At 60.0% G+C, this 57671-nt stretch carries 48 protein-coding genes, 1 tRNA gene and 1 riboswitch (2 of these 50 running past the window's edge); of the genes, 22 read left to right on the forward strand and 27 right to left on the reverse strand.

Features of this window, described 5'->3' with window-relative positions:
• The 4 genes from AB5Y99_RS03715 to AB5Y99_RS03730 form a co-directional block, all read left to right on the forward strand.
• A protein-coding gene (locus AB5Y99_RS03715; RefSeq protein ID WP_159163840.1) for an energy-coupling factor ABC transporter ATP-binding protein crosses the window boundary here: on the forward strand, positions 1-435 show its 3' portion. 384 nt of this gene lie to the left of the window's left edge; only the last 435 of its 819 coding nucleotides appear in the window; the start codon falls outside the window, past its left edge; it ends in the stop codon at positions 433-435.
• On the forward strand, positions 422-1174 hold the full coding sequence (locus AB5Y99_RS03720) for an energy-coupling factor ABC transporter ATP-binding protein (protein ID WP_159163841.1): 753 nt from the start codon (positions 422-424) through the stop codon (positions 1172-1174). Before AB5Y99_RS03715 ends, AB5Y99_RS03720 begins: the two co-directional genes overlap by 14 nt.
• A gap of 205 nt (positions 1175-1379) precedes the next feature.
• A complete protein-coding gene (locus AB5Y99_RS03725) occupies positions 1380-2579 on the forward strand; it encodes an efflux RND transporter periplasmic adaptor subunit (protein WP_335818854.1) in 1200 nt (399 codons plus the stop codon).
• Between the two features lie 9 nt (positions 2580-2588).
• Positions 2589-5693, forward strand: coding sequence for a multidrug efflux RND transporter permease subunit (locus AB5Y99_RS03730; protein ID WP_346201347.1), 3105 nt, complete (start codon positions 2589-2591; stop codon positions 5691-5693).
• A 60-nt stretch (positions 5694-5753) separates the two neighbouring features.
• Here AB5Y99_RS03730 and AB5Y99_RS03735 read toward each other — a convergent pair whose 3' ends face one another.
• The 4 genes from AB5Y99_RS03735 to AB5Y99_RS03750 form a co-directional block, all read right to left on the reverse strand.
• Positions 5754-5993 carry a hypothetical protein gene (locus AB5Y99_RS03735; RefSeq protein ID WP_368208727.1) on the reverse strand — a complete coding sequence of 80 codons (240 nt, stop codon included), beginning with the start codon at positions 5991-5993 and terminating at the stop codon, positions 5754-5756.
• Positions 5990-6838, reverse strand: coding sequence for an HlyD family secretion protein (locus AB5Y99_RS03740; protein WP_368208728.1), 849 nt, complete (start codon positions 6836-6838; stop codon positions 5990-5992). The genes AB5Y99_RS03735 and AB5Y99_RS03740 overlap by 4 nt, the downstream gene beginning before the upstream one ends.
• Positions 6835-7140, reverse strand: coding sequence for a hypothetical protein (locus tag AB5Y99_RS03745; protein ID WP_021231217.1), 306 nt, complete (start codon positions 7138-7140; stop codon positions 6835-6837). The genes AB5Y99_RS03740 and AB5Y99_RS03745 overlap by 4 nt, the downstream gene beginning before the upstream one ends.
• 284 nt (positions 7141-7424) lie before the next feature.
• Positions 7425-8609, reverse strand: coding sequence for an OmpP1/FadL family transporter (locus AB5Y99_RS03750; protein ID WP_368208730.1), 1185 nt, complete (start codon positions 8607-8609; stop codon positions 7425-7427).
• Between the two features lie 394 nt (positions 8610-9003).
• Here AB5Y99_RS03750 and AB5Y99_RS03755 point away from each other — a divergent pair, with 394 nt between their 5' ends.
• From AB5Y99_RS03755 to AB5Y99_RS03770, 4 genes are all read left to right on the forward strand, one after another.
• Entirely contained in the window at positions 9004-9504 is a 501-nt protein-coding gene (locus tag AB5Y99_RS03755) for a hypothetical protein (protein WP_368208732.1), read from the forward strand.
• A gap of 296 nt (positions 9505-9800) precedes the next feature.
• Positions 9801-11309 (forward strand): efflux RND transporter periplasmic adaptor subunit, encoded by a 1509-nt coding sequence (locus tag AB5Y99_RS03760; RefSeq protein ID WP_368208734.1) that lies wholly within the window; start codon positions 9801-9803, stop codon positions 11307-11309.
• Positions 11306-14434, forward strand: a complete 3129-nt coding sequence (locus AB5Y99_RS03765) for an efflux RND transporter permease subunit (RefSeq protein WP_368208735.1) — start codon at positions 11306-11308, stop codon at positions 14432-14434. The genes AB5Y99_RS03760 and AB5Y99_RS03765 overlap by 4 nt, the downstream gene beginning before the upstream one ends.
• Positions 14435-14492: 58 nt before the next feature.
• Positions 14493-14846, forward strand: coding sequence for a copper-binding protein (locus AB5Y99_RS03770; protein ID WP_139433515.1), 354 nt, complete (start codon positions 14493-14495; stop codon positions 14844-14846).
• A gap of 102 nt (positions 14847-14948) precedes the next feature.
• Here AB5Y99_RS03770 and AB5Y99_RS03775 read toward each other — a convergent pair whose 3' ends face one another.
• The 5 genes from AB5Y99_RS03775 to AB5Y99_RS03795 all read right to left on the reverse strand — a co-directional run bounded on the left by AB5Y99_RS03775 (position 14949) and on the right by AB5Y99_RS03795 (position 19793).
• The gene (locus AB5Y99_RS03775; protein ID WP_058058834.1) at positions 14949-15866 is read right to left on the reverse strand and encodes an iron-siderophore ABC transporter substrate-binding protein; all 918 of its coding nucleotides are present in this window, start codon (positions 15864-15866) and stop codon (positions 14949-14951) included.
• An 83-nt stretch (positions 15867-15949) separates the two neighbouring features.
• Positions 15950-16753, reverse strand: a complete 804-nt coding sequence (locus tag AB5Y99_RS03780; protein WP_076495127.1) for an ABC transporter ATP-binding protein — start codon at positions 16751-16753, stop codon at positions 15950-15952.
• Positions 16753-17790, reverse strand: coding sequence for a FecCD family ABC transporter permease (locus AB5Y99_RS03785; protein ID WP_368208736.1), 1038 nt, complete (start codon positions 17788-17790; stop codon positions 16753-16755). The genes AB5Y99_RS03780 and AB5Y99_RS03785 overlap by 1 nt, the downstream gene beginning before the upstream one ends.
• Positions 17791-17797: 7 nt before the next feature.
• Positions 17798-18814, reverse strand: coding sequence for an iron ABC transporter permease (locus tag AB5Y99_RS03790; protein WP_258720402.1), 1017 nt, complete (start codon positions 18812-18814; stop codon positions 17798-17800).
• A 175-nt stretch (positions 18815-18989) separates the two neighbouring features.
• The gene (locus AB5Y99_RS03795) at positions 18990-19793 is read right to left on the reverse strand and encodes a siderophore-interacting protein (RefSeq protein WP_368208737.1); all 804 of its coding nucleotides are present in this window, start codon (positions 19791-19793) and stop codon (positions 18990-18992) included.
• Between the two features lie 324 nt (positions 19794-20117).
• Here AB5Y99_RS03795 and AB5Y99_RS03800 point away from each other — a divergent pair, with 324 nt between their 5' ends.
• Positions 20118-21635: an HD domain-containing phosphohydrolase gene (locus tag AB5Y99_RS03800; protein ID WP_005361714.1), complete on the forward strand. Its 1518-nt coding sequence runs from the start codon at positions 20118-20120 to the stop codon at positions 21633-21635.
• A gap of 93 nt (positions 21636-21728) precedes the next feature.
• Here AB5Y99_RS03800 and AB5Y99_RS03805 read toward each other — a convergent pair whose 3' ends face one another.
• Together AB5Y99_RS03805 and dnaQ are read right to left on the reverse strand one after the other, a co-directional pair.
• On the reverse strand, positions 21729-22994 hold the full coding sequence (locus tag AB5Y99_RS03805) for a TIGR03503 family protein (protein WP_323891349.1): 1266 nt from the start codon (positions 22992-22994) through the stop codon (positions 21729-21731).
• Positions 22991-23725, reverse strand: a complete 735-nt coding sequence (gene dnaQ / locus AB5Y99_RS03810) for a DNA polymerase III subunit epsilon (RefSeq protein ID WP_064336501.1) — start codon at positions 23723-23725, stop codon at positions 22991-22993. The genes AB5Y99_RS03805 and dnaQ overlap by 4 nt, the downstream gene beginning before the upstream one ends.
• Before the next feature lie 79 nt (positions 23726-23804).
• Between dnaQ and rnhA the strand changes: the two genes are divergently transcribed.
• Positions 23805-24269, forward strand: a complete 465-nt coding sequence (rnhA, locus tag AB5Y99_RS03815; RefSeq protein ID WP_005353268.1) for a ribonuclease HI — start codon at positions 23805-23807, stop codon at positions 24267-24269.
• On the opposite strand, the gene AB5Y99_RS03820 is transcribed toward rnhA, so the two are convergent.
• Complete coding sequence (locus tag AB5Y99_RS03820) at positions 24257-24979, reverse strand: methyltransferase domain-containing protein (RefSeq protein ID WP_033138893.1); 723 nt, start codon at positions 24977-24979, stop codon at positions 24257-24259. The genes rnhA and AB5Y99_RS03820 overlap by 13 nt on opposite strands.
• A 72-nt stretch (positions 24980-25051) precedes the next feature.
• Here AB5Y99_RS03820 and gloB point away from each other — a divergent pair, with 72 nt between their 5' ends.
• Both gloB and AB5Y99_RS03830 read left to right on the forward strand, forming a co-directional pair.
• Entirely contained in the window at positions 25052-25816 is a 765-nt protein-coding gene (gene gloB / locus AB5Y99_RS03825; RefSeq protein ID WP_005337817.1) for a hydroxyacylglutathione hydrolase, read from the forward strand.
• Between the two features lie 70 nt (positions 25817-25886).
• Entirely contained in the window at positions 25887-27440 is a 1554-nt protein-coding gene (locus AB5Y99_RS03830) for a LysM peptidoglycan-binding domain-containing protein (protein WP_323891352.1), read from the forward strand.
• A 160-nt stretch (positions 27441-27600) separates the two neighbouring features.
• Here AB5Y99_RS03830 and astE read toward each other — a convergent pair whose 3' ends face one another.
• Both astE and AB5Y99_RS03840 read right to left on the reverse strand, forming a co-directional pair.
• Complete coding sequence (astE, locus tag AB5Y99_RS03835) at positions 27601-28626, reverse strand: succinylglutamate desuccinylase (protein WP_201950215.1); 1026 nt, start codon at positions 28624-28626, stop codon at positions 27601-27603.
• A gap of 294 nt (positions 28627-28920) precedes the next feature.
• Positions 28921-29130, reverse strand: coding sequence for a DUF1127 domain-containing protein (locus tag AB5Y99_RS03840; protein WP_005337823.1), 210 nt, complete (start codon positions 29128-29130; stop codon positions 28921-28923).
• A 525-nt stretch (positions 29131-29655) separates the two neighbouring features.
• Here AB5Y99_RS03840 and AB5Y99_RS03845 point away from each other — a divergent pair.
• Entirely contained in the window at positions 29656-30549 is an 894-nt protein-coding gene (locus tag AB5Y99_RS03845) for a DNA replication terminus site-binding protein (protein ID WP_201950213.1), read from the forward strand.
• A 140-nt stretch (positions 30550-30689) separates the two neighbouring features.
• Here the strand turns inward: AB5Y99_RS03845 and AB5Y99_RS03850 are convergent, their stop codons facing one another.
• From AB5Y99_RS03850 to AB5Y99_RS03860, 3 genes are all read right to left on the reverse strand, one after another.
• Positions 30690-34565 (reverse strand): SNF2-related protein, encoded by a 3876-nt coding sequence (locus tag AB5Y99_RS03850; RefSeq protein WP_368208739.1) that lies wholly within the window; start codon positions 34563-34565, stop codon positions 30690-30692.
• 434 nt (positions 34566-34999) lie between these two features.
• A complete protein-coding gene (locus AB5Y99_RS03855) occupies positions 35000-36085 on the reverse strand; it encodes an ATP-binding protein (protein ID WP_368208741.1) in 1086 nt (361 codons plus the stop codon).
• Complete coding sequence (locus AB5Y99_RS03860; RefSeq protein ID WP_368208742.1) at positions 36082-36810, reverse strand: response regulator; 729 nt, start codon at positions 36808-36810, stop codon at positions 36082-36084. The genes AB5Y99_RS03855 and AB5Y99_RS03860 overlap by 4 nt, the downstream gene beginning before the upstream one ends.
• Before the next feature lie 157 nt (positions 36811-36967).
• Here AB5Y99_RS03860 and AB5Y99_RS03865 point away from each other — a divergent pair, with 157 nt between their 5' ends.
• Both AB5Y99_RS03865 and AB5Y99_RS03870 read left to right on the forward strand, forming a co-directional pair.
• Positions 36968-38125, forward strand: a complete 1158-nt coding sequence (locus AB5Y99_RS03865) for an efflux RND transporter periplasmic adaptor subunit (RefSeq protein ID WP_368208744.1) — start codon at positions 36968-36970, stop codon at positions 38123-38125.
• A 15-nt stretch (positions 38126-38140) separates the two neighbouring features.
• Entirely contained in the window at positions 38141-41275 is a 3135-nt protein-coding gene (locus tag AB5Y99_RS03870; protein ID WP_368208745.1) for a multidrug efflux RND transporter permease subunit, read from the forward strand.
• An 86-nt stretch (positions 41276-41361) separates the two neighbouring features.
• On the opposite strand, the gene AB5Y99_RS03875 is transcribed toward AB5Y99_RS03870, so the two are convergent.
• Positions 41362-41451 (reverse strand) — tRNA-Ser (locus AB5Y99_RS03875).
• Between the two features lie 439 nt (positions 41452-41890).
• On the opposite strand from AB5Y99_RS03875, the gene AB5Y99_RS03880 reads away from it, so the two are divergent.
• Positions 41891-42799 (forward strand): L,D-transpeptidase family protein, encoded by a 909-nt coding sequence (locus AB5Y99_RS03880; protein ID WP_368208873.1) that lies wholly within the window; start codon positions 41891-41893, stop codon positions 42797-42799.
• A gap of 39 nt (positions 42800-42838) precedes the next feature.
• The gene (locus tag AB5Y99_RS03885; RefSeq protein WP_368208746.1) at positions 42839-43825 is read left to right on the forward strand and encodes a DUF481 domain-containing protein; all 987 of its coding nucleotides are present in this window, start codon (positions 42839-42841) and stop codon (positions 43823-43825) included.
• A gap of 116 nt (positions 43826-43941) precedes the next feature.
• Here AB5Y99_RS03885 and AB5Y99_RS03890 read toward each other — a convergent pair whose 3' ends face one another.
• From AB5Y99_RS03890 to AB5Y99_RS03905, 4 genes are all read right to left on the reverse strand, one after another.
• Positions 43942-45357: a DASS family sodium-coupled anion symporter gene (locus AB5Y99_RS03890; RefSeq protein WP_005334328.1), complete on the reverse strand. Its 1416-nt coding sequence runs from the start codon at positions 45355-45357 to the stop codon at positions 43942-43944.
• 245 nt (positions 45358-45602) lie between these two features.
• The gene (locus AB5Y99_RS03895) at positions 45603-46328 is read right to left on the reverse strand and encodes a MaoC family dehydratase (protein ID WP_019445964.1); all 726 of its coding nucleotides are present in this window, start codon (positions 46326-46328) and stop codon (positions 45603-45605) included.
• A 245-nt stretch (positions 46329-46573) separates the two neighbouring features.
• Positions 46574-47545 (reverse strand): 23S rRNA (adenine(1618)-N(6))-methyltransferase RlmF, encoded by a 972-nt coding sequence (gene rlmF, locus AB5Y99_RS03900; RefSeq protein ID WP_107685117.1) that lies wholly within the window; start codon positions 47543-47545, stop codon positions 46574-46576.
• Between the two features lie 148 nt (positions 47546-47693).
• On the reverse strand, positions 47694-48182 hold the full coding sequence (locus AB5Y99_RS03905) for a C40 family peptidase (protein ID WP_005334331.1): 489 nt from the start codon (positions 48180-48182) through the stop codon (positions 47694-47696).
• A gap of 275 nt (positions 48183-48457) precedes the next feature.
• Here AB5Y99_RS03905 and AB5Y99_RS03910 point away from each other — a divergent pair, with 275 nt between their 5' ends.
• Together AB5Y99_RS03910 and AB5Y99_RS03915 are read left to right on the forward strand one after the other, a co-directional pair.
• The gene (locus tag AB5Y99_RS03910; protein WP_368208747.1) at positions 48458-49180 is read left to right on the forward strand and encodes a 4'-phosphopantetheinyl transferase superfamily protein; all 723 of its coding nucleotides are present in this window, start codon (positions 48458-48460) and stop codon (positions 49178-49180) included.
• On the forward strand, positions 49177-50025 hold the full coding sequence (locus AB5Y99_RS03915) for a tetratricopeptide repeat protein (RefSeq protein ID WP_124928933.1): 849 nt from the start codon (positions 49177-49179) through the stop codon (positions 50023-50025). Before AB5Y99_RS03910 ends, AB5Y99_RS03915 begins: the two co-directional genes overlap by 4 nt.
• A gap of 156 nt (positions 50026-50181) precedes the next feature.
• Here the strand turns inward: AB5Y99_RS03915 and AB5Y99_RS03920 are convergent, their stop codons facing one another.
• Positions 50182-50424: an Lpp/OprI family alanine-zipper lipoprotein gene (locus tag AB5Y99_RS03920; protein ID WP_005334342.1), complete on the reverse strand. Its 243-nt coding sequence runs from the start codon at positions 50422-50424 to the stop codon at positions 50182-50184.
• A 225-nt stretch (positions 50425-50649) separates the two neighbouring features.
• A complete protein-coding gene (gene ribB, locus AB5Y99_RS03925) occupies positions 50650-51303 on the reverse strand; it encodes a 3,4-dihydroxy-2-butanone-4-phosphate synthase (RefSeq protein ID WP_005334344.1) in 654 nt (217 codons plus the stop codon).
• Positions 51304-51407: 104 nt separating this feature from the next.
• A riboswitch (FMN riboswitch) is annotated at positions 51408-51564 on the reverse strand.
• 259 nt (positions 51565-51823) lie between these two features.
• Between ribB and purU the strand changes: the two genes are divergently transcribed.
• Positions 51824-52660, forward strand: a complete 837-nt coding sequence (gene purU / locus AB5Y99_RS03930; protein WP_005361738.1) for a formyltetrahydrofolate deformylase — start codon at positions 51824-51826, stop codon at positions 52658-52660.
• Between the two features lie 79 nt (positions 52661-52739).
• Here purU and AB5Y99_RS03935 read toward each other — a convergent pair whose 3' ends face one another.
• Positions 52740-54002 carry a DUF945 family protein gene (locus tag AB5Y99_RS03935; RefSeq protein ID WP_236280901.1) on the reverse strand — a complete coding sequence of 421 codons (1263 nt, stop codon included), beginning with the start codon at positions 54000-54002 and terminating at the stop codon, positions 52740-52742.
• A gap of 107 nt (positions 54003-54109) precedes the next feature.
• Positions 54110-55591 carry a cardiolipin synthase gene (gene cls / locus AB5Y99_RS03940; RefSeq protein ID WP_005334350.1) on the reverse strand — a complete coding sequence of 494 codons (1482 nt, stop codon included), beginning with the start codon at positions 55589-55591 and terminating at the stop codon, positions 54110-54112.
• Positions 55592-55688: 97 nt separating this feature from the next.
• On the opposite strand from cls, the gene AB5Y99_RS03945 reads away from it, so the two are divergent.
• A complete protein-coding gene (locus AB5Y99_RS03945) occupies positions 55689-56231 on the forward strand; it encodes a DUF1439 domain-containing protein (RefSeq protein ID WP_167572999.1) in 543 nt (180 codons plus the stop codon).
• Between the two features lie 5 nt (positions 56232-56236).
• Here AB5Y99_RS03945 and AB5Y99_RS03950 read toward each other — a convergent pair whose 3' ends face one another.
• Positions 56237-56677 carry a GNAT family N-acetyltransferase gene (locus tag AB5Y99_RS03950; RefSeq protein WP_167573042.1) on the reverse strand — a complete coding sequence of 147 codons (441 nt, stop codon included), beginning with the start codon at positions 56675-56677 and terminating at the stop codon, positions 56237-56239.
• Positions 56678-57017: 340 nt separating this feature from the next.
• On the opposite strand from AB5Y99_RS03950, the gene AB5Y99_RS03955 reads away from it, so the two are divergent.
• Positions 57018-57671 carry the 5' portion of a lytic transglycosylase domain-containing protein gene (locus AB5Y99_RS03955; protein ID WP_162518287.1) on the forward strand. The gene runs 84 nt beyond the window's last position, so only the first 654 of its 738 coding nucleotides appear in the window; the start codon lies at positions 57018-57020; its stop codon lies beyond the right edge, outside the window.

Raw genomic sequence — 57671 nt, forward strand, 5'->3', positions numbered from 1 at the left:
ATAGTGCTCTGCCACTGCGAGGCGCTGGCAGCCAGCCATCCCCTCGACCTGTCGGGAGGCGAAGCCCAGCGCGTGGTGCTGGCCAGTGCCCTGGCGATGGCTCCCAAGCTCTTGATCCTCGATCAGGCCTTTAGCCGTCTGACCCCGGCGGCAACCCAGACCATGCTGCGGCAGATCCGCCGCTACAGCGAGGAAAGCGGCTGCAGCGTCATCTTGCTGGAGCAGCGGCTTTTTCCGGCAGCTCACTTCTGCGAGCGATTCCTGCTGCTCGACCATGGCCGCCAGCTGGCCTGCGGTGAGCTGGGCGAGGTGCTGCCCCATCTGCCCGGGAGGGTGATCCTGCCGGACTCCCTGCGCGAGACGCTACAGGTGCGCGACCCGCGCCATCACCCCTACCCCTTGGCCATGTTGCGGGAGTTTTATGCTGAGCTTTGACCACCTCTGCTTCTCATGGGCACCGGACAATCCCTGCCTGCACGACATCACATTGCAGATTGCCGGTGGGGAGCAGGTCGCCATCGTCGGAGATAACGGCGCAGGCAAGTCAACCCTGCTGCGACTGGCGGCGGGTCTGCTGGCCCCCACCTCGGGCACGGTGAGCTGGCAACAGCAGGCGCTCTGCAAGCAGCGGGCACTGGCCCGTGCCAGTCAGATCGGCTTTCTGTTTCAGGAGTCTGAGCGTCAGCTGTTTCACAGTCGGGTCGAGGATGAAATCGCCTTTGGCCTGCGCCTGCAGAAACTGCCGCGTGAGGAGATCCGGCTGCGGGTCGCCACCGCGCTGGAAGAGTGCGAGCTGACAACGTGGGCGGCCTCCCATCCGCTCGATCTCGATGCCGGTCAGCGGCGCATGGTGGCAGTGGCCTGCCTCCATGCCATGCAGCCCGCCTTGCTGCTGCTTGACGAGCCGAGCCGGGATTTCGATCCCCGCTGGCTGGCCATTCTGGAACGCTGGCTGGCCAGTGAGCGAGCAAAGGGCACCACCATAGTGGCCATCAGTCACGATGCCGAATTTGTCAGACGCAACTTCACCACCCTGATCGAGCTGAAAGCTGGCCATCTGGTTGTCCACGGCCCCACAGCCGAACTACTCTCTGCACTCAATGGCTATCACCAAGACGAGAAGAGCAGTGCCTTGCTGTTGGCTGCCATGGCCAGGGCTGAACATCCCCGATGATGTCCCACCCATATCGGAAAAGTCAGACTTTTTCGTCAATCGGCAACCCTAATTGCCACTTTGAGAAGGTTGTGTTCAAGGTTGCCGCCCTATCATCTTCCATTCCAATCATAAAGAAGTTGTTTTTTTAATCATGAAGTTAATGATGTGTATGGAGAAACATGCTGAACGCAGCAGCCGAAATCGATCCAACAGGAGTGTGATGATGAAGGTGCCCAATGCCGGAAGAGAGGTTTACAAACGCAGCTTGCTGACCCTGGCGCTGCTCAGCGGTCTGAGTGCCTGTGGCGGCGAGACGACCCAGACGGCACAGACCATGCCCGCCGTCCCTGTGGTGGTCGCCGAGGTCAAGCTGACCGATGTGCCGCTCACCACCGAGATGGTGGGAGAGACCGCCGGTTTTCGCGAGATTGATGTGCGCTCCCGGGTCAGTGGCATCCTGCTCAAGCGCACTTATGTGGAAGGCCAGCCGGTTACCGCCGGTCAGGAGCTGTTTCTGATTGACCCGGAGCCCTACAAGGTGGCGCTGGAGCAGGCCAAAGGGACTTTGGCTCAGGAGCAGGCCCGTCTCAACAAGGCCCGTGCCGATCGGGATCGCATCATTCCCCTCTTCAAGCGTCAGGTAGTGAGTCGCAAGGACTATGACGACACCATCGCCAACTACGAAGCGGCCATCGCCAGCCATCAGGCCGCTCAGGCCAAAGTGAAAGAGGCGGAGCTCAACCTCAGCTACACCCAGGTGACCGCCCCCATCAACGGCATGGCGAGCAAGAGCTCCCAGTCCGAGGGGAGCCTTATCTCCACCAGCGGCGACAACGGCCTGCTCACTACCATCACCCAGTTTGATCCGCTCTACGTCAACTTCTCCTACTCGGAGCAGGATCGCCTCAACTTCGAAAACTCGGTAAAGAAAGGGGTGATTGAGGCGAAGGATGCCACCACCTGGCGCACCCATATCCGTCTGGCCGATGGCTCCCTCTATCCGGAGGCGGGCAAGCTCAACTTCTCCGACAACCGGGTCGATCCCCAGACCGGCACCATCCGTGCCCGGGCCATCTTCGACAACAAGGACGGCGTACTGCTGCCGGGCCAGTTTGTCCGCATGACCATCGATCTGGGCACCCGCAAAAACGCCATCGTGGTGCCGCCGCGCGCCATCGTCCAGTCCCAGGCTGACCGCATGGTGATGGTGGTCGATGCCGACAACAAAGTAGTGCCCCGTCCGGTGACCCTGGGCGCGGCAGTCGACTCCGGCGTGCTGATCGAGAGCGGCCTGCAGGCAGGTGAGCGCTATATCGTCGAAGGCTTGATGAAGGCTCGCCCCGGCGCCGTGGTAAAACCTGTCTCTGCCGACGAGATGAAGGCGATCACCGGCAAGGTGGTCAGCCAGTCTGCGGCCAAGTAAGGAGCCCGTATGTTTTCCAAGTTCTTCATAGAACGCCCCATCTTCGCCAGCGTGATTTCGATCATTATCGTGCTGGGCGGGTTGGCGGCGATGCGGGCGCTCCCCATCGAGCAATATCCCCAGATCACCCCGCCGGTGGTCTCGGTCACGGCGTTTTATCCGGGCGCAACCCCGGAGGTGATCTCCCAGACCGTGGCAGCGCCGCTGGAGCAGCAGATCAACGGCGTCGAGCGGATGATCTACATGCAGTCGGGGTCGGCCTCCAACGGACAGATGAACCTCAACGTCTACTTCGAGATCGGCACCGATCCGGATCAGGCCACCATCAACGTCAACAACCGGGTCTCGGCTGCCATGGCCCAGCTGCCGGAAGAGGTGAAAAAGCAAGGGGTGACGGTCAAGAAGAAATCGACCTCCATCCTGCAGGTGGTCACCCTCCAGTCACCGAACGGCTCGTTTGATACCACCTATCTGTCGAACTACGCCCTGCTCAACATCATCGACGAGCTCAAGCGGATTCCCGGCATCGGTGATACCACCTTGTTTGGCGGTACTGACTACGCCATGCGTATCTGGTTGCGGCCGGATCGACTGGCCCAGCTCGAGCTCACCCCGAGCGACGTGATCGGCGCCATTCGCGAGCAGAATACCCAGTTCGCAGCAGGCAAGATCGGTGCCCAACCCACCACGGCCCCCATCGACTTCACCTACACGGTGCAGACCAAAGGGCGCCTTGAGGATGTGAAGGAGTTCCAGAACATCATCGTCCGCTCCATGCCCGATGGTTCCAAGATCCGGGTCCGCGATGTCGCCCGGGTCGAGCTGGGGGGCAAGGATTATGATCTGGTCGCCCGCGCCAACGGCAAACCGGCCATCGGTATCGCCACCTATCTGCAGCCGGGCGCCAACGCCGTCGCGGTCGCCGATGCGGTACACGCCACCATGGAGCGACTCAAGGAGCGCTTCCCGCAGGATATCGAGTACCAGATCCCCTACGACACCACCGAGTTCGTGAAGATCTCCATCGAAGAAGTGGTACACACCCTGTTCGAGGCGATCGTACTGGTGTTCGTGGTGGTCTATCTGTTCCTGCAAAACTTCCGCGCCACCCTGATCCCCTGTATCGCGGTGCCGGTGTCGCTCATCGGGACCTTCGCCGGCATGCTGGTGCTCGGTTTCTCCATCAACCTGCTGACCCTGTTCGGCATGGTGCTTGCCATCGGTATCGTGGTGGATGACGCCATCGTGGTGCTCGAGAACGTCGAGCGGATCATGAGCGAGAAGAAGTGCTCCGCCAAAGAGGCGGCCATCCTCGCCATGCAGGAGGTCTCCGGTCCGGTGGTCGCCATCGTGCTGGTGCTCTGCGCCGTGTTCCTGCCGGTCGCCTTTATGGGCGGCATGACGGGGGTGATGTACAAACAGTTCGCCATCACGGTCGCGGTCTCGGTCGCCATCTCCGGTCTGGTGGCACTGACTCTCTCCCCGGCCCTCTGTGCCGTGTTACTGAAAGAGGGACACCACAAACCGGCCCGCTTCTTCGTCTGGTTCAACGATAAATTTGACCAGCTGACCCGCGGCTATGTACGCGGTGTGGCCTTCCTGAACCGTCGGGTGGGGGTCGCCTTTGCCATCATCGGCGTGCTGATCCTCTCCATCTACGGCCTCTTCCTGAAAGTGCCGGGCGAACTGGTACCGAACGAAGATCAGGGCTACCTCATCTCCGCCGTCATGCTGCCGGATGCGGCCGCGATGAGCCGGACCCAGGCGGTGGCAGATCAGTTCGACAAGATCGCCATGGCCAACCCCCATGTGAAGGATGTGATCACCTTCTCGGGCTTTGACATTCTCTCCAATGCCATCATCAGCAACAGCGGCATGACCTTCATTACCCTGAAGGACTGGAGCGAGCGTCAGGGGGCCGGACAGGACTCCTTCTCGCTGGCCAAGACCTTCCAGGGCTTGAGCCTGATGGGGCTGGCGGATGGCTTTGTCGCCTCCTTCAACCCGCCTCCCATTCAGGGGATGTCCACCACAGGTGGCCTTGAGGCCTATCTGCAAAACCGTGGCACCGGCAACGCCCAGGCCTTCTCAGGCGAAGTACAGCGCTTCCTTGAAGCTGCCAAGGCGCGCCCGGAGTTTGCCAGCGTCACCAGCACCTACCGCGCCAACGTGCCGCAGGTCTATCTCGACCTGGATCGCGAAAAGGCCAAGGCGCTGGGGCTGCCGATCAACGCGGTGTTCGACACCATGCAAGCCACCTTCGGCCAGGTCTATGTCAACGACTTCAACCAGTTCGGCCGTACCTACCGGGTGCAGTTGCAATCCGAGGCCGACTATCGCGCCAAGAAGAGCGACATCCGCAACGTCTATGTCCGCTCCGACAAGGGGGAAATGATCCCGCTCAGCAGTCTGGTGACGGTGCGTGATGCCACCGGCCCCGAACTGGTCGAACGCTTCAACATCTTCCAGGCCGCCAAGATCATGGCCCAGCCCGCCCCCGGCTACAGCTCGGGTCAGGCCATCGCCGCGCTGGAAGAGGTCGCCAATGAGGCTCTTGGCAACGACGCCAAGCTGGAGTGGACCGGATCCGCCTATCAGGAGAAAGCGGCCGCAGGCAGCGCAGGCATGGCCTTTGGTTTCGGTATCGTGATGATCTTCCTCATTCTGGCCGCCCAGTATGAACGCTGGAGCTTGCCGTTTGCGGTGATCACCGCCGTACCGTTCGCCCTGTTCGGTGCCCTGCTCGCCACCTGGCTGGTGGGGCTGACCAACAACGTCTACTTCCAGATCGGGCTGGTGACCCTGGTCGGCCTTGCCGCCAAGAACGCCATCCTGATCGTGGAGTTCGCGGTGATGAAGCACGAAGAGGGGATGAGCCTCATCGAGTCGGCACTGGAGGCGGCGCGCCTGCGTTTCCGTCCCATCGTGATGACCTCGCTCGCCTTCATCCTCGGCTGTGTGCCGTTGGTCACCTCCAGCGGGGCCGGTGCGGCAAGCCGTCACGCCCTTGGCTGGCCGGTCATCGGCGGCATGCTGGCGGCCACCTTTATCGCCATCTTCTTTATCCCGCTCTTCTTCCGGCTCATCATGCGCCGCTCGGAGAAACGGGCCTGACCACTGCGGTCTCGCTCACCAAGCCCCTCCCTCACGGAGGGGCTTTTTTATGTCACTCCGTTACATCGCAAACAGATAGGCCTTCATCGCCTTGAGACGCACGGTGGCGGCACCGATGATGTCGATAAAGCCAAGCAGCGGATGAGGTTTATGTGCCGAAATCCAGGCTGAGCCGGTTGCCCCAATTGGCAAGTCCACACCGTCCGGCACCAGCATGTCGAGCACCACTGTCCGGCCATGGCTCGACATGTTGTTGCCCACATGCTGCCGTACATCTTGATCCCCCTGCGCAACACTCATCTGGCCTCCCCCGTACCAGTAAGTACTGAGTGCACCCGTGCCCGAAAGATGCGCCCGGGATAGGCATCTACATAAAACTCGGCAAACTGGCCTGGTGCTATGTTGCGAAAACTCTGATCCGGAATGCGAAACTCCAGAAACTTGCGAGAAGTGTCGTATAGGTGCATGTTGCCGGTACGGGAACCGCTGGCAATATTGACTATCGAGACCTGACCATCAAACGGAGCCCTGATCACCTTCTCTTCATTCCGTCGCTCCTGCAAGGCCAGCTCTGTCTCTAGATTCAACACCTGAGCTTCAATCGCCTGAACCTTCGCTTCACTGGCACTCAGTTGCGCCAGATCGCCATCAATTTGGGTCTGCAGCTGGTCACGGCTCTGAATACTGGCAAAGTTACCCAACTGGGTCAGCCGAACCAATTCCTTGTGAGTGAGGTTCAGTCGTGACTGGATCGCTCGCTGCTGGCTTACCTCTGACGCCACCTGGGCATGCTGGGCGTCAATCTGATAGCTCAACGCCCGAGACTTACCGTTACTCTCCCAGTCCGCAAGACTATAAATGGGCTGACCACGCGCAACGCGCTGATTATGCGCAACATAAATCTGATCTATCTGATGAAACTGGTTGATGCCTAGTAATGGTCCCAACACCGCATGAGGCGCCTTGACCGTCGCCGAATCGGTAAAATCCACCGGAGCCAAATGGCGAGAGGTAGTCAACAAACCAAGCGCCAATAACGCGCCAATTGCGGTACTCCAAAAACCCGTTTTTAGGTTCCAAGGCAATATGTTCAGCTTGACCAGCAACCAGACGATCAGGATATAGGGCAGCAGGATCTCTTTCATGATGCCTCCCCCTCATGACGGCCACGTCGAATACCATGGCCGATAATAAGGCTCATCCGCTCGCTCAGCACATCCCAACGGGCAAAGGCGATGATGACGGCAAGCACCCACCAGGTCTTGTCGATAAACAGTCCGCACAAGGAGAGCGCAAACACCAGGGTGATATGCACCGACTCAGACACCTTGGCACGATGCACAGCGATCTCATGCAGTTGCCACAGCAGATAGACCAGATAGAGGACCACATAGAGAGTGATCACAGTAATCACCCCCATAAAGATCTCGGAATCAAGCAGTACCATGATGGCTGGCAAAGCATGGTTGAACCTGGTCGCCTCAATTGGATAGATGTGGGCACCTTTCGAGAAGAAGACAACCAGAGCGACCGTGACCAATATAAACGTCAGGCGCCAAAGCCACCGCGCTAACGCAGAGGTTGATTGTGATGACATTTGATGTTGTTCCTTGAGTAACGGATGAGCAAACAAGTGGACCTCACGAGCCACCCAGCTAATAACGCGCCGGATCGGCGCGACGGGCAGGATGGAGAAGCCCCCAATCAGTGAAGGCTTGCAAGGCTCACAACTCAGAACTGGTGTTGCACACCGATGTTGAAGAAGTTCAGGTAGCTGTTGTTGTAGCTGCCGGACAAGTGCGGGCGACCGATCCCGTCCTGATCCACCGGCATATCACCCAGCCAGGCCAGGGTATAGCTGGCTTCCACCTTGGTGGCTGGGCTCAACTGATAACTGGCCCCCAGACCCCAGCGCCAACCAGAACCCACTGGAAGCATCACAGTACGGTACTCATCACTCACTGCACTACTGTCATAGCCGATTCCGCTGCTCAAACGCAGTGCAGGGGTGACATCAACCTGTGCCCCCAGGCTGGCATGCCATGTATCCTTGTAATTCATATCAATGGTTTGGCTGCCCATGACAGATGCCACACCGATATCGCCAAAACGGGACCACTGCTGCCAGTTGGCACTGGCCAGCAAGGCCCACTGGTCGTTGAGCTGGTGATAGCCACTTAGTGTGATGGTCTGCGGAATCATGATCTCGACCCCTAGACCTGCCACATCAGCACGTGGGAAGAGCTGATCTTCCAGCTCCCACTTCAGTTCGGAGAAGTAGCTCAAGCCGATACGGGAGTGCTGATCCAGCTCGTAAAGTACCCCGAAGGAGGCGCCATACGCCCAGTCGCTGTTGGAGAATTCCCGCCCTTCCCCCATCCCGGACGTCAGATCCACAGAGGCTTCCAGCGAACCATTCATGGCGATCAGGCTGGCTCCCACCGACCAATTTGAGTCAATGCGGTACGCCAGACTCGGAGCAAAGGCGATGCCGGTCAGCTTGGCCGACTGGGTATAACCACGACCATCCCAGCCATCGCCATAATCGATACCCAGACCGTGACTGCCAAAGACACCGATACCTGCGACCCATTGATCGTCGATGGCATGAGTCAGATAGAGGCTGCCGAGCGGCGCGGTCTGCAGGGCATTTCCACCGTTGTTACCGCCGTTGTCCAGATCCAGCTCAAGGTCGCCGTATACCACACCGCCATTGACCTGCAACTGGGTACCTTCCAGTTTGGTCATACCGGCCGGGTTGCTTGCGATAGTATCTGCCCCTTGGGCACGGGCGGCAGACCCTGCGTTGGCCAGCGCACTGTTGGCAGTGCTGGTCTCGTATAGGGCAAGGCCGCCAGCCATGGCTGATGGACTCAGCAAAGCGGCAAGCATCAGCGACAGCTGTCGTGGCTGCATTTAAATACTCCTGAATAGTGAACATGGTGAGCACCCGGCAAGGTGTGCTGCTCAAAAACACGGTTTGACTCTTTGATTGTCAGCATCCGGGAGACCTGCGGCTTTATACTGCTCGCTCATGGCGTCACGGGATGGATAAGGTCGGCAAACACTCCTGCCGCAGTCATTTATGCCGGAGCAAAAGAGTGAACCATCACGCCATCGTGGTAACTGACAGGGGGCATCCTAACGGGATGAGGGGCATGCTTCATTAGGGTTGGGCATACGCAATGGTTAAGCATTGCTTAAATATCCTTCCCCCAACACAACACCTCTATTACATCACCGGCGCCATTGACCTTCACCTCGTGGCAAGGTTTACAGTCCAGCCATCTGCTCCCGAAGGATGCTCGGATTGTCACTCACCCAGCTTGCTGCAAGATTGCCCTCTGTTGCTATGGCCCGGCTATTGCTGGCGCTGCTGCTCGTCTGCAATCTGACCCTCTGCATCAGCTGGCATAGTTCTCCCCTCTCCTCCGAGCCGACCCCAAGCAGCGCCCAGTCGATGGTGATGTTCGATTCATCCATGACGATGGCGGATGGCGATATCTCTCATGCAATGCCCGCTATGGATCACCCGGGCGATGTCATGGCCCTCTCCTGCCATCAGGGAGGCGAGGGGTCAGCCATGGGCGATAAGTGCCAAATGCAGACCGGCGTCAATGCTCTCTCCTTCGGCGCGATGGCTCTGCTGGGTGTATTGGTCGCCCTGCTGATCTTCCCCCTGCTGCTTGGCAACAACGTCGCAGCGTCACTGCTTGATAACTGGTTGCGGGATCCCTTCCTGCGCTCGCGCGGTACTCACCCTCCCTCCTGGCCACGCCGACATCTGATGCTGTCGGTGTTACGCCACTAGAAACTCCTTCTCTTGCGGCACAGGCAAGCTTTAACTTGCCCGTTTCCTGCCGCCTTGCCTGACCCTGTGCCCCGGCCAAACCGGTCCGCTCACAGGGAGCCGTGCGCACTGATACAGCTGCGCCCCGTTTGCCGCCAGCCCCTTTGGTGATGCCTTGCACCTCACCCGACCGGCGGCCTGCAAAAGAGAAGACGTATTATGTCACCAGCCCACTTTTCACCGTCCAAGGTTGCTGCCTTTGCGGGCGCCTTATCCTCCTGCACTTTCTGCATGCAGATCCGCGCCGGAGACCAGTCATGAACAAGACCGTCCTGATGTCGGCCCTGCTACTTGCCCTTGGAGCTGGTGGCGGCTACTGGGCCGCCAAACAGACCTCCGATGGCGCAAGCGCCAAAGAGAAGACGCCCCTTTACTGGGTCAATCCCATGGATCCCCGCGACAAGCGCGACGGCCCGGCCAAGGACAACATGGGGATGGACTTTATCCCCGTCTATGAGGAACAAAAAAACGGCTCGCCGGGCACAGTCACCATCAGCCCCGAGATCCAGCAGAACCTGGGGGTGCGGCTGGCTAAGGTCGAGCGACTGCCTATCCACCAGCAGATCGAGACGGTGGGCTATGTCGGGTATGACGAGGATCGGCTGGAGGCGATCAACGCCCGCATGGCGGGCTGGATCCGCACCCTCGCCATCAAGAGTGAAGGGCAGCAGGTGAGCAAGGGGAGCCTTATTTACGAGCTCTACGCACCGGATCTGGTCAACGCCCAGCACGAATACCTGCTCGCTCTCAACACCGCCAACCCGCTGCTGCTGCGCGCTGCCGAGGGCAAGCTCAAGTCCCTGCAGGTACCGGCAGATCAAATCTCAGCCCTCAAGCGCAGCCGTCAGGTGCGCGAAACCATCAGCATTTACGCCCCCAGCAGCGGTTATGTCTCCGAGCTCAAGGTGCGCGAGGGCCAGTATGTTGAGCCCGCTGCGGCGCTCTTTAACATCAGCACCCTCAAGCAGGTGTGGGTCAGTGCCGAGGTGTTCGAGCGCCAGGCCGCCCAGCTGAAGGTGGGGGACCCGGTCACCATGACTCTCGACTATGCCCCCGGTCGCAGTTGGCAAGGTAAGGTGGATTACCTCTACCCGACACTGGACGCAGCTACCCGCACCCTCAAGGTGCGGCTGCGCTTTGACAACCCGGACGAGTTTTTGAAACCCAATATGTTTGCCAAGGTGAGCATTCGCACCGGGCAGAGAGAGCCGCAATTGGTGGTGCCGAGCGAAGCGGTGATCCGCACCGGCAGTCAGGATCGGCTGGTGCTGGCGTTGGGGGATGGCAACTTCAAGTCGGTCGCCGTCACTCTCGGCCCCCAGTTTGGCGACAAGGTTGCCATCAAGGCAGGGGTAGAGGCTGGGGATAACATCGTCAGCTCGGCCCAGTTCCTGCTCGACTCCGAGTCGGCCATCGATTCGGACTTCCAGCGCATGACGGCAGTGCGCCCCGCCCAGGTGTGGACCCAGGGCGAGGTTGAAAGCATCGATCTGGCCAACCGTACCCTGATGATCTCCCACCAGCCCATCCCCGAGTGGCAGTGGCCCGCCATGGAGATGGAGTTCACCGTCGCCGACGGGGTCGATATCAGCAAGCTGGTCGAGGGGCAGACCCTGCACCTGCAGGTAATGCAGGAGGGGGATGAGTACCGCATCACCACCATCCATCAGGAGAAGGCCCCGACAAGCGGCCATGCTCTTGAGCAGGCAAAAGATGAGATGGAAGGGATGGGCCATAGCCAGCACAATATGGGAGCCAAGCCATGATCCCCTCGATTATTCGCTGGTCCATCGGCAACCGCTTTCTGGTGCTGCTTTTGACCCTCATGCTCACCGCTTGGGGGCTCTGGTCAGTGAAGCAGACCCCGGTGGACGCCCTGCCGGATCTCTCCGACGTGCAGGTGATCATCAAGACCTCCTACCCGGGCCAAGCGCCCCAGGTGGTGGAGGATCAGGTGACCTACCCGCTCACCACCGCCATGCTGGCGGTGCCGGGGGCCACCACAGTACGCGGCTACTCCTTCTTCGGCGACTCCTTCGTCTATGTGCTGTTTGACGACAGCACAGATCTTTACTGGGCCCGCGCCCGGGTGCTGGAGTACCTAAGCCAGGTTGCGCCCAACCTGCCCGCCTCCGCCCGCCCCCAGCTCGGCCCCGATGCCACCGGGGTGGGTTGGGTCTATCAGTACGCGCTGGTGGACAAGACTGGCAAGCATGACCTCAGCCAGCTCACCTCCCTGCAGAACTGGTTCCTCAAGTACGAGTTGCAGACGGTGGAGGGGGTCTCCGAAGTCGCCACCGTCGGTGGCATGGTGCGCCAGTATCAGGTGCGGGTCGATCCGGACAAGCTACGCGCATACGGTATCCCGCTCTCCCTTATCGAGACCGCCATCAAGCAGGGCAATCAGGAGACCGGCGCCTCCGTCATCGAGATGGCGGAAGCGGAGTACATGGTGCGCTCCAACGGTTACCTCAAAAGCATCGAGGATCTGAAGCAGATCCCGCTCGGCACCACGGTACGCGGTGCCCCGCTGCTGCTGGGTGATGTGGCGGATGTGGTCACCGGCCCCCAGATGCGGCGCGGCATTGCCGAGCTCAACGGCGAAGGTGAAGTGGTGGGCGGCATCATAGTCATGCGCTACGGCGAGAATGCCCAGCACACCATCGACGGGGTCAAGGCGCGACTGGCGGAGCTGAAAAGCAGCCTGCCAGAGGGGGTGGAGATCGTCACCGTGTACGATCGATCCGACCTTATCCAGCGTGCCATCGACAACCTCTCCGGCAAGCTGGTGGAGGAGTTCGCGGTGGTGGTGCTGGTCTGCCTCGCCTTCCTGTTCCACCTGCGCTCGTCGCTGGTGGTGGTCATCTCCTTGCCCATCGCCATCCTGACCGCCTTTATCGTGATGCACCTGCAGGGGATCAACGCCAACATCATGTCGCTGGGGGGCATCGCCATCGCCATCGGCGCCATGGTGGATGGCGCCATCGTGATGATCGAGAACGTCCACAAGCATATGGAGCGGGAGGCGCTCACCGACAAGAACCGCTGGCGCATCATCACCGAGGCGAGCATCGAGGTGGGGCCCGCCATTTTCTTCTCCCTGCTGATCATCACCATCAGCTTCCTGCCGGTGTTCGCGCTGGAGGCGCAGGAGGGGCGGATGTTCCACCCCCTCGCCTACACCAAGACCTATGCCATGGCGGCCGCGGCCGGGCTCGCCATCACGCTGGTGCCGGTGATCATGGGCTACTTCATCCGTGGCAAGGTGCTGGCGGAGCAGGCCAATCCGCTCAACCGCTGGCTGAGTCAGGGCTATGTGCCTTTGCTCAAGGCCGTGCTGGCGCGCCCGAAAACCACCCTGGCCATCGCCGCCGTGGTGACGGTGGCGGGCTTCTGGCCGCTCAAGTATCTGGGCTCCGAGTTCATACCGCCGCTCGATGAGGGGGACATCATGTATATGCCCACCACCGCGGCCAATATCTCGGTGGGCAAGGCGCGGGAGATTTTGCAGCAGACCGACAAGCTCATTCGCACCGTGCCCGAGGTGCAGAACGTGTTCGGCAAGGCGGGGCGCGCCGAATCGGCCACCGACCCCGCCGATCTGGTGATGATGGAGACCAGCATCCAGCTCAAGCCCCGGGATCAGTGGCGCCCCGGCATGACCCCGGAGAAGCTCAAAGAGGAGCTCGACTCCCTCATCCGCTTCCCCGGCCTCACCAACGCCTGGGTGCCCCCCATCAAGACCCGCATCGACATGCTTGCCACCGGTATCAAGACCCCGGTCGGCATCAAGATAGCGGGGCCGGATCTCAAGGTGATCCAGCAACTCGGCCAACAGCTCGAACAGATCGTTGGCAAGGTGGAGGGCGCCTCATCGGTCTACGCCGAGCGGGTGGCGGGTGGCCGCTACGTCAAGGTGGATATCGACCGGCTCAAAGCGGCCCGCTATGGCCTCAACATCGCCGATGTACAGGCGGTGCTCGCCACCGCAGTGGGCGGCATGGAGGTTGGCCAGACCATCGAGGGGCGCGAACGCTATCCCATCAACCTGCGCTACCCCCAGAGCTATCGCGATTCTGTAGCCAGCTTGGAGCTGCTGCCGGTGGTGACTCCGAGCGGTGCGCGCATCGCGCTGGCGGATGTAGCCCGGGTCTACATCAGCGATGAAGCCCCCATGCTGCGCAGTGAAAACGCGCGGCTCAACGGCTGGGTCTACGTCGATATTCGCGGCCGCGATATCGGCTCCTTCGTCGATGAGGCCAAAGCCGAGGTGGGCAAGCAGCTGGTGCTGCCGGCGGGCTACGCCCTCACCTGGTCTGGCCAATACGAGTACATGGAACGGGCCAAGGCGCGCCTCGCCTACGTGGTGCCGCTGACGGTCGCCATTATCGTGCTGCTGCTCTATCTGGCGTTTCGCCGCGTTCAGGAGGTGCTGCTCATTCTCACCACCTTGCCGCTGGCGGTGGTGGGGGGGATCTGGACCCTCTGGCTGCTCGACTTCAACCTCTCGGTGGCGGTCGGGGTGGGCTTTATCGCTCTGGCGGGGGTGGCGGTAGAGACCGGCGTCTTGATGCTGGTCTACCTCAACCATGCCTGGGATGACCTGGTGGCCAGTGGCAAGCCGGACAAGGCGGGTCTGCACCGGGCGGTGATCCACGGCGCCGCCCTGCGCCTACGCCCCAAGATGATGACGGTGGTCACCATCATCGCTGGCCTCTTGCCCATCATGTGGAGCCACGGCACCGGATCCGAGGTGATGCAGCGCATCGCCGCCCCCATGATCGGCGGCATGGTGAGCGCGCTGGTGCTGACCCTCTTGGTGCTGCCCGCCGCCTACTACCTGTGGCGCAGCCGGCACCTGGGCGCGACCGAGCACCAACCCGCCGGCTAACCCGGTGGCTGCGCCCTTTTTGACAACCAAGAATCTGAATCAACGACGAGGAAACACCATGAACTACAAGACGCTGACCCTGACATTGCTGCTTGGCCTTGCCACCCAGACCAACCTGCAAGCCGAAGAGATGATGCACCATGAAGGGCACGAGATGAGCCAGACGGGTGAGATGAACGAACAGGCCGCAATGGTGATGACCAAGGGGGTCATTACCCGCCTCGATGAGGGGAGCGGCAAAGTCGGCATCAAGCACGAGGCGATCGAGAATCTCAAGATGCCCGCCATGACCATGGTCTTTCGAGTGGCAGATCCGGCCCAGCTCAAAGGGCTCAAGGTGGGGGATGCCATCCACTTTCATGCCGAAAGCCAGAGCGGCAAGCTCACAGTAACAGCCATCCAGCCGCAATAAACGGCTCTGGCTCGCCGAAAAGGTCACGATAGACAGTGACAACGCAAGAGGGAGGCATCAGCCTCCCTCTTCTATTGGTTAACCGCTAGTGTGCAGTGGCACTCAGCTGCGGGTTGCCAGCAACTGCTCCACATCCTCGATCACCTTGAGGGCCGCCTGCGGGCCGCCGCTGGAGGTCCAAAGCGACCCGTCCACGGCGCCAAAGCGCTTGGCCTTGATCACCGGCAACTGCTGGAACGCCGGGGTCTGCTCCGCCTGACGCATGGCATCCACCGCATCACCGCTGGCGCTCAGAGTGCCGACCACCAGCCAGTCAGCATCCAGCAAGTTGAGGGACTCCAGACTCAGCGCCGGTGAGTGGGGTGCGCCAGTACCCTGCTGCTTGCTTGGGCGTACCAGCCCCATCGACTCCACTACGCTGCTGGCAAAGGTGCCCTGATACATAAAGCTCGGCCCCTTGGGGTTCCAGCGCACGATGCTGATGCTCTCCCCCTGATGCTTGGCCAGCTTGCTGCGAGCCTGAGTCAGCCGCTCGGCATACTGCAGCAAGAAAGTATCCCCTTGCTGGTCACGGTTGAGGGTGTGGGCGGTACGGCGGAAGCTATCCTGCCACGGCTCACCCCACTTGCTGGTCACCACGGTCGGCGCGATCTCCCCCAGCAAGGTCAACAGCTCGGGACGGGTCTGGCCGGTCAGGATAAGGTCGGGCTCCAGCGCAATCAGCGACTCCAGATTGGGGCTGTCGAGATCGCCGATCACCTGGATACCCATGCCCGCCTTGTTAAGCAAATAGCGGGGCAAGGTAGGTTGGCCACGGCCATTGACGGCGCCGATGGGGGTCAGCCCCAGGGTCAGGGTGCTGTCGAGTTCGAGCTCGCTCAGCACCACCACCCGCGTTGGCTGGACTGGCACCTGCACCTTCTGGCCAAACGCATCGGTCACTTCACGCATCTCCTGCGCCTGAACCAGCGGCGCGGCCAGCATCAGGATGGCTGCTGCCAGGGCTGCAAAACGCTTCATCATCTCACTCCTTCTCGTTGCACGGCCCGGATAATCGGCCGCGTGAATACACTCGGTGGGCCCACAGAGCAGGCCCATATGACTCAACTCGCCGAACGCAGGGTGCGGCCATGTTCGTGGCGACGGGGCACGATAATGGGCGCCCCATCGCCGGGGGCATGCAGAATGTCAACACTGGTCTGGTAGAGCCGGTCGATTAGATCCTTGGTCACCACCTCCCGGGCCGGGCCCATGGCAGCAATGGTCCCCTCGCCGATGGCGATCAGCTCGTCACAGTAGCGGGCCGCCATCGCCAGATCGTGGATCACCAGCAGCACGGTTTTGCCCTCGGCGGTGATGCGATGGATCGCCTCCATCACCTCGGTCTGGTGACCGATATCGAGGGCACTGGTGGGCTCGTCGAGCAGCACCATGTCGCTGTCCTGGGCCAGGATCATCGCCAGCCAGGCCCGCTGTGCCTGCCCGCCGGAGAGGGACGCTGCGCTCTGCTGCCAGATGCTTTCAAGCTGCATCCGCTCGCAGGCAATACGCACCATGCGGGCATCCTCCTCGCCCCACTGATTGAACCAACCCTGATGAGGGTGGCGGCCATACTGCACCAACTGCTCCACCAGAATGCCGGCAGGCAGGGTCGGCCGCTGGGGCAGATAGGCGAGCTCCCGCGCCAGCCCCTTCATGGGGTAGCTGGCGAGCGGCTTGCCCTTAAGCAGGATCTCGCCGCGTTGGGCTTTCATCTGGCCGGATAACAGCTTGAGCAGGGTCGATTTGCCGCAACCGTTGGGGCCGACGATCCCCACCAGCTTGCCCCTCGGCACGCTGAAAGAGATGTCTCGCAAAATGGGGGTCTGCTGATAGGCGAAATGGAGGCGATTTACGGTGAGCGTCATCAGTCAGCCCTCTGGCGATCGTTAACAAGAAGAAACAGCAGCAACAGGCCGCCGAGAATGCGGGTCATGATACCGGTCGCCACCTCGTGGGGGCTGGCCAGCACCCGGACCAGGGTATCGCTGGCAAGCAGCAGCAGGGCGCCGCTAAGCGCCGCCAGCCAGAGCGGCACCACCCGGTCTTTCACCAGCCAAGAGGCAAGAATGGGGGCCGCCATGGCGATAAAGACCACGGGGCCGCCGATGGCGGTGCCGAGCGCCGCCACCAGAATGGCCTGCGCCAAAACGCCCAGTTGCACCCGATCGCCGTTGACGCCAAGCCCTCTGGCCATCTCGGGACCAAAGCGCAGCACCGCCAGCGAGCGGGAGAGATAGACGATCCAGGGGCAGAGGAGCAGCAACAGGATGGCGATGGGGGTGATGGTGCTGTAACCCACGGCGATAAAGCTGCCCATATTCCACAGATAGAGGGAGCTCAGGTGCAGCAAAGCCTGGGTGGACATCACAAACTGGCCGAGCGCCTCGAACAGCTCGGAGAGGCCGATGCCGATCACCACGAACAGATAGCCCTGCTCACCCGGTTTGCGGCAGAGGGCATAGAGCACCAGCGCCGCGAAGATGGCGCCGATAGGTGCCGCCCACCAGGGCCAGCTGCCCACAGTCAGGTAGAGGGAGAATACAATGATGGCCAGAGAGGCGCCGTTGTTGACCCCCACCATATCGGGTGTGGCCAGCCGATTGCGCACCAGAGTCTGCACCAGACAGCCGGAGAGCCCCATGGCGGCCCCCGCCACCACCACCCCAAGGATGCGCGGCAGCCGGATCTTGAACAGGGTGAGCTGTTCAAGCCGTGTCCCCTCCCCCAGCAAGGTGTTGACCACCCCGGCCAAGCCAAGCTTGCCGCCGCCAACGCTCAGGGCCAGCAGAGCAAGCGCCAGCAACGCCATGGCCAGCAGAGCCAGCCAGCGCCAGCTTGGCAGATGGATCAGCAAAGAGCGGTTGCCGGCCCGCAGGCAGAGCATATCGGTAGGTGTACGCATCAGCCCCTCACTTGACGGTCAGCAGGGTACGAAAGCCCCCGCGATGAACGATGGCGATCAGCACAGGCGCACCGATCAGGGCCAGAATGACGCCATTGGGCAGCTCGAACGGCTGGATCAGCCAGCGCGCCAGAATGTCGGCCAACAGCAGAAACAGCATGCCGAACAGAGCGGAGAAACAGACCTGCACCGACAGCTTTACCGGTTCCACCAGTCGGCCACAGTAGGCGGCCAGAAAACCGACAAAGCCGATGGGGCCGGCGATGGCGATGGCACTGGCGGTAAACAGGGTGGCGGCCAACAGCACGCCAATTCGCACCCGGTTTGGGCGGATCCCCAGCGCCTGGGCCTGACTGTCCCCCATCTGCATCAGGGTCAGCTGGCGACAGAGCAGCAAGGTGATGACAAACGCCGCCAGCACGAAGGGCAGTACGGCTATGATGGCATCGAGATTGGCCGCCGACAGGGAGCCGAGGTTCCAGAAGCGGTACTGCTCCAGCACCATCTTGTTGGAGAGCAGCAAAAAGCTGGAGAGACCACCGAAGGTGGCGGAGAGCGCCACCCCGACCAGAATCAGCTTGAGGGGGTTGGAGCGGCCAATCATCATGCCAAGCCCCAGCACAATCACGTTGCCGAGCAGCGCACCGAGTCCGGCCCAGAGCAGATAGCCGTAGGCGGACTCCACCCCGAACCAGGTAAGCCCCACCACCAGCGCAAAGACGGCCCCGGCGTTGACCCCGAGCAGGCCGGGTTCCGCCAGCGGGTTGCGGGTCGCGCTCTGCAACAAGGAGGCCGCCAGAGATAAAGAGGCGCCGACCACCATGGCGCAGAGGGTGCGCGGCAGTCGCAAGGTATTGAGCACCATGGCGAGCTTCTCGTCACTCGCCCAAGGCGCGTCACCCATCAGGTAGCTGAGCACTTCGCGGGCACCATAGACGCCCGCACCGGTGGCGAGCGAGAGGCAAAACAGCGTGCAGAGAAGGAACAATGCCAGCCAGAACAGAGGGGTCTGGTACTTAACCACCCTTTACGACTCCTTGCGTTGGGTCTGACAACATGCAGCCAAACCGACGTGAAAACAGGGCGCTCTTGTGTCAACGGAAATAAAAACGCCGCCCGGACGAATACCCGGACGGCGCAATACTAAATGCAAATCATTTTTATTTGCAAGTGTGAGTCAGGTATTCTTTCGCATCCGCTTAATTATCCATCACATCATGACGGGTCTGGTGATAGGCCTCTTCACTCTTGCCCCGGCGCCAGTACGGCACGGCGTAGAGTGACTGGCGATCCACCTCGAGCACGGAACGAAAATGGCGGCGCAGCGGCAGCACCAGCGCCTCTTCCCCACCCAGCCAGAAGAAGCCACCATCGCGCACCAGCGGCAGAGCAATCACATGCTCCAGCAGGCCGCTGGACTCGGGCTCGCCGACAAACCAGTGACAGCGCACCCCGACCGGTAGTGTCAACGGCTGAGCATCGGCCTGATCTGGCACCAGAATCGCAATTTCCCCTCTGGCATCGGCAGGCATCACCTCATACATCGCCATGATGGCGGGCAAGGCGGTGAGATCCCCCACCAGGCAGTAGTGATCGGCCGGTTGCAGCATGGGGTTGGGGCCACCCGGCCCGGAGAGGATCACCTTCTCTCCCGGCTTGGCATGGGTGGCAAAGGCGCTGGCGGGCCCGCCGTCACCGTGCAGCACGAAGTCGATATCAATTTCCTGCTCATCACGGCGAAACGCGCGGATGGTGTAGGTGCGGATAACCGGCTTGTCCGCCGGGTCACTCCAGCGCGGGCCGCTCGGGGTCATTGCAGGCAGCACCGGCTCTACCTGATGGGGCTGGGCCAGCATCACCTTGATATGGGCCCCACCGCAGGTAAAGGGATAGTCAGCCAACTCGCTGCCACCAAAGGTGATGCGACGCAAATGGGGGGTGATCTGGGTGATAGCTTTGACAGTCAGCAGACGGGGACGATTGGGAGGCAGAGATGGGGACACAATGAGGCTCCTCGTTGAGTGTGTCGCCCATGCTACATGCAAATAGGAATCACTATCAAATAAGATTATTTCTCGTCTAATAGCTATAAGCTGGATTCAAACATCCCCAACCACTCGCGTCCACACCCCAATCCAGAAATAGGCTTTATGCACGCTAGCTCCATGATTGGACAAAGAAAGCCGCCGGACAACGCCACTGTTACAAAGGGTTCCATTTGCTTATTTCGACCATAGTTTTTCGAGATCAAATTTTATTTCCTAATAAGTTTCCTATCCTTAGTGAAGCAGTTAATGTAAGCACAGGATGCCAAACAGGATTGTATGATGGATGACCAGATCCTGATTATTGATGATGACGATCTCTCCCTCCCCGACGCACAGCAAGCGGGCTGGAAGGTGATGATTGTTGACGATGAGCCTGAAGTGCATCGCATCACCAAAATCACCTTGAACAAATTCGAGTTTGACAATCGCCCCATCGATTTTCTGCATGCCTATTCCGCGGCACAGGCCAAGGAGTTGCTGGCCACCACCCCGGACGTTGCTCTGTTGCTGCTGGATGTGGTGATGGAGGTCGACCACGCCGGCCTCGATGTCGTCAAATACGTCCGTGAAGATCTGCAAAACAAGATGGTACGCATCGTGTTGCGTACCGGCCAGCCCGGCCAGGCGCCGGAAGATGACGTGGTCACCAACTACGACATCAACGACTACAAGGATAAAACCGAGCTCACCTCCCAGAAGCTGCGTACCCTGCTGCGGGCCAGCCTGCGATCCTATCGGGATATCCGCACCCTGGAGAGTAACCGTCAGGGGCTGGAAAAAGTCATCGAAGCCTCCAAGGGGATCTTTGAGAAACGGGCGTTGCGCCAGTTTGTCGAAGGCGCCCAGGAGCAGCTCAGCGCCCTGCTCCATCTGGGGGAAACCCAGATATACGACGTCAAGCAATACGCCTATGAGGTGAAGGATCAAGTATTGGAGCCCCTGCTCCCCGGCCATCCCGCCATGCTCCTCACGGACGCGCCGGAGATCCTGCGCCAGGCTATGAGCAAGCGCAGCAATGTCTATAACGCCACCCAGATGGTGCTCTACTGTCAGAATCCGCGCCACCACCTGCTGTTCCACATCGAGACCACCCGCCAGCTCAGCCAGATCGATACCAGTCTGCTGACACTGTTTACCGAAAACATCATAGTGGCGCTGGAGAATATCCGGCTCAATGAGGTTATCGCCGACAACCAGCGGGAGATCATCTATCGCATCGGCGAACTGGTCGAAACCCGTTCAAAAGAGTCAGGACTGCACGTCAAACGGGTCGCGCTCTATACCGAACAATTCTGCCACCTGATGGGCATGAGCGAAGAGCAGAGCGAGCTGGTGAAACGTGCCTCGCCGCTCCATGACATTGGCAAGGTGGGAATTCCCGATGCCATCTTGCACAAGCCGGGCAAGCTGACACCGGAGGAGTGGGAGATCATGAAAACCCACGCCCAGCTCGGGCAGGATATGCTCTCCGGCAGCGATCTGGCGCTGTTTCAGATTGGAGCCACCATCGCTGGCAATCACCATGAGAAGTGGAATGGCAGTGGCTATCCCCGCGGTTTGAAGGGGGCCGATATTCCGCTGGAGGGGCGGATTGTGGCGCTGGCTGACGTGTTCGATGCTCTGGGTTCGGATCGCTGCTACAAGAAGGCGTGGCCGCTGGACAAGGTGCTGGCCCTGATTGAAGAGGAGAAGGGGCAGCATTTCGACCCCCAGCTGGTCGAGCTGATGATGGCCAATCTGGACAAGTTCCTCGAGATCCGCGAGCAGAACAAGGATGTCTATATCGGCGAACACTGATAGCCAGCTTGTTCTGTTTATGAACTAAAAAAAACCGCCCTGCTTATCAGGGCGGTTTTTTTTCTCTGGCATCACGCCACTTCAGTACGAGGGTTACTGCTCTGGCAGATTGAGATCCAGCTTGGCAGCAGGTTGTCCGGCTTGCTGATTCTCGGCCTGCGCAGCGGCCAGAGCACGCTTCAGGGCACGCCGTTTTTGTATCACCACAAACCCGACCCCACCCAATACCGCCAGCAGCACACCACCACCCGCCAATGCCCAGATCAGCCAGCCCATTTCCTCCTCTGCCGGAGCTTCATGGATCGCCTCGGCACTGGAGGCCGGTGCGGCGGCCGACACCACCGCTACAGGAGGCGGCGGTGGCGGGAAGACATTGAAGGTTTTCACCGGCAACTCGATTTTCAGCTCACGGCCGAGGCGAGTGGTGCCATAGAGGGTTGCTTTCACCTCATGCTGACCGACCTCCTTGATGTTGGAGAGATCGATATCAAGCTTGGGATCGCTGGCGATCTCGCTGAACTCGTAGAGGCCGCCCACATTGCTGGTCACACTCCCCTTGACCACCACGGAAGCGGGATCCAGCTCATCACGGTCGATTAGCAGTGAGAGCTTGGCACCGAGCTCATCCGAAGGCGGCGACAAGTTATAGCTGAACGGGTAGGGGTAAAGCAGTACATCCTGATAACGGGCACGGACAAACACCTGATTGCCCGTACTGAACATGGCGCGGTACTTGCCACCGGGAATATCCTGCAGCGTCACTTCCGCCGTCATGATGCCATCGCCTGGCACCTCATCTAGCCCCTTGCCATCATCGCGATAGTGGCCAAGTACTTGATCCAGCACGACCTCTTTCTTATCGGCATCGCTGAACGATTGCAGCTTGACGGTCATGCCAAGATCAGAGAGATAGTATTTATCTTTCGGCGGCTGACCATTGATCAGCAACCACGCCTTGAGCTTGACCACCTCCCCCTGATAGAGCTGCATCGGCAGGGCGGCGATATCGAGCCGGATATCGGAGAGAATGCGCACCCGGTTATCGGGATCCACATCGCCAATCGCCTGCCAGGGGCCCGGCATGGGATTGCGCAGGGTAATGAGATCATGCTCCGGCAACGCCAGCCAACCCACATCTGCGGGTTTGACCTTGCCCACGTAAAGCTTGCTGCCATCGGGGCGAACCAGGATCACGGACGGGGTACCCGGCTTGCGCTTGATGATGAAGGTGATCTCCTTCACGCCGTAATCGATGCGAAAGCGGTTATCCAGTAGCGGAATATCGGAGGGAGCAAATACCTCGGTTGCCGTCGCCCCCAGCGAGAGCAACAACAGCAGACCGGCACACCACTTGCTCATTGCCGCCACAGACAACTTCCTCCCTTCTTCTGTACCAGATCCAGTCTCGCCTCGTGCAGGGCCTGAACCTCGGTGCTGGCACGCACCACCTTGAGGGCGGGTCGGTTGCTCTCCAACCTGCGAATGCTGGTGTCCTGATTGCTTTCGTTTTCGTTGCTCTCGGTGGCCAGATTGAGTTTGGTCTGGCCGCCGGTCATCAACAGATAGACGTCAGCCAGGATCTCCGCATCGAGCAAAGCCCCGTGCAGGGTACGGTGGGAGTTGTCGATACCGTAACGATCGCAGAGCACATCCAGGTTGTTGCGCTTGCCGGGGAAGAGATCCCGCGCCATCGCCAGGGTATCTGTGATGGTGCAGATATCCGCCGTCTTGAAGTTGAGTCCGAGCTTGCTGAACTCGTAGTCCATGAAGCTCACGTCAAACGGTGCGTTGTGAGCGATCAGTTCGGCGCCGCGAATGAACTCGAGGAACTCGTCGGCGATCTGGCTGAACGACGGTTTGTCACGCAGGAACTCGTCGGTAATACCGTGCACCTGGATCGCTTCCGGGTCGACCAGACGATCAGGCTTGATATAGACGTGATAGTGGTTACCGGTCAGCTTGCGGTTGATCACCTCCACACAGCCGATTTCGATAATGCGGTGCCCCAGATAGACAGGGCCACCCGCCGTATTCATACCTGTGGTTTCAGTATCCAGAATGATCTGGCGATTCAGTTGGGGTGTGTTCATGATCCAATCTATGTCAAACTTCGGCTTTACTTACTCGCTAGTTTACCCCAAGCCTCATGTTAAAACAGATTGATTGCTCATGTTAAAACAGATTGATGTCTATACCGACGGCTCCTGCCTCGGCAATCCGGGCCCGGGTGGTTACGGGGCCGTGATGGTCTACGGCAAGCACCGCAAAGAGATTTCCGCCGGATTCAAGTTGACCACCAATAACCGGATGGAGCTGATGGCCGCCATCATGGGGCTGCGTACCCTCAACGAACCGTGCAAGGTGCGCCTCACTACCGACAGCCAGTATGTCCGCCAGGGGATCACCCAGTGGATCATCGGCTGGAAGAAGAAAGGGTGGATGACCGCCAACCGGCAACCGGTCAAAAACGTCGATCTCTGGAAGGAGCTGGATGCGGAAGTGGGTCGCCACCAGATTGAGTGGCTCTGGGTGAAGGGTCACTCCGGCCACCCGGAGAACGAACGGTGCGACGAGCTGGCCAGAGAGGCCGCCTGCGGCAAGGATCTGGCCGAGGATACCGGCTACCAGCCCTGACGGGCCATTCCCGGTGTGGCGAGGGACTTTGGCAGTTGCCAGCGCCGCCGCACCGGGATCAGTGGAAAGCGCCGTTTACGGGCCGCAATCACGTATACCGATGCAAATGCCCTGCAATAATCCCGCCCGATACTCTCCCGCCACCAACTGTGCCAGCTCTGTTTCCCCATAAACGAGTAACCGAAACGCTCGTCGAACATCACCTCGCATCCCAGCAGATGCAGCCAGTCCGTCACCCGCCCCGGGGTGAACATCCGTGCCGACCAGGGCATTCTGCGCCGCAAGAACGGCACACAGTGACCGATCCCGACCAGACTCATGGGGTTATAACCACTGATGATCAGCCAGCCATCGTCGGTCAGCACCCTTTCGGCTTCGCGCAACACCTGATGAGGATCGGCAGAGAAATCGAGGCAGTGGGCCAGCAGGCAGGCATCGACGCTGCCGGTCCGCACCGGCAGATCGAGGGGATCGCCATACATGTCGAGCAGCCGCCCGCCGGGGGCGACACCGATCTGGTGACGAATGGAGGAGCGTTTGCAGGAGAGTTCGGCGCTCAGAGCGCCAATTTTCAGCAGATGATACCCAAACAGATTGGGACACCAGTTGTCGAGCCGCTCCTGGATCTCGGCCGCCACCCAGTCCCCCATAGGCAATGCAGACCAGCTGGTCGGGATCTCGATTTGTTGTTCGGTACGTGCCACCTGCATAATAGGGCTCAACTCGGGGTTTCGAACGCCATCCTGTTATATAAGATACCCTCCCTAAAGAGAAGCAGACTCATGTATCCAGTGATCACAGTTCCAGCCTTTAATGACAACTACATCTGGTTGATCCGCCACGAAAATCACTGTCTGGTGGTCGATCCGGGCGATGCCGCACCCGTGCTGGAGCGGCTCGAGGCATTGGGGCTGGTGCTCGATGCCATCCTGCTGACCCATCACCATCACGACCATGTCGGGGGTGTCACCGACCTGCTTGCCCACTTCCCCCACGCCCGGCTCTATGGCCCCAAACTTGACCCGATGCCGGATCACCACGGTCAGTGGCTGGAAGATGGCGATCAGATCAACTGGCACGGCCTCGCCCTCGAGGTGATCCATGTGCCCGGGCACACTCGCGGCCACATCGCCTACCACGGTAACGGCATGCTGTTTTGTGGCGATACCCTCTTCTCGGCCGGTTGTGGCCGCCTGTTTGAAGGGACGCCGGAGCAGATGTACCACTCGCTGCAACGACTCGCCGCCCTGCCCGATGAGACACTCATTTATTGTGCCCACGAGTACACCCTCTCCAACCTGCGTTTTGCCTATGCGGTCGAGCCGGACAACCCGGCGATCCGCCGCCAGATCGGGCTGATCAGCAAACTGCGGCAACAAGGACTGCCAAGCCTGCCAACCCGGCTGGGTGACGAACGCACTTTCAACATTTTTCTGCGCTGCGAACAGGATTCAGTGAAATTTTCTGCTGAAAAACATGGACTAAAATGCGTGGAAAATCCGGTAGATACCTTCACCATCCTGCGTCAGTGGAAGGACGTTTTTTGAACAAACCTTGATCAGGGGGCCATTGCCCCTTATGATGCGAGCTGTTTTTCCTAAAAATGACCGGAACGAGATGAAGGTACGAACGGCCTTATTGGCAGCGCTGTTGCTCAGCGGCTGCCAAAACCTGAGCCATCAGGATGACCGGGCGCTAACGGCAATCGAGCCGATCAAGTCCCCCCAGGTCAAGAAAAAAGCGCATAAAAAACACTCTTCCCATTTCCTGTTTGGCGATGAACAGCTGGACGAAATGGAAGAGACGGACAATCTGTGGGTGCGTATCAGCGATGATATGCAACTGGAAACTCCGGACAACCCGCGCATCCGCCAGCAACGTGAGTGGCTGTTGCGCAATGATAAGCATCTGGCGACCATTGCCAGCCGGGCTGAACCCTACCTCTATCTGATGGTAGAGGAGATTGAACGGCGTGAGCTGCCAATGGAGCTTATTACTGTCCCGATGATCGAAAGCATGTTTGATCCCCATGCCCGATCCCGCAGCAATGCCGTCGGACTCTGGCAGTTTGTGCCAGCGACAGGCAGAAACTTCGGTCTGCGCCACGACAACTGGTATGACGGACGGCGCGATGTGCTGGCCTCCACCAATGCGGCGCTCGACTATCTGGAGTACCTGAACCGCTTCTTTGACGGTGACTGGCTGCAAACGCTGGCCGCCTACAATGCCGGTGAAGGACGGGTGCGCAACGCCATCCAGCGTAACCAGCGCGCAGGCAAGCCGACCGACTACTGGTCGCTCGATCTGCCCCGCGAAACCCGGATGTATGTGCCCAAGATCCTCGCCATGGCTGACATGATCAGCAATGCGGACAAGTACAATATCCAGTTGCCGGTGCTCGCCAACGAGCCGAAGCTGCGAGTGGTGGAGACCGGCAGTCAGATCGATCTGAATGTGGCCGCCCAACTGGCAGGTCTGCGCACGTCACAGCTCAAGGAGGTCAATCCGGCCCTGAGCCGTGGCGTGATGTCGCCCCGTGGCCCTTACCGCCTGCTGGTACCGGTAGAATATGCCGATACCCTGGAGCTGGCACTGGCCGATCTGCCCAAGAGCGAGCGTATTCGTACCCGCTCCTATCAGGTCACCAGTGGCGATACCCTGTCGCGCATCGCCCAGAATCATGGCGTCAGCGTGAACGAGCTGAAGCTGGCCAACAATCTGCGCAGCAACAACCTGCGTCGCGGTCAGCAACTGGTGATCCCGACCCACGGTCAGGTCAGCAGCAAGGCCAGCTCCGCCAGCAAACCGCAACAGCTGGCAAGCCGTGGCAGCAGCCAGAAGGCCAAAGTCAGTTACAAGGTGCGCTCGGGTGACAACCTGTGGAGCATCAGCCAGGCACACGGCGTCTCCCACGAAGAGCTCGCCAGGTGGAACGGTCTGAATGCCAAGTCGGCGCTCAAACCAGGCATGAAGCTGGTGGTCTATCCCAAGCAAGGGAAGAAGAGCGACAAATCGATGGTGTATCAGGTTCGCCGTGGCGACTCCATCTCCTCCATCGCGGCTCGCTTCCAGGTGGCCATCAACGATGTGATGCGCTGGAATCAGCTGGATAAAGGGGATTACCTCAAGCCCGGTCAGGAGCTGACCCTGTTTGTGAAGAACAACAGCTAAGCCTCACCGCTTGAACCCGATAAAAAACGGGGCCAGTCATCTGACTGGCCCCGTTTTTTATTACTGCGGCTAACCGCTGCAGTGTCTGAACCGCCGACTAAAACAATGGCTTGGCGCCACCTGCGGATGCATCACCGCTCTGCAGGCAAAACTATCACCGCTATTCCCAGAGCCTTGTCGGCACCACCATCAGCACGGTGCGCTGACCGATCGCCACGTTGGCATTGGGGAAGACCACCGCCTCACGCGGCTTCTCGACTGTGTAACGCAGCTCACCATCCTCGGCCAGCACGAAACCTTGGGGGAATTCGGTGAAGTTGTCCACATCGCTGGCGAACAGGAAGCGAAAGTCCGCCGATTTTTTGGTGATCACCCGATCGATGGCAAACAGGGTGAAATCATCCGCCCGCCACGGCTCCAGCGCCACCTCATCCTGAGTGACCAGCTCCTGCAGCGCTTGGCGGGTTTCGATAAAGCGGGTCATATCGTTCTCGCCAAACGGGCGCACCTTGCCCAACTCCACCGTAAAGGCGTGGGCACCATGCTGGCGGGAGCTGTAGTAGCTGAAGGTCGTAGTCGGGCTGGCGGAGAGCAGAATGGTGCGCACCCCGCAGGCGCCGAGGAACTGCACCTGCTCGCGGCAGTGGGGCCGCTCATGGGGAAAGGGGTAGACGGCAAACTTCTCGTGGCGCGAGCCGCGAATGGCGGTGTGCAGGTCGTAGTGGTAGCGGGGACGAGCCGGATCGGCAAAGAAGCGGCTCACAAACTGCTCGAGGCGCATGGCGCGGATCCGCTCCCGATTGCAGAGCCCCTCCCCCTTGCTGTGTGCTCCGGAGAAGAGCCGGTTCATGTTCTCCTCCACCTCCCGCAGCCCCAGATTCATCGCCGCCGGATTGCCAAACAGGAACAGCACCCGATGGCGGGCGCTCAGCTCGCCTGAGAGCAGACGACTCAGCAGCTGGTTGCAGATCTCGATGGGAGCGGTCTCGTTGCCGTGGATGCCGCAGGAGAGGACGATATCCTTGCGTCCTCCCGGCTGGTCGTCCGTGCCACTAGCAGGCTCCAGACAGAGCACGCCCGTATCCCAGACGCTGACCCGCGCACCATCGGGCAGGGCAAATTCAAAGGGCTCAAGCTGCCACTCATGGCTGCGGGTCAAGGCCAAAAAATCGTGCTGGGGAATCATCCGTCTCACCCTCTCGCTCTGGAATACTATGGCCGGATTATACGCAAGGCATCGCGGCTTAAAATCGTTTTTTAAACAAATTCAAACATTAACGATACAAGTGTGATAACAATCGAACGATGACAGCAATGACAGTAGCGATATGGAATAAAGAGGATAGGAAAAAGGATCAATAAATAACGGGGGGAAACGGGGGGAGGATAAAACAGACAATGACAGACCAGGCGGCTGGTCCCCACAGGGGCAGAACAGCAAACGACTCAGCAGAAAAACAAGGCATCCATGCCCGGCTGATCAACCACGCCAGAACGGCTTGGTGGTCTCTTGATAACGGTCAGCTTCGTTCAGGCCGATGTCTTTGAGCAGGTACTCGGGCAGCTCGGAGAGCTGGCGACGGCTGCGGCTGCGCTCCAGCCAGGTCAGAACGGTCATTTTAACGCGAGCAACCAGATTCAATTGGCTGGAATGCTGGTAACCGGTTTCGGTATAAGTCATGTTGGCCATGATGTGGCTCCTCTGAATATTTGTTTACGCACTGGGCTTTATTTGATGCGCAAAGCTTAGTCAGGGAGTCAGACCGACTCAATTGACGAATTTTGATACGTTACATTAGGAAAACTAATAGTAAAAAGCTGACTGATACAATTTTAATTGTTTGATTTATAAAGAATAATTAAATCACCATTCGACCATCAACGGCCCGCAGCATATTGTGCTGCATGGCACCCATCTATATATGCATTTTACTGCTTTACATATGCAGGGATGGACAAGGTGTGAACAACTGGCAACAGCGGAGTTACACATTGTTGTTAATTTAATGATCTTGTGACGATCTTTATTTAACACAATGAAACATAAATAAAACCAGCACCGCATCCCCATTCAGAGGCGCACATTGCCCCCTACTCAAAGTGCCTCTTGGCACTCTAACAGCATGCTGGTATGTTTATTTATACAGTGTTTTTGCTACCCGCAGCGATGTCATACCTGATGTCGTCAACAGCGGGTCAGACCACAGGATCATCGATGGATACCTTTACCCCGACCGCCGCCCTGCGCCAACAGATGGCCGCCATTGAAGCCTCTCTCAACCAGCTGGCCGATCTGCTTGGCCAGCTCGAGCTGCAGGAGGCTCATGTCTATCCCCTCCCCCCGGTTGCACAGGGGGAAGAGCACGACCCGATCGAGCAAATTGAGGTGGGCTATCTCAACGGTGAAGCCGCGCTGGCGGCCACTCTCGCCGCCTATCGGGACCACAGCGCCCGCCCCGGCTGCTCCACCAAGGCGACTCATCGGCTGCCCGGCTGGTTGCGCTTTCCTGCCGCCACAGCCCCCTTGCTGCAACCGCTGATCGACCAAATCAACCAGCACAAACTCGATTTCAAAGCGCTGGTGCAGCAGGCGGGGGGACGGGACGAGAAGTTCGAGCTGGTACATACCGCCCTGCCCGGGGTGATCACTCTGCAGGTCTACCGCAAACTGACCCTGCTGGCGGGGGAGCTGCAATCCCTCGGCTTTACCTGGGCCGACAAGCAGACCATCAATCGCCTCAGTCGCGAGCAGGTGCTTGAGATGCTGGAGCGCAGCCGCCGCTACATACCGGCCCTCTCCAACAACGAGGAGTGGAGCAAGATGGTGGATCAGGAGGTGTACGACATTCGCCGCCTACCTGCCGATGCCGAGCTGCGGATCCGCCGCCCGGTCAAGACCCACCCGATGATCAACCTGCTCTGGCTGGAGCGCACCCCGCGCAAGCAGCAGATCAAGGCGAGCCTGCCTCTGCTGCTCTGCTCCGATACCCCGCCCGCGGTCACTCATCTGGGCAACTATCCCCCCAAGAGCCGGCAGGCGCGGCGGGATCGCAAGATTGGCGGTGAACCCATCATCGAGCGGCTGCACCTCTATCTCTATCAGGGGTGACTGGATCAGGAATAGCTGGGCCGCCTTGCCGCGATAAACGAAGTATCCCGCATCAGCACCCCAAATAAGAAAGGGGAGAACATCCTGGATGTTCTCCCCTTGTCTGTATCGATAGGCGGTATGGAAGGCGGCGTCGCCAATCAGCCCATCAGCAGGGCCCGCAGGCTCTCCACATCCAGCCCGCGCACCTCGGACTGGCCACTCAGCAGGCCATCGGCCAGCGCCCGCTTCTCGTCGTGCAGAGCGACGATCTTCTCCTCCACCGTCTGCTCGCACACCAGCCGGTACACGGTCACCGGCTGGGTCTGGCCCATCCGGTGCGCCCGATCGCTCGCCTGATCTTCCACCGCCGGGTTCCACCAGGGATCGAGGTGCAGCACGGTATCGGCCTGGGTGAGGTTGAGGCCGGTCCCCCCTGCCTTGAGGCTGATGAGGAACAGCGGCACCGCCTCATGACGAAAACGCAGGATGGAGTCCTGACGGGACTTGGCAGAGCAGCCCCCATCCAGATAGCAGTAGTCCCAGGACTTCTGCTCGATACGGGCCCGCAACAGACTCAGCAGATCGACGAACTGGCTGAACACCAGCACCCGATGACCGCCGTCGATCGCCTCTTCCAGCAGGGCCATCGCCTCATCCAGCTTGCTGCTGGTCTGCGACCACTCGGGCATCACCAGCTCCGGCGAGCAGCAGAGACGGCGCAGCCGGGTCAGGCCACTCAGCACATGCATCAGGGCGCGGCCATCGGCGCTTTGCACCTGCTGCACCACTTCACGCCGGGTCGCCTCGTAGAGCTGACGCTCCTCGGGGGAGAGGCTGATGTGGTGAATGATCTCGGTCTTGTCCGGCAGCTCGGTCAACACCTGCTGCTTGAGACGACGCAGGATAAAGGGGCTGATCACCGCCCGCAGCAGCGCCATGTGCTGGGGATCCTTGACCGCCTTGCCAAAACGACGCTTGAACTCGCCAAGGCTGCCGAGCAGCCCCGGGTTGATAAAGGTAAAAAGGCTCCACAGCTCCCCCAGATGGTTCTCGATGGGAGTGCCGGAGAGGGCGAGGCGAAAATCGCCGTCGAGCTGGAACAGCAGCTTGGCACGCTGGGTACCGGCGTTTTTGATCTGCTGCGCCTCATCTAGCACCATGGAAGACCAACGGCGGGACTTGAGCGCCTCCGCCAGGCTGCCAAGCATGCCGTAGTTGATGAGGATCACCTGACCGGCCTTGGCCTCGCGAATAATCCCCTCCCGCTCGGCCGGGTTCTCGAACACCACCACATCCAGTTCGGGGGCAAAACGGGTCACCTCCTCCTGCCAGTTGGTGACCACTGACTTGGGCACCACCACCAGCGCAGGGCCAAGGTGCTGGCGCATCCGCAGCACGATAAGCGCCTGCAGCGTCTTGCCCAGACCCATGTCATCGGCCAGACAGGCACCAAAACCGTGATGGGCCAGGGTCGCCATCCAGCGCACCCCCTCTTTCTGATAGTCCCGCAGGGAGGTAAGCAGCTCGTCCGGGCAATCGACCTCCTGCTGCCACTCCTGCTGAAGGGATTGCCACGCAGCATCCCCTTCGGTGGTAATGACCGAGAGCAGGCGAGTCAGGGGATAGGCCAGCTTGTTGTTGATGCGCTGCTCTTCATCGAGCATGGCCCCCAGCATGGTGAGCCGCTCCACCAGCTTGTCGCTCAGCATCAGGCTGGTCTTCTCGTCGAGCTGAACGGTGCGCTGGCCCGGGGTCATCTGGCGCAGAATAAGGCGCAGATCGAGGATCTGGTGCTCATCAAGCGCCAGTGCCCCTTCGACCTGGAACCAGTCCTGCCGCCGCTCGATGCGCAGGCTCAAAGCCGCTTCATCAAGGCTCTTGAGGCGAGCGCTGTCCTGATGCCAGTGAATGACCACACCGGCATCCACCAGCTCGGGCAGGGCATTGACCAGCGCCAGCGCCTGCTCCCCCTGCAGCAGCCACTCGCTGCCGGGCAGGCCGATGGGCAATTGATTGCGCAGCAACTGGGCCTGCCCCTTCTCGGCCCCGAGATCCCGCTGCCAGTAGTGGTACGCCTTGATCCCCTGCCGCACGATCGCCTCCCCCTTGCCAAGGGGCTGGGGCGGCAGATCCTCAAAACGGGTCACCAGCTTGACCGACAGCTGACCATCCTGCCAATCCAGTTGCACCGAAGGAATGCCCGGCCAGGGAGCCAGTTCGGCGTTGCCGCTAAGCCCCGCAACCTGACTGTGCCAGGGCAACTCGGGAATGGCGTCCAGGGTGCGTTGCAGCTCGGCCAGCCCCTCGGCGGGCAGCAGCGGGATGGATTCGAGCGCTGGCAAGCGGTCGAGCAGCGGCTGCGGGGTGAGGATGAGCTGCCACAGGTCCTGCGCCAGCGGCATGATATGGGCCCCGCGGGCGGCCGCATCGGGGCAGAGCTGCGCACTCATCCCCTGTTCGGTGGCCACCACCTGCAGCAGGGGGGCGCTGATGGCCAGTTGCAGCTTTTGCCCCTTGGCGTTGAACAAACGGGGGTGATCGGCCAGCGGCGCCCAGACATCCCGCGGCAGTCGTCCCATCACCCGTGGCAGGGTGCGGACCAGCGCCCAGTCATGCTCGTCGAGCATGGCGGCATACTGGGTAGAGAGCAGGGCCGGATCGACCCGGCGACCGGCGGTCCACTCCCCCTTGGTACTCAGCTTCTGGATCTTGCACTCCAGCTCGGGGCCGTCGGCATGGAGCAGCCACACCAACCGCTCCTGCGGCTTGCGCACGCCACTGGAGCGTCCCAGCCCCTGCAACCAGTTGAGCCAGCTGGCAGAGGCCGCGGTTTTGTCCTCGTCCCCGTCATCATCCTGCTCGTCACTGCCCTCTTGCGCACTCTCCTCACTACCGCGCAGTTGGCACAGGGGTGCCCCTTTGGCCACCTCGCCCAACAAGATGCGCAGCAGATCCTGACAAAAGGCCATCAGGCGATGATGGGGTTCGGCATCGAGCAGATGGGAGAGATCCCACTTGTGCAACATGGCCACCTGCGGGCTCTGGGCACCGTGACGGGCCAGCGCGCAGAGATCGAGCCAGAGATAGCCCCAGTGGAGCTCCTCCACCGGCAACTGCAGGGTATCGAACAGGCCGACCGCCTGACCGTGGCGATCGCCCGCCCACTGGCTGAGCAGGTCGGCAAGCAGGGGGAACTGGCCAGTCAGGCTGCGCTGCCACTTCTTGCGCTGTTCGCTGGCGATGACGGGATCGGCCTGCTGCAACCAGCCAAGCCAGAGCAGGGCGCTGAATGAACGGGGCCACTGGCCCGCCTCGCCCTCATCGGTTGCCTGCCACTGGCCCAGCGCGGTGAGCAGTCGCTCGCCAAGCGGGCCGCTCTGGCTCTGCTGGGCCAGCGCCTGCAGGGCTGGCCAGCCGGGGGCGGCATCCTGGTCCTCGCCGGTTGGCGATGTGCTCTCGCCATCCCCGCAGAGCCAGCGCCACTCCGCCTCGAACGCTTTGGCGCGGGCCTGCACCTCGGGGGCGCAGCGCACCAGCGCATTGGCCAGCGGCCAGCGCTCTTCATAGGGGGCATCGAGCAAGAGTTGCAGCGAGAAGTGCTCCAGCAACATTTGCTGCCAGGCGGGGCTGGAGCCCGCCAGCAACTGGTGAGCGTCCGGGGTATCGAGCAGGGCCAGCAGATCGCTGGCCGAGAAATAGGTGGGGATCTCCCCCGCTTTGCCGCGACAGAGCTCGCGCACCACCGCATGGGTGAGATCCTGCCCGGTCAATGAGGGCACCCGGCTCCAGTCCGGCGCCGGGCAGAGACCGGCACGCACTCCCAGAATCAGCGCCAGCGTCCCTTCGGCGGTCAGGCTCCACTGCTGCTCCCCGCGCAATCTGACTAGCCCCACATCCTGCAGTCGGGTCAGTTTATCGATCAGGGCATGGCCTATCGCCAGTTGTTCTTGCAGCAAACGGGTACTGGCAACGCGCTGCAATTGCAGGGTGGCGAGCAGGGCATAACTATCCGAAGAGAGGGTGGACGCAGACATCAAGACTCACGGGCAAGTGCAAAAGCGGAATTTTAACGGTAAAGCGCCAGCGGCTCGACCCTTTACCGTGAAATAACTCAAAAAAAAAACGGCCATCCATGATGACCGTCGAAAGTAACGAAGGAAATAGCCGGATCATCCGGTTACCTCCCACAGCGGGAAAATCGGGAGCGCTAGCCCCTAATTCGTGGAGCCAATGCTAGAGGTTGGCGCCCGAAAAAGCTTTGAAGCGGATCACAGTTGAAAAGGATTTCTGAAAACGGTTTCAATTTTTAGCGGCAAAAAACCATGATTTCGCGCCAAATGAGCCATGTCCAAATCCCTCCTGCTCACCCGGCACAAGCAGTAGAAAACCCTATAACGGTCGCTTGTCGAACGCCCCTGTGCGGGCAGCTGTCAGCTGTATAGCTTCATCAGAACCTGCCGCCCGCAGGCTAGGTTTCAGGGCAACCGGACATGGCCGAGATGGGCCAGGAGAGCACGAATCGGCTCCCTCCCCGTCCGGTAGATTGGCAAACCGCGCTGCCGCCGTGGGCCTCGGCAATCGCCTTGACCACGGCGAGCCCAAGTCCGCTGCCGCCGCTCTTGCGCGAGCGTGACGGATCTCCGCGACGAAACGCATCGAAGATACAGGCGGCGATCTCCTCGCTGATGCCTGGCCCCTCATCTTCCACACTCAGGACGCACACACTCTCCGAGCGATACAGCCGCACGGTCAGCAGGCCCGGCAGCGCGTGCTTCTGGGCATTTTCCAACAGCGCCATCAGAGCCTGACGGATACGAAACAGATCGCAGCAGACATGAAGTTCGCTATCGAGCTCCCGCTGCAACACAAATCCGCTCGCCGCCAGAGGGCTGGCAAACGCCTCAAGCACCACGGCAAGCTCGTCGGCCAGCCTGACCTCGGCCCGCTGCAACTCCAGATGACCGCTGTCGTTGAGGCTCAATACCCGCAAATCCTCGATCAGGTGATTGAGCCCCTCCACCTGGCGCAGCAATCCCTCGAAGAGTTCGCTGCTGGGAGGAAATACCCCTTCGGCCAGCCCCTGCAAACGGCCGCGCAAAATGGTCACCGGAGTGCGCAACTCGTGGGCGATGGCGGCATTCCAGAACTCCCGCTCGCGGGTCATGCTCTGCAGCCGCTCGGCCATGGCGTTGAAGTCGCGCACCAGTTGCGCCGTCTCCCCGATCGCCTGCTCATCCTCCGGCACACGGGCATCGAGTTTGCCCTCGGCCACCTCGCGCAGGCTGGTTGCCACCGAGTTGAGGGGAGTCAGGATGCGGCGAGAGAGGCGCACCGCCACGTACAGCGCCATCCCCAATGCAATGAGAATGGTAGAGCCGATCCATAACATCTCGACTCTGGAGGGCACCCAGGTCTCGGAGATGCTGCCCGGCACAAACGCCACGGCAATGCCATAAAACACATAGGTGCCGATCACCGCGAGGGAGATGATACCAAGCGTCATCAGGCCCAGAGAGCGGATGATCTGCCTGCGAAGGCCGGGCGCCGATTTCATGCATCGCCCCCGAAGCGATAGCCAACGCCCCAGACACTGACGGGGACCCCCTGAATGCCGTGTGCCTCCAGTTTTTTGCGCAACTTGCTGATGTGGCTATCCACCGTACGCTCCTGGGTATCCCCCTCCGGCAAGCAGTGAGTCAGCAGTTCGGCGCGGCTGAACACCCGTTTCGGCGCCCGCATCAAAGAGGCGAGCAACTTGAACTCGGTCAGGGTCAGCTCCAGCACCTGCTGCTGGTCATCGCGGAAAATGCTGGCCTCGTGGCTCTCCAGATCGATCTGAAACTGGCCGACCCGCAACACGTTCGCCGTGGCAGGCTTTACGGCTCGGGTGCGCCTGAGCACGGCCTGCACTCGCGCCACCACTTCGGCCGGATTGAAGGGTTTGACCACGTAGTCATCCGCCCCCATGCGCAGCCCCATCAGCTTGTCGAGATCCTGATCGAGGGCGGTCAGCATGATCACCGGCGTGTCGCCGCGCGCCCGGATCTCGCTGAGCACCTGCCAGCCATCCAGTTGCGGCATCTGCACATCCAGCAGCAGGAGATCGGGTTTGAATGCCTGATGCATAGCCAGCGCTTCACGGCCATCGGCGGCGTGCAGGGAGCGCAAGCCATGACGTTGCAGGTAAGCGGCGAGGATGTCGGCGATCTCGGCTTCATCCTCTGCAATCAGAACCAGTGACTGGCCCGCCGGGCTGGCGGAAGCATTGAGATGGGACATAGTCGGACTCGAAAAAAGGTGGCGTTGAACTTTATCATCGCCTCCATGGATTCTCCACAAAGCCTCGAATCATTCGCAATAGCCCCTCGCCATAATGGCCGCTCGATGCACTCTCCGGCCACATCACACCGGAGAGACGGTTTAACGAGGTGAGTGGATGATGTTTGTAAAACAGCGGTATGCGGGCGCCCTGCTCGCCGTCATTGCCGCATTCGGGTTGGCGGGTTGCGATGTCGCGCCGCAAGAGCAGGAGGCACCCGCCCCTCCTCAGGTGTCGGTGCTGACTCTGACTGGTCGGGAGCTGGTCATCAGCGAGGATCTGCCCGCCCGGGTGGCGGCACTGCGCAGCGCCGACATTCGCGCCCAGATTAGCGGCATCGTACAGCGCCGCCTGTTCGAGCAGGGCGCCGAGATCAGCTCAGGCACAGTGCTGTTCCAGATAAACCCGGCCCCCTTCAAGGCCGATGTCGACAGCGCCGCCGCCGCATTGCAACGGGCTGAGGCCGTGCTGGCCCGCGCCCGCATCCAGATTGACCGCCTGAAGCCGCTGCTGCGCACCGACGCCATCAGCCGCCAGACCTATGACGATGCGGTCTCCCAGCGGGATCAGGCGGCCGCCGATGTGGCCCAGGCCAGGGCGACCCTGGCCCGGCACCAGCTGAACCTGCAATTTGCCAGCGTGGAGGCCCCCATCTCTGGGCGCATCGATCAGGCGCTGGTGAGTGAAGGGGCCCTGGTGTCGCCCACCGATGCCACCCCCATGGCCAGGATCCAGCAGATTGATAAGGTCTACGTCGATGTGCGTCAACCGGCCTCGGCGCTGGAATCCATGCGCCAGCAGGCTGGCTCAACGGCACCGGAACTGGCGGTGGAGATCCTCGGCAGCAATGGCACACCGCTGGGGATGCAGGGGCACATCCTCTTCTCCGGTATCGAGGTCGATGCCGGAACCGGCGACGTGCTGCTGCGGGTGCTGGTGGATAACCCTGAGCGGCGCCTGTTGCCCGGCCTCTATGTGCAGGCGCGCATCCCCCGTGCCCGCTATGCCAACGCCCTGACCGTGCCCCAGCAGGCGGTAGTTCACACCTCGGGTCAGACCAGCGTGTGGGTGGTGGATGGCCAGGGGCTGGCACAGCTGGTTCCGGTCAACACCGCTGAACTGGTGAATAACCAGTACCGCATCGCGTCCGGGCTCAGTGCCGGGCAACAGGTGGTGATCGAAGGGATCGACCGTCTGACACCGGGGGTTCAGGTCACAGCTTCCCCCTGGCAACCACCCGCCGTCAGCCAACCGGCTGACGGTGGCATTCGCTGAATCGGAGAGTTATCCATGCCGCAGTTTTTTATCCATCGCCCGGTGTTTGCCTGGGTGATCGCCCTGTTCATCGTGCTGGCAGGGGTCATCGCCATCCCCAAGCTCCCCATCTCCCGCTATCCCTCGGTGGCGCCGGTGTCGGTGACCCTCTATGCCACCTATCCGGGCGCCACGCCGCAGACCCTGAACGATGCGGTGGTGAGCCTTATCGAGCGCGAGCTGTCGGGAGTGAAGAGCCTGCTCTACTTCGAGTCCTCGGTGGACGCCTCGGGCAGCGCGCAGATCACTGCTACCTTCAAGCCGGGCACCGATCCGGAGCTGGCCCAGATGGACGTGCAAAACCGCATCAAGGCGGTCGAACCTCGCTTGCCACAAGCGGTGCGGCAAACCGGCCTGCAGGTGGAGTCCGCCTCATCCGGCTTTCTGATGATGGTCGGCATGACCTCACCGGATGGCCGCTTCGATGAGGTTGCCCTCAACGACTACATGGCACGCAATATTGTGCAGGAGCTGCGCCGTATCGACGGGGTAGGACGAGTGCAGCTGTTTGGCGCCGAGCAGGCCATGCGCATCTGGGTCGATCCGGCCAAACTCGCCGCCTACGGGCTGACCATCGGCGAGGTGGCGCAGGCCATCGAGCAGCAGAACATCCAGATTGCACCGGGACGCCTCGGTGATGAACCCGCCCTGCCGGGGCAACGCCTGACGGTTCCCCTCACGGTTCAAGGGCAGCTGACGACCCCCGAGGCATTCGCCGCCATCGTGCTGCGAGCCGGTGGTGATGGCGCCAAGCTGGTGCTGGGTGATGTCGCCCGGGTCGAGCTGGGGGCGCAATCCTACGCCTTTTCCAACCGGGAGAACGGCGTGGCCGCCACCAGCGCCGCCATCCAGCTCTCCCTCGGCGCCAACGCCGTGCGTACCGCAGATGCGGTGCGCACCCGTCTCGCCCAGCTCGCTCCCACCCTGCCGGCAGGCATGGCCTATTCGATCCCGTTTGACTCGGCCCCCTTCGTCAAGGTCTCCATCGAAAAGGTGATCCACACCCTGCTGGAAGCCATGGTGCTGGTGTTTCTGGTGATGTTTCTCTTCCTGCAGAACCTGCGCTACACCCTGATCCCGGCCATCGTCGCCCCCATCGCTCTGCTTGGCACCTTCGCGGTGATGCTGCTGGCCGGTTTTTCGATCAACTCCCTCACCATGTTCGGCATGGTGCTGGCCATCGGCATCATAGTCGACGACGCCATCGTGGTGGTGGAGAACGTCGAGCGCCTGATGGCCACCCGTGGGCTGTCGCCCCGGGAGGCGACGTCGCAAGCCATGAAGGAGATCACCGGAGCGGTGATCGGCATCACCTTGGTGCTCACGGCGGTGTTCCTCCCCATGGCGTTTGGCAGCGGCTCGGTGGGGGTCATCTACCAGCAGTTCACCCTGTCGATGGCGGTGTCGATCCTCATTTCGGCCTTCCTCGCCCTGACCCTGACGCCTGCGCTCTGCGCCACCTTGCTGCGTCCGGTCAGTCCGGATCATCATGAAAAGCGCGGCTTTTTCGGTACCTTCAACCGGGGTTTCGAGCGGTTCACGGCGGGTTACGGTGCGCGGGTAACCCGGCTGGTCGGGCGCAGCGGACGGATGATGGCAACCTTTGCCGCCCTCTGCGCCGTGCTGGCCATCGCCGCCGCCCAGCTGCCCTCCTCTTTCCTGCCGGACGAGGATCAGGGCTACTTCATGACCTCCATCCAGTTGCCAACCGGCGCCACCAGCGAGCGTACTCTTGAGGTGGTCAAGGCCTTCGAAGCTCACGTCGCCTCTCGCGAGGTGCTGGACACCAACCTGGTGGTGCAGGGCTTCAGCTTCTCCGGCGCAGGCCCCAATGCCGCCATGGCCTTCACCATGCTCAAAGATTGGGATCAGCGTCATGGCGCCACGGCAGCCGAAGAGGCAGAGCTGGCACAAGCGGCTATGGCAAACATTCCTGAAGGCACGGTAATGAGTCTGCTGCCGCCCGCCATCGACGAGCTGGGCACCGCCTCCGGCTTCACCCTGTTCCTGCAAGACAGGGCCAATAGGGGGGAAGCCGCGCTGCTGGCCGCTCAGGCCCAACTGCTGGAACTGGCCGCCAAAAGCCAGGTAGTCAGTGATGTGTATCCCGACAATCTGCCTCCCGGCGAGAGCATTCACCTCGAGATCAACCGACAGAAGGCTGAAGCCATGGGACTCTCGTTCGCCAGCGTAAGCAGTACCCTGTCGGCCGCAATGGGGTCGCTCTACGTCAACGACTTCCCCAACGGTGGGCACATGCAGCAGGTCATTCTGCAGGCCGACGCATCGGCGCGCATGCAGCTCGATGACGTGCTCGGCCTGCGGGTGCGCAATGCCAGCGGCGGCATGGTCCCCTTGCGGGAGGTGGTGACACCGGAATGGCGCGAATCGCCGCAACAGATGATGCGCTTCGATGGCTTCCCTGCCGTGCGTATTGCCGGAGGGGCAGCGCCCGGCATCTCCAGCGGAGCGGCGATGGCGGAGATGGAGCGTCTGGTGGCGCAATTGCCGCCAGGCTTCGCATTGGCCTGGACGGGACAGTCGTTGCAAGAGCGCCAGTCGGCCGAGCAGGCCCCCCTGCTGATGCTGCTGTCGGCGCTGGTGGTCTTCCTGGTGCTGGCGGCACTCTATGAAAGCTGGTCGATCCCGCTCTCGGTGATGCTGGTGGTGCCTCTGGGCCTGCTCGGTGCCGTCGCGGCCGTGATGCTGCGCGGCATGCCCAACGACGTCTTCTTTAAAGTAGGCATGATCACCATCATCGGTCTATCGGCCAAGAATGCCATCCTCATCGTGGAGTTTGCGCGCCAGTTGCACAGTGAAGGACGCTCGCTGCTTGATGCAGCTGTCACTGCTGCCCGCCTGCGCCTGCGCCCCATTCTGATGACCTCGCTGGCCTTCACCCTCGGGGTGGTGCCGCTGATGCTCGCCAGTGGCGCCAGCGCGGAGACCCAGCACGCCATTGGCACCGGCGTGTTTGGCGGCATGATCAGCGGCACCCTGCTGGCCATCTTCTTCGTACCGGTCTTTTTTGTCTTCATCATCGGGGCGCAGCAGCGTCTGCACTCCTGGCAGGCACGGCGAACATCCAACAGCATGGCTCCGGCTCGATGACCACAGATACACAGGCGGCTGGATAGTCCCTCAGCACATCACCAAAAGAAAAAGCCCAACCTGCGAAACAGGTTGGGCTTGGTATGTGGCGGAGAGACAGGGATTCGAACCCTGGGTGGCATTGCTGCCACAATTGATTTCGAGTCAATCCCGTTCGGCCACTCCGGCATCTCTCCGTGGGGAGAGAGTTTTACCCAAGCTGGGCCGAGGATGCAATAAAAATTTCTTAGATATCAAATGGCTGAATCAGCTATCTGGGAGCAGGCTCACAATGCGGCGCGTGCTGTTCGCGTTGCGAGGCCACTCTTGTATGGCCCTGTATCCACCCGCTCGCACACCCGGCCATTATCCATATCGTGATATTCACCCATTGCCATGAGGCGTCTCTTTTTCCTGCTTGGCGCTCAAATTTATGGGTGATGCCGATTTTCGCAGGTTTCCTATGTATCCCCACATCATTGCGAGTGCGCGGCAAGCTGGTAATCATGGGCTGATTGAGGAACAATCGCGCCATTCTGGCGGCTGTGTTGATGATGTTCCGCCCCGATTGAACTGATGGATCTTCTTATGCGATTGCCGAAACTCAAGCCCCTACCCTTAACGCCCGCCCTTTCCATGCTGCTGGCAGCGATCCTGCTCTGCGCGGCGCCGGCAGAGGCCAAACGCTACCCGCTGCCACCAGCCGGGAGTCGCCTCATCGGTGAGCTGGAGGATTACATCATCCAGCAGAATGAGCATCTGGAGCTGGTTGGCAAAAATACACAAATTGGATTTTTGGCGCTGCTTGAGGCAAATCCGGGTGTAGATCCCTATTTACCCAAGCCGGGTACCCGCTTAACGCTGCCCACCCAGATGCTGCTGCCTGATGTGCCTCGCGAAGGGATCGTCATCAATCTGCCCGAACTGCGCCTCTACTACTTCCCCAAAGGGAAGAATGAGGTCATCGTGCTGCCCATCGGGATTGGCGATATCGGCCGCGAAACACCCGAGATGACCACCACCGTCATCGAGAAGAATCCCAACCCGACCTGGGTACCCGGCCCCATGGTGCGCAAATCCTGGCTGGAGCAAAAAGGGATCACCCTGCCCGCCGTGGTGCCCCCCGGCCCGGAGAATCCCCTTGGCAAGTTCGCCATGCGCCTTGGTTATGGCAAACGCGACTACCTGATCCACGGCACCAACAAGGATTTTGGCGTTGGCCTGCGGGTGAGTGCAGGCTGCATCCGGCTGCGACCTGACGATATTGAGGCCCTGTTCAAGATTGTGCCGATTGGCACGTCGGTGCGGGTCATCAATCAACCGGTCAAGGTAGCCATCGAACCGGATGGTCGGCGCTGGCTGGAGGTACACTCCCCGCTCTCCCGCACCGAAGATGAGCTTGAAAATGGCGCCCCGCTGGTGCTATCTCCGGCCATAGAGAGCTTTATCAGTGCACCTGACGTGATGCAGGATGAGGTGACGGCGGCACTGGAGAGCAAAAACGGCCTGCCCCGCCCCATCAGCAGCCAGCTTGTCAGTGGCTAAGTCACCAGCGCCCGAGTCGCACCGGAGTCACCTTACCTCATGAAATACCTGCTTCTCATGCTCATGGTGGTCTGCCACCCCCTGTGGGCAAAAGACATTCTCTGGATGAACAATGGCGATCGTCTGACCGGTACCATCGAAGAGATTGGCGATGAGTCGGTACGCATCTCTTTGCCCTATACCGGTGCCGTTACCGTCAAGCGGGATGCCATCAAGCGCTGGCGACTAGAGCATCAGGATAAACCCAAGGCGACCGCCAAAGGTGGATTCACCCTGTTCAAGGATGAGCAGGATGAACGCAAGGCCTGGCTCTGGACCGGTAGTGGCGATCTCAACATCAAGCTCAAACACAAGGACAAGCACACCAACAACGTCAACTTCAAGGGCAAGACCGAGTTGGCCAATCTGGACTGGCGCTACAGCCTCTCCGGAGAGTACTCCTACGAAACGTCTGACAGCGTCACCGATAACCACGACTACAAGCTGAACCCGACCATTGACTACTTTTTCGATCAACAGTGGTTTGTGCGCAGCTCGCTCAATGCCGAATATGACATGCTGGAGAGCAACTACCTCAGCCTCGACTATGGTACCGGGCCGGGTTACCGCTTCTGGAACGAAAAGCGCCGTCGGCTGGAGTTCGTAGCGCAGGGGGGTCTGCGCAAGGCCTACTTCAGGGAAGAGAGCGGGATTGGGTTGCTCTTCAAAGGCAACCGGATCATCGACTATCCCTTTGCCAGCATGAACTGGGATTATCGCCAACCCATCCCGATATGGCGGGAAAAACTGGAGCTGTTCAGTCAGGGGCGCTATCTGCTCTATCTGGATCAACCCTCACCCTATATCACTCTGAATCGAGATGTGACCGGCAGCGTGGGCCTGCGCTACTACTTCAACGACCACCTGCGCCTCTCCTGGTCGAGCGAGATGGAGTGGGAAGATGGCGAAGTCCATTTCGTCGGTCTCGAGCAAAAGTACAAAGAGACCGAATTCAGGCACCTGCTCAATCTGGGCGCCAGTTTCTGAGTCAACTGCAAACAGAAAGAGGAGCCAAGTTGGCTCCTCTTTCTGTTTTGGTCATCACCTGCCATGGCACTTCTCCGATGATGGAGCAGGCAACAGATGAGAAACCGGCCGTACGCTCAGATCAGCCCCCAGGCGGCAATCTGGTAGATCCATACCATCGCCAGCAGGGTGCCGACCAACCCCATGATGACACCGATGCGCACCATCTGGTGACTCTCCACCAGACCGGTGGCGTGGGCCAGCGCATTGGGCGGGGTACTGATGGGCAGCGACATCCCGAGCGAAACCGAAATAGTGACGGCCAGGATCAAGGTGTGGCTGCCGCCCCACTCTGCCAGCTCCGGCATGCTGACTGCCAGTGCCGCCACCAGTGGCAGCAACAGATTGGCGGTTGCGGTGTTGGACATAAAGTTGGCCATCACCACCGCCAGCAGACAGGCACCAATGAGCACCGCCAGCGTGGAGTATTCGTGGAACGGAATATGGGTGATGAGCCGCTCGGCCAACCCGGAGTCCTCCAGCGCCAGCCCCAGCGCGATACCGCCCGAGACCAGCCAGAGCACGTCGAGGGAGATCTTGTGCAGATCGTCCTTGGTGATGATGCCGGTGGTCAGGAACACAGCTACCGGGATCATGGCGACCACGTAGGAGCTCATGCCGTGCAGATCCCCCAGTAGCCAGAGCACTATGGTGGTGATAAAGGTGAGGTAGACCACCCAGGCGCGAGGGGTCTGCATAAAGCGCCCCTCAATCTTGAGATCCATCCGCTTGAGGGTGCTCGGGAAGAAGCGCCCCAGCAGGAACCAGCCAAGCAGCAACAGCAATACCACAAAGGGCACCGCAAATCCCATCCACTGACCGAACGAGATGGCATGCTCGCCGGTCAGGTATTTGAGGGCCACTGCGTTGGGCGGAGTGCCGATGGGAGTGCCGATCCCGCCGAGGTTGGCCGCCAGCGGAATGGCCAGCACAAAGCCGATTTTGGCCGGGTCCTTGTCGGGAAACGCCGCCAGCACCGGGGTAAGGATGGCCAGCATCATGGCGGTGGTGGCGGTATTGCTCATAAACATGGAGAAGGTGGCGGTGATCAACATCAGCCCCAGCATGACGATCCGGGGATCCTGACCGAACGGGCGCAGCAGCACCCGCGCCAGATTGACGTCCAGATGGTACTTGGTCGCCGCAATGGCGAGGAAAAAACCACCGAGAAACAGCATGATGACCGGCGAGGCAAAGGTCGCCATCACCTCGGTGGACTTGAGCAGCTCACCAAACCCCGGTTCAGCCTTGTCGGCAGTCATGAACCAGAGCCCCTTGTCGGAGAGTAGCAGCAGCTCCAGCACGATGATCAGCACCGAGGTAGCAAAGATAGGGATGGGCTCCAGGATCCAGCAGAGAGCGGCCAGCACGAAAATGGCCACGACCCGCTGCTCGATGACGGTGATCCCCTCCAGCGGGATCCAGTGGGTCGGGATCAGCAGGATGGTGAGGCTCAGCAGCAGTGGCAGAATAATCTTGTTATTGATGGGCACTATTGTCTCCAGGATCGGGAGTAAGAAGCCAATAGTGGCATAACATGCTATCGCCTCACGCGGCCAACTCGCCAAAATGAGAGCTGGCTAACTGCACGGCGCACCGTTTTGTGAGTCATATCAAGCTGGGGTCGGCGCGCTATGGCTGACGCCTCAGCCCTTGCAACAAACAGGAAAAAAAACGGGCCCGCTGTTCGTTGCACACGACTGCGGGCCCGTTTCACCATTCATGCCGATGAGAGAGCTCAGAAGTAGATGCGGGTCACCGACTCGATGACGCAACCCGGGCGGCGGATCCCTTCGATCTCAACCTTGATCTCTTTGAGCAACTCCAGCCCACCCTTGATGGGGGTGACCCGGGCCAGCTTGGTGCGGGCGCGGATGTTGCTGTCCACCTTGATGGGGTACGGGAAACGTACCTGATCCAGCCCGAAGTTCACCACCATGCGGGCGGTCGGGAACTCGGGGGTGGCCTCATCGACCGAGCCGGTCAACTGCGGCAGCAGCGCCAGGGTCAGGAAGCCGTGGGCGATGGTGGTCTTGAAAGGCGACTCGGCGGCCGCGCGCTCCGGATCGGTGTGGATCCACTGATGATCCCCGGTCACGGCAGCAAACTGATCGATCATCTGCTGGCTGACGTGCAGCCACTCGCCGACATGAGTCTCTTCACCAATGCGAGCCTGCAGGGCGGCATAGAGCTCGGCCGCCTCGGCCCCCAGCTCAACTGCGGGTTCCTGAGCCACGGCAGGCTGACCGTTGGCTACTTGTGCCACGGTTGCTGCATCCTGTTGCTGCTCGCTCTGGGACTCGGCTTGCAAGTCCAGCACACGCCCCAGCAAAGGATGAAGATGTGCCTTTTGCTGAAACTCACGCCAGTAGTCGCGGATCGCCGGAGAGAGCCAATCCTTGAGCTCAAAGGGGTGCTGCGCCAGAATTTCGCGCTTGCGCTTCAGAAAATCGACAACTTTCATCTACCGATCCCTATTTGATTCAATGCCTGTAAAGAGGTCTAACCAGTCCTATTTTATTAAAGTTTCAGCTGTAAGTGCAAAAAAATCTCGGCGTACACCTGTACCAAGGCGGAAGTAACTACTTACACCATGTAAACCAGCACGATCTGCCAATGAGGAAATCGATTGCCAAAGATACCGCCAGCAGAGGAAATTCGCGGTGCTCATCATGAAAAAAGGCCCTCATCGGGCCTTGTGGTGGGGATTCAGCGCACGCCCGACCAACCGTTACGCAATCCCTCCTCATCCAGAAAGGACCAGGCGAGGATCCGGCTAACCTTGTTGCCCTGCGCCATGTCGATCACCCGTACCTTACGCGCACCCACCCGGCTCAACGCCTTTTTCGCCCCCGGCAGGTTCTCTTTTTTCGACACCAGCGAGCTGAACCAGAGACACTGAGTGGCAAACTCCTTGCTCTGGGCAATCATGTTGGCCAGAAAGGCCGCCTCGCCCCCTTCGCACCAGAGCTCGGCCTTCTGGCCGCCGAAGTTGAGCACAGGAGCGCCTGTCACCTCCTTGCCCAGATTGCGCAGCTTGCGCTCCGTCCCCTTGCTCGCCTCTTCCAGCGATGCATGGAACGGCGGATTGCACAGCGTCAGAGCGAAGCGCTCCTTTGGCCCTATGATGCCGCGAAACACATGGTTGGGGTTACCCTGCAGACGACACTCAATCTGGTTGCCGAGTCCGTTGCTTTTGGCCAGCAGGGTGGCCGCCTTGACCGAGACCGGATCGATATCCGATCCCACAAAACGCCAGCCATATTCGCGGGCCCCCAGCAACGGATAGATGCAGTTTGCCCCCACCCCGATATCCAGCACCCTCACCCCCTTGCCGGTAGGGAGCTGGCCTGCGCTCTCGGCCAACAGGTCGGCTGCCCAGTGCAGGTAGTCCACCCGTCCCGGGATAGGTGGGCAGAGGTAACCGGCAGGCAAGTCCCAGTGGGCAATCCCGTAGTGATGGGCCAGCAGGGCACGATTGAGGGTCTTCACTGCATCGGGATTGGCAAAATCGATGGTGCGGGTGCCGTAGTCATTGATAAATACGTGGGCAGCCAACTCGGGAGTTCGCAGGCAGAGCGCCTCAAAGTCGTAACCCGCCTGATGGCGATTACGGGAGTGAAGTCCGGATTTGCGGTCGCCCGACTTGGGGCCACCGGCTGATGGGATGCGGGGTTTCATGCTGAGCCTGCCGAAGAAAACGGGCCCACACTATAGTGATTTGACTCGGGAAAGTCTAAACGAGGGCAATAAAAAACCGGGCTATCGAGCCCGGTTCAAGTGAGGTTGGAAAAACAGTCCGTACTGCGAGCCGTTTGTCCAGCCTGACTCAGATATCGATCCGGCGAGCTTGCCAGAACTTGTTGCGCCAATATTGGCTATCCAACTTGGAGCGCGTCACACCGGCTCGGGTCGAGGCATGGATGAATTCGCCATTGCCGACATAGATGCCAACGTGGTTGAGACGACGATTGATTTTGAAGAAGACCAGATCACCCTCGACCAGATCCTGCTTGGAAACGCGCGTCCCTTCATGGACTTGGGAGCGGGTATCGCGGGGTAATTCGATACCGACGGCATTGCGGAACACTTCACGGGCAAAGGCGGAACAGTCGATACCGCGCTGGCTGCTGCCACCCATACGGTACGGAACACCACGCCACTCTTTATATACAGTCAGGATTTCATTCACATCGGGTGTCTGGGAAGCTTCCGGTTCGATGACAGGTTCAACCATGGAAACTTCGATCTTGCTCGCGACCTCGGGTTGGGGTGCCGAGGCACAACCCACCATTCCGAGCGCGACCAGCAGTAGCATCAGGTGGCGCAATCCTTTATCCCCGCTAAATAGTAAATCTTGTTAAAATACGGCCCCAAAGGGCAATTTATAAGGCAACAGCACCCGACTATATCCAAGAATTCTATCGAGGCAAGTGAAAATCCCTATCAAGCTCACATTTTTGCAAGGAAATGCACGATTTTTCATAATTAATGTGATCATGCCCAAACAATATACAATCGCAAAAAGAGCCTTGGGCCTCATAGATAACTGGCTTTTATCCCTGCTTCAGCACCTTTTCAAAGTGAAAAATCATGATCGAAACCGATCTTTTTTTGTTAAAACCGGCCAGGGTATGCCAAGAGCTGCTTGCTCAATTGCCTGAATGGCTGTCAACCGATGAGCAGCATATCTGGCAAACCATGACCCATCCTGAACGGCGTCAGGAATATCTGGTGAGCCGCGCCCTGCTGCGCCAGCTATTGGCCGAGCGGCTGCAACAACCTGCAGCCACTCTGCAATTTTGCAACGGCCCCCACGGTAAGCCCCGACTGCATGATGATGCGTGGCAGTTCAATCTGAGCCACAGTGGCAGCTGGCTGGTGTTGGCGCTCTGCCCGCATGGGCCGCTTGGAGTGGATATCGAACTGGGCAAACGGCGGCATCATCCCCTCCCCCTGGCCCGCCGGTTTTATGCACAGAGTGAATATGAGTGGCTCTGCGCACTGCCTGCCCAAGAGCAGGAGAGTGCCTTCTACCGGCTCTGGTCACGCAAGGAGGCGGTACTGAAAGCCCACGGTGGCGGCATAGCGGCGGGACTGGAGAAGGTGCGGTTTCTCCCGGAGGAAGGGTGGCGACTCGACAACCGGCTCGATGACACCCCTTATCAGGTACAGGATTGGCCCTTTGCCAGCGGCTGGCTCAGCCTCGCGGCGGCGGCAACCCCCGTGGCCTTTTACCGGCTGGATGAGCGCTTGAATTGCCACTCGCTTAACCCCATCTTACTTAACACCCTTTCTGAAGAGTCCAACTCATGATCGTCGACATTACTCCCCAGAATTTTCACGCAGAACTTATCGATGCGTCCATGAAGAAGCCGGTCGTCATCTATTTCCATGCTCCGCAGATGCCGGAGTGCCAGGGGATGACACCGCTGATCGAATCACTGGTTGGGCCCGCCAATGAGCAGGTCACCCTGGCCAAGGTGGATATGAACGATCCCCAGCTGCAACCGCTGGCCAGCCAGCTCGGCCTGCGCGCCCTGCCGGCGCTGGTGCTGTTCCATCAGGGTCGCCCTGACGAACAGGGGATCATCGAAGGGCCGCAGGATGAAGCCACCCTGCGCCAGTATTTCTCCGCCTTCGCCCCCAAAGAAGAGGAAGAGTTGCTGGCCAAGGGACAACAGGCGCTTGCTGACGAGCAGCCCAGCATCGCCTATGCCCATCTGACCAAGGCACACCAGCTGGCCCCTGAACGCCACGACATCAGCCTGTGGCTCATTCAAGCTGCGCTCGACCTCAACCTGCTGGATGAAGCGCAGGAGCGCCTCGGCACCATCCCGATGGCGGCGCAGGATGGTCACTTCCATACCCTGAGCTCACGGCTGGCGCTGGCCCTGCAAGCGGCAGACAGCCCGGAACTGCGCGCGCTGGAAGCCCGTCATGCAGAACAGCCCGATGATTTTGCCCTGGCTCAGGAGCTGGCAGTGCAATACAACCAGGCAGGCCGTCAGGAAGAGGCGTTGGGACTGCTGCTGGAGATCCTCAAGCGGGATTTGGCATTCGGCGATGCCAGAAAGACCTATCTCGATATTCTGGCGACCATGGGCAGCACACCGGCGGCGCAGAGCTACCGTCGCAAACTCTATAGTCTGCTCTACTGATCGGAATCGAACTGGCTGGTAATGATGGGGGAGTGCCGGGAGACCGGCATGACCTCATGGGTCAAGTACGAAGAAGGTATTGTGGGAATAGTGGAGATACGGTGAATTTCAGGCAAAAAAAAATGGCGCAAAACTGCGCCATTTTTTTCGCATGGATTACTTCTTGTAGGAAGTAGCCATGTTGTCGATGCGCTGGTTAGCACGCATAGCTTCTTGCTTGGCTTCGGCAACATCAGCAGCGATTTTGGACTGATCAGCACGAACTGCGCTAACATCTTGAGCCAGTTGGTCAACTTTGTTAGACAGATTCTGAACGGAAGTTTCCAGTTCGCTGGTGTTTGCACAACCGCCCAGCAGAGCGGACAGACCAACAACACCTACCAACAACAATTTTTTCATTTTTAAAGCTCCCTTGAACTCGCCAGACGTTTAGCAAGCGGCGTGATTATGGCACAAAAAAATCCTACTTTGCATAGTCCCCACCACAGATAAATGCATTAAAACCCTCATTTTTTTTTGAATGAACAGTTTTTGTCCAGATTCGTCTAAAAAATGAGTGCCGTGTGGTGGGGGCACGGACAAAGGTTAACCAAATTTTTGCCTTATTACAATTTCGTATGAGGCTCAGGCTGTACGTTCTGACAACAATTGACGATATTGCACCAGATCCTCGATGGTCAGCACCGGCATCTGGTGCTTGCGACCGAACGCAACCAGGTCTGGCAGACGCGCCATCGAGCCATCTTCTTTGGTCAATTCACACAACACACCAAACGGTTTGAGACCAGCCAGTTGCATCAGATCGACCGTCGCTTCGGTATGACCCCGGCGGGTAAGCACCCCACCGGTTCGCGCACGCAACGGGAAAACATGACCCGGGCGGTGCAGATCACCCGGTTTGGCGCCGTCTGCGATGGCTGCACGGATGGTGGTGATGCGATCAGCCGCCGAGACACCGGTCGTGACCCCCTGCGCCGCTTCGATGGTCACGGTAAAGGCGGTCTGGTAGTGGCTGGAGTTGGCCTCCACCATCATCGGCAGTTCGAGCTGGCGAACCCGCTCGTCGGGCAGGCAGAGGCAGACGATGCCGGAGCACTCGCGGATCATCAGCGCCATCTGTTCATTGGTCATGGATTCGGCGGCGAAAATGAGGTCGCCCTCGTTCTCCCGATCTTCATCGTCGGCCACCAGCACGCCGCCTCCGGCACGCAAGGCAGACAGCGCCGCTTCGACACGGGCAACGGGATCACCGAATTCACTGAGTAGAGACTGATTCATGGTAAAACTCCTAAACAAGACAAGGACCAGAATCAGGGCATGGAAAGGCAGACAGAGACGGGCATGCAGCGGCCAGCCCACAAGGGCCAACACGGCAAGGTCTGTCTTATCCTCTTTCATCCGGACTATGACCGTCGGCTCCGGCATCTCACCGGATCTGCTGACCCCAACCCGGCAATCAGCCAAGTCGGGCGCTCGCGGGCTCCCCGAGTCAATCGGGATACCGCCGGTGGGGAATTGCACCCCGCCCTGAGAATAAGCGCAGACAGCCTAAAGAAAAACGGTTGCAGATACCAGCCAAAATCCCCCGCAGGCTGAAAAGCGTTTCAACATTGCGCCCGGAATCCCGCTCTGCGGCCTGCTCGCCAGCGCGAGAGGCTATGACTGGCGAATTTCTTTATGGCGCGGATCGGTTTATGGCATAGTTCCCGAAACCAAAAAACAGGGCCCGAAAAGAGAGCCTGAACAACGCTGCCGGCGCAGACAGCAGCGCCAACACCACAAACGGAAAATGACAGAGATGGAAAAGAAAATACTGCTCACGGATTGCCCTGATGCCAAAGGGCTCATCGCCAAGATCACCAACATCTGCTACAAGCACCAGCTCAACATCATCAAGAACGATGAGTTTGTGGATCACGAGAATGGCCGCTTCTTTATGCGTACCGAGCTGGAGGGGCGCTTCAACGACGAGACTCTGCTGGCCGACCTCGATGATGCCCTGCCCACCGGCGCCCAGCGCCGTCTGGTCAAGGCGGGCAAGAAGCGCATCGTCATCCTGGTGACCAAGGAGACCCATTGCCTCGGCGATATTCTGATGAAGAACTACGCGGGCGCGCTGGATATGGATATCGTTGCGGTGATCGGCAACTACGATACCCTGGCCGAGCTCACCGGCAAGTTCGATATCCCGTTCCACACCGTCAGTCACGAGGATCTGAGCCGGACCGAACATGAAGAGCAGGTACGCGCCATCATCGACAGCTATGAGCCTGACTATGTGATCCTGGCCAAGTACATGCGGGTGCTTACCCCGAGCTTCGTCGAGGCCTATCCGCGCAAGATCCTCAACATCCACCACTCCTTCCTGCCCGCCTTCATCGGTGCCCGCCCCTACCGACAGGCGTTTGATCGCGGCGTCAAGCTGATCGGTGCCACCGCCCACTTCGTGACCGACGACCTGGATGAAGGCCCCATTGTCGAACAGGACGTGATCCACGTCGGTCACGCCTTCAGTGCGGACGACATGGCCAAGGCGGGTCGGGATGTGGAGAAATCGGTGCTGAGCCGCGCGCTGGAGCTGGTACTGAACGAGCGGGTGTTCGTCTACGGCAACAAGACGGTGGTCTTCAAGTAATCCGCCCACATGGCTCGTATACAAACGCCAGAAACAACAACGGCTCCCGCGGGAGCCGTTGTTGTTTTTGCGCCAAATATCAGAGCGGCAGATCGTTTACCGTCACCGCGCCCTTCTCCAGCTTCAGCTCGGAGGTCAGCGCTTGCTTGTCGGCCTTCAGATAACCCATCAGGGTCAGCTGATCGAGCATGGGGGCCAGTTGCGGCACCGCCTTGCCCAACTTGTCGCTGAGGCTGGCATGCAGCACGCCGGAGAGGGCCTGCATCCCCGCGTCGCTGTTGAACAGCTGCTCCAGCGAGGTGGAGGCCAGCTTCACGTCCCCCTTCATGGCCACCGCCTCACCGTTGAGCTTGGCGCTGAGATCGGCCAGCTCCAGGGTCGCACCACGTTTGAGCATCTTGTCCAGCGCCTGCTGGATGGCGGCATCTTCAACTCCCTTGCCACCGGCGGCCTGCAGCCCCTGATACCCTTCCAGATCCAGACCGTTGAGGTTGAGCGCCAACTTGCTGTCGGTCACCGCCAGGGTGTCGGTCTCGTTCTCCAGATCCAGCTTGGCAATTTTCATCTGATAGCTGCTGGAGAGGGTCTGGGCATCATCACCGGTCAGCTGAGTCTCAGTGGTCATCCCCTGCAGGGCGACCTTGACGCTGTCAGGCAGTTGCACCGTGAGGGCCGAGAGGGTCATCTCGCTCTGGGGCGAGAGGAGCACACCGCTGATCTCGGCAATGTCGGCACTCCCTTTCAGATCGGCCAGCACCAAGTCCATCTTGCTCTGCTCTTCATGAACCGTCATCCCCTGCCAGGTCATGGTGAGGTGACCATTCCCCTCCAGATTGCCGTGGAACTCGCCGCTCAGGGGCAGGAAGCTGAACTCGTCCAGCCCCTGTTTGATCTTGAATTCATTGGCCCAGAAACGGCTGCTGTTACCCTGGGTCCAGAGACTGGTGACCGACTCCAGACCGAGTTCCCACTGCTCCATGCCCAGTGCGGTGAAAACCGGCGCCAGAGTGCCATTATGGGTATCGAGCAGGAAGTGGCTCTTGATGTAGAGCGGCAGGATCTGGCTCTTGACCACCAGTTGCAGCTCGATGGGCTGACTACCCTCCAGCTCGCTGTCGATGGCAGCCAGCTCCTCCGGCGTCACCACGACCTTCAGGATCCCGTCACGGGTGAAGAGGTTGCTGCTGCCCGGCAGCCACTGCATGTCGAGCCCGCTCTCTTTCTCCACCTTGGCGATCTGCTCCGCCATGATGTTGTCGAAGCTGTTGCCCGTGTACCAGCACGCAGCCAGACCACCACCTACCAGTGCCGCACCCACGGCGAGGGCCACTATCTTTTTCATATATCCATGTGTCTCCAGGGAGTTGTCACTGCACTCTACGGGGCGGACTCGGGGCTAGGCAAGTCCAATCAGATGGCGAGTCCACTTTCTTGCGGCTCGCCACAACATCACAGCAAGGGGCTAAAGAGATAGAAGATGTTCTCCATCGCCTTCTTGTACCAGGGGCGGGCCTGCCATTGGGCCAGGGTCATCGGGGTGGCTTCTGCCATATAGCCCTGTACCAGCCGGGTCATCTGGGCCACGAACGAGGGGTTATCCACCAACAGGGTCACCTCGAAGTTGAGCCAGAGGCTGCGCCGATCCAGATTGACCGTCCCCACCAGCGCGAAGTCATCATCCACCAGCACGCTCTTGGTATGGAGCAGACCGGCATCGTAGCGGTAGATCTCCACCCCGGCCGCCAGCAGCTCCTCCATAAAGGCGTTGCAGGCGTAATTGGCCATGATGGAGTCGTTGCGTGCCGGCAACACCAGTTGCACCTGCACCCCGCGCGCCGCCGCCGAGCTGAGTGCGGCCGCCAGCGGATCGTCGGGTACAAAGTAAGGGGTCGTCAGCACCAGATGGCTGCGCGCCTGATAGATGGCCAGCAGCAGGCTCTGCTGGATGCAGTCGCCGCCGACGAATGGGCCGGACGGGATCAGCTGGGCGCGGTAGTTGGTCTGGGGCCAGGCCTCCGGCTCATGCTGCAGACTGTCGAGCAGCCGCTCGCCAGTCTCCATCTCCCAGTCCCAGACGAAGATCGACCACATCAGCGGCACCATGGGCCCCTGCACCCGGATCATGATGTCGACCCACTGGCCAACCCCGGCATCCTGTTTGAAGAAACGGGGATCCACCATGTTCATGGAGCCGGTGTAGCCCACCCTGTCATCGATCACCACCAGCTTGCGGTGCATCCGCAGATCCTGACGCTGGAACAGAATGCGCCAGGCGCCGACCGGCAGCACCTCCACCAGCTTGACCCCCGCCTTGCGCAGCTTTTTGGGCCAGTGGGAGCGGAAGAACTGCTTGCTGCCCACCGAATCAAGCAGCAAGCGACAATCCACGCCGCGTTGCGCCACTTCAATCAGCGCCTCGCACACCTCGTCGGCATCGCCGCCCGGATGCCAGATGTAGAACTCCAGATAGCAGGAGAGCGTCGAGCGACGGATATCCTGGGCAATCTCGCGCAAGATCCAGTCCGGCCTGTTGAGCAAGGTCATGCGGTTGCCGGAGAGCATCGGCATGGCGAGCCGTCCCTGGATCAGATCGTGCAGCGGTTGCGCCTTGGCGCCCACTTCGCAGCAGTGCTGCGGGAACAGACGGGCCAGCTGACGGATCCAGATGGCATAAGGGCGATACATGGCCTGGGCGCGCTCGGCACGACGGCGCCCCAGTTTTATTTCACCAAACAGCACATAGAAGCCCACCCCGGCAAACGGAATGGCATAGATCAGCGCCAGCCAGGCCAGCGACACCCCGATGGGGCGGCGTTTCATCACCACCCGAAACGACACACCGGTGACAATCACGGTATGAAAAAGCAGTAGCAGCCAACCCAGAAAACGGGAAAACAGCAGTTGAAGATCGTGTTCCAGACCGTTAAACAACGGGGACTCCTTCTAATCGACAAACAGCGCGGTGGGCAGACCCCAACCGGCCGGGATGGTATGCTGTAAGGCAAATCCATTCTATCAGGTCGCACGCATGATCCTGCAATCTATGCTGCTCAGCCTGGCCATGCTAGGCCAAGGCTCATATGACATCAATGAGCAACAGATAAACCAGTACCTGCAATCTCAGGTGCAAGTCGACAAACAGCTGGAGCTGCCGGGCATCATCAAGGCCCATGTGACGCTTGAGCAGAGCGATGTCCAGATCGGTCGCCAACGCCCCGATACCGCCCGGGTCTATGGCAAGGGCAAGCTCAAAATCGCCCTGCCAGACAATACCGAATATGACGCCCGCCTGCAGATGACCTATGAGGCGAGACCCCGCTATGACAAGAGCCAGAGCGCGCTGTTTCTCGATAACATGAAGCTGGTGGCGTACAAGCTGGAGCCGGAGGCGGCCGAGAAGAAGTTCGGGCTGATGCTCAACATGCTGCTGCAGAGCATGGAGAAGCGGCTCGAGACCAAACCGGTCTACAAACTCAATGACAAGGATCCGGATCAGGCTTGGCTGAAGGAGAATCTGCTGGGGCTGGAGCTGTCACCGGGCAAGATCCACCTGCTGACCAAACCCCGCTAAACCGCTCAATTCAGGAGGGGCTGGGGGGTATCCCGTACCAGCAGCTCCACCTGATAACCCTGCTGCTGCTGCCGCTCGTAAAGGGAGAAAAGCGACCCGCTCAATTGATTGAGGGGCATATCGGCAAACCCGGCTTTGAGATAGAAAGGCTTCTCGAAGGGCAGCGCCTGACAGACCACAGGTTTGTCCAACAGACCGTGACAGGCGTGCTGCAGCAGCCGTGACCCCAATCCCAGCGACTGGTAGTGGGGCAACAGGCGAAAGCCGCACAGATGGTAAAACTCCTCCTCGTCCCGCAACCGTACCGCCCCCACCAGCCAGTGAGCATCACGCACGACAAAGATCCGCTCGGCCAGATCCGGCACATAGTGGGAAAACGTCGTCTCGTAATAGTCCCTGATAAGGGAGAGGTCGGCGTCGCAGTACTCTTCGAAAGTGAGTTCCATCGCCAGCTTGCTTGTCACAGACAAATCCTTTGATAATCAGTTATTAGTGCCAGATACGGTGCGCTAATCCGACCACATGACGCCAGCACGATAGCATGCCTTTCGTCAACAAAAAAGCGGGCGTCATGGGCAGCTTGCTTACCGGGTAGAAGAGGCCATGACCCACCGCCTGACTGCCAAAACCGTGCTTTATGATGACAATCCTTTATTGCGGCGGATACTTTGATCCCGGTCACCGAATCGGATCATTTGCCCCCTGTTGGCCGCTTGTTCTGCCCTCGTCATGATGCTTTACTCAACATGGTCATCACAAGAAGGAGTATCAGGGTTGAAAGCATGGATGCTGGCAGGCCATATGTTGTTGATCCCCCTGAGCGGATGGAGCCAGACTCCCCCTCCCGCGGAGGTGATCTTCCTGACCGCAGCTCCCTCCCCCTTGCGTCCGAGCAAAGATGCCACTCCCGCCTCACAACCCGACACAGCTCAAACAGCGGCAGTCGCCACCAACGGCAAGAAGCAGATCCAGGTCTATAAATCGGTGCAACAAAACGGGGTGGTTCGCTACTCCGATATGGCACCCGAAGAGGGCCATTACGAGCTGCTGCTGTTCAACGACTGCTTCGCCTGCGACCCCAAATCCAGCGTCAACTGGCAGACCACAGGGCTGTTTCTCTATGACTATGCCAGCACTATCAAGGCGGCCGCCAAAACCTATCAGGTTGAGCCGGCGCTGATCCGGGCGCTGATCCATGCGGAATCCGCTTTCAATCCGCTGGCGGTCTCCCGCAAGGGGGCGATGGGGCTGACCCAGCTGATGCCCGCCACAGCGCGGGAGTTGGGGGTCGGCAATGCCTTGCTGGCGGAGCAGAATATCTTCGGCGGGGTGAAATACCTGGCGGGACTGCTCAAGCAGTATGATGGCAACGTGGCGCTGGCGACTGCGGCCTACAACGCCGGCGCGGGCGCCGTACAAAAACATGGCGGTATCCCGCCC

The organism is Aeromonas sp. R4-2, from assembly GCF_040908295.1.
Taxonomy (GTDB): domain Bacteria; phylum Pseudomonadota; class Gammaproteobacteria; order Enterobacterales; family Aeromonadaceae; genus Aeromonas; species Aeromonas veronii.

Bases quoted from the DNA above. Each gene is read 5' to 3' on its own strand.
- rnhA (WP_005353268.1), top strand. From the start codon at position 23,805: ATGTTAAAACAGATTGATGTCTATACCGACGGCTCCTGCCTCGGCAAT.
- astE (WP_201950215.1), bottom strand. From the start codon at position 28,626: ATGATTCCCCAGCACGATTTTTTGGCCTTGACCCGCAGCCATGAGTGG.
- AB5Y99_RS03760 (WP_368208734.1), top strand. From the start codon at position 9,801: ATGAACAAGACCGTCCTGATGTCGGCCCTGCTACTTGCCCTTGGAGCT.
- AB5Y99_RS03780 (WP_076495127.1), bottom strand. From the start codon at position 16,753: ATGACGCTCACCGTAAATCGCCTCCATTTCGCCTATCAGCAGACCCCC.
- AB5Y99_RS03725 (WP_335818854.1), top strand. From the start codon at position 1,380: ATGAAGGTGCCCAATGCCGGAAGAGAGGTTTACAAACGCAGCTTGCTG.
- AB5Y99_RS03730 (WP_346201347.1), top strand. From the start codon at position 2,589: ATGTTTTCCAAGTTCTTCATAGAACGCCCCATCTTCGCCAGCGTGATT.
- rlmF (WP_107685117.1), bottom strand. From the start codon at position 47,545: ATGAAACCCCGCATCCCATCAGCCGGTGGCCCCAAGTCGGGCGACCGC.
- AB5Y99_RS03860 (WP_368208742.1), bottom strand. From the start codon at position 36,810: ATGTCCCATCTCAATGCTTCCGCCAGCCCGGCGGGCCAGTCACTGGTT.
- AB5Y99_RS03870 (WP_368208745.1), top strand. From the start codon at position 38,141: ATGCCGCAGTTTTTTATCCATCGCCCGGTGTTTGCCTGGGTGATCGCC.
- AB5Y99_RS03775 (WP_058058834.1), bottom strand. From the start codon at position 15,866: ATGAAGCGTTTTGCAGCCCTGGCAGCAGCCATCCTGATGCTGGCCGCG.
- AB5Y99_RS03740 (WP_368208728.1), bottom strand. From the start codon at position 6,838: ATGAAAGAGATCCTGCTGCCCTATATCCTGATCGTCTGGTTGCTGGTC.
- AB5Y99_RS03915 (WP_124928933.1), top strand. From the start codon at position 49,177: ATGATCGTCGACATTACTCCCCAGAATTTTCACGCAGAACTTATCGAT.
- AB5Y99_RS03750 (WP_368208730.1), bottom strand. From the start codon at position 8,609: ATGCAGCCACGACAGCTGTCGCTGATGCTTGCCGCTTTGCTGAGTCCA.
- AB5Y99_RS03880 (WP_368208873.1), top strand. From the start codon at position 41,891: ATGCTGCTGGCAGCGATCCTGCTCTGCGCGGCGCCGGCAGAGGCCAAA.
- gloB (WP_005337817.1), top strand. From the start codon at position 25,052: ATGTATCCAGTGATCACAGTTCCAGCCTTTAATGACAACTACATCTGG.
- AB5Y99_RS03830 (WP_323891352.1), top strand. From the start codon at position 25,887: ATGAAGGTACGAACGGCCTTATTGGCAGCGCTGTTGCTCAGCGGCTGC.
- AB5Y99_RS03950 (WP_167573042.1), bottom strand. From the start codon at position 56,677: ATGGAACTCACTTTCGAAGAGTACTGCGACGCCGACCTCTCCCTTATC.
- AB5Y99_RS03765 (WP_368208735.1), top strand. From the start codon at position 11,306: ATGATCCCCTCGATTATTCGCTGGTCCATCGGCAACCGCTTTCTGGTG.
- AB5Y99_RS03770 (WP_139433515.1), top strand. From the start codon at position 14,493: ATGAACTACAAGACGCTGACCCTGACATTGCTGCTTGGCCTTGCCACC.
- AB5Y99_RS03745 (WP_021231217.1), bottom strand. From the start codon at position 7,140: ATGGTACTGCTTGATTCCGAGATCTTTATGGGGGTGATTACTGTGATC.
- AB5Y99_RS03910 (WP_368208747.1), top strand. From the start codon at position 48,458: ATGATCGAAACCGATCTTTTTTTGTTAAAACCGGCCAGGGTATGCCAA.
- ribB (WP_005334344.1), bottom strand. From the start codon at position 51,303: ATGAATCAGTCTCTACTCAGTGAATTCGGTGATCCCGTTGCCCGTGTC.
- AB5Y99_RS03820 (WP_033138893.1), bottom strand. From the start codon at position 24,979: ATGCAGGTGGCACGTACCGAACAACAAATCGAGATCCCGACCAGCTGG.
- AB5Y99_RS03935 (WP_236280901.1), bottom strand. From the start codon at position 54,002: ATGAAAAAGATAGTGGCCCTCGCCGTGGGTGCGGCACTGGTAGGTGGT.
- AB5Y99_RS03945 (WP_167572999.1), top strand. From the start codon at position 55,689: ATGATCCTGCAATCTATGCTGCTCAGCCTGGCCATGCTAGGCCAAGGC.
- AB5Y99_RS03850 (WP_368208739.1), bottom strand. From the start codon at position 34,565: ATGTCTGCGTCCACCCTCTCTTCGGATAGTTATGCCCTGCTCGCCACC.
- AB5Y99_RS03720 (WP_159163841.1), top strand. From the start codon at position 422: ATGCTGAGCTTTGACCACCTCTGCTTCTCATGGGCACCGGACAATCCC.
- AB5Y99_RS03920 (WP_005334342.1), bottom strand. From the start codon at position 50,424: ATGAAAAAATTGTTGTTGGTAGGTGTTGTTGGTCTGTCCGCTCTGCTG.
- AB5Y99_RS03905 (WP_005334331.1), bottom strand. From the start codon at position 48,182: ATGCTACTGCTGGTCGCGCTCGGAATGGTGGGTTGTGCCTCGGCACCC.
- AB5Y99_RS03865 (WP_368208744.1), top strand. From the start codon at position 36,968: ATGATGTTTGTAAAACAGCGGTATGCGGGCGCCCTGCTCGCCGTCATT.
- AB5Y99_RS03840 (WP_005337823.1), bottom strand. From the start codon at position 29,130: ATGGCCAACATGACTTATACCGAAACCGGTTACCAGCATTCCAGCCAA.
- AB5Y99_RS03845 (WP_201950213.1), top strand. From the start codon at position 29,656: ATGGATACCTTTACCCCGACCGCCGCCCTGCGCCAACAGATGGCCGCC.
- AB5Y99_RS03855 (WP_368208741.1), bottom strand. From the start codon at position 36,085: ATGAAATCGGCGCCCGGCCTTCGCAGGCAGATCATCCGCTCTCTGGGC.
- purU (WP_005361738.1), top strand. From the start codon at position 51,824: ATGGAAAAGAAAATACTGCTCACGGATTGCCCTGATGCCAAAGGGCTC.
- AB5Y99_RS03885 (WP_368208746.1), top strand. From the start codon at position 42,839: ATGAAATACCTGCTTCTCATGCTCATGGTGGTCTGCCACCCCCTGTGG.
- AB5Y99_RS03895 (WP_019445964.1), bottom strand. From the start codon at position 46,328: ATGAAAGTTGTCGATTTTCTGAAGCGCAAGCGCGAAATTCTGGCGCAG.
- AB5Y99_RS03805 (WP_323891349.1), bottom strand. From the start codon at position 22,994: ATGAGCAAGTGGTGTGCCGGTCTGCTGTTGTTGCTCTCGCTGGGGGCG.
- AB5Y99_RS03785 (WP_368208736.1), bottom strand. From the start codon at position 17,790: ATGCGTACACCTACCGATATGCTCTGCCTGCGGGCCGGCAACCGCTCT.
- AB5Y99_RS03800 (WP_005361714.1), top strand. From the start codon at position 20,118: ATGGATGACCAGATCCTGATTATTGATGATGACGATCTCTCCCTCCCC.
- dnaQ (WP_064336501.1), bottom strand. From the start codon at position 23,725: ATGAACACACCCCAACTGAATCGCCAGATCATTCTGGATACTGAAACC.
- AB5Y99_RS03735 (WP_368208727.1), bottom strand. From the start codon at position 5,993: ATGAGTGTTGCGCAGGGGGATCAAGATGTACGGCAGCATGTGGGCAAC.